Source organism: Campylobacter sp. RKI_CA19_01121 (assembly GCF_025771295.1).
GTDB lineage: Bacteria > Campylobacterota > Campylobacteria > Campylobacterales > Campylobacteraceae > Campylobacter_D.
Window position 1 is genome coordinate 1 of the sequence record NZ_JAKMQA010000012.1, and the last position, 44,901, is coordinate 44,901.

The 44,901-nt window shown below is 29.4% G+C and carries 44 protein-coding genes; 17 read left to right on the forward strand and 27 right to left on the reverse strand.

Annotation, left to right across the window (positions count from 1 at the left end; all coding sequences use genetic code 11):
* Positions 1-149 precede the first annotated feature (149 nt).
* From L8T90_RS06860 to L8T90_RS06885, 6 genes are all read right to left on the reverse strand, one after another.
* A complete protein-coding gene (locus L8T90_RS06860) occupies positions 150-2,258 on the reverse strand; it encodes a polyribonucleotide nucleotidyltransferase (protein WP_263737079.1) in 2,109 nt (702 codons plus the stop codon).
* Between the two features lie 132 nt (positions 2,259-2,390).
* The gene (locus L8T90_RS06865; protein ID WP_263664187.1) at positions 2,391-3,047 is read right to left on the reverse strand and encodes a phosphoribosyltransferase; all 657 of its coding nucleotides are present in this window, start codon (positions 3,045-3,047) and stop codon (positions 2,391-2,393) included.
* Positions 3,047-5,083, reverse strand: a complete 2,037-nt coding sequence (locus L8T90_RS06870) for an LPS-assembly protein LptD (protein ID WP_412175009.1) — start codon at positions 5,081-5,083, stop codon at positions 3,047-3,049. Before L8T90_RS06870 ends, L8T90_RS06865 begins: the two co-directional genes overlap by 1 nt.
* The gene (locus L8T90_RS06875) at positions 5,073-5,531 is read right to left on the reverse strand and encodes an RDD family protein (protein WP_012661236.1); all 459 of its coding nucleotides are present in this window, start codon (positions 5,529-5,531) and stop codon (positions 5,073-5,075) included. The genes L8T90_RS06870 and L8T90_RS06875 overlap by 11 nt, the downstream gene beginning before the upstream one ends.
* Entirely contained in the window at positions 5,528-6,778 is a 1,251-nt protein-coding gene (gene purD / locus L8T90_RS06880) for a phosphoribosylamine--glycine ligase (RefSeq protein ID WP_263737081.1), read from the reverse strand. The genes L8T90_RS06875 and purD overlap by 4 nt, the downstream gene beginning before the upstream one ends.
* A 261-nt stretch (positions 6,779-7,039) precedes the next feature.
* Positions 7,040-8,479, reverse strand: coding sequence for a hypothetical protein (locus L8T90_RS06885; RefSeq protein ID WP_263683188.1), 1,440 nt, complete (start codon positions 8,477-8,479; stop codon positions 7,040-7,042).
* 112 nt (positions 8,480-8,591) lie between these two features.
* Between L8T90_RS06885 and L8T90_RS06890 the strand changes: the two genes are divergently transcribed.
* On the forward strand, positions 8,592-9,143 hold the full coding sequence (locus tag L8T90_RS06890; RefSeq protein WP_263664184.1) for a class I SAM-dependent methyltransferase: 552 nt from the start codon (positions 8,592-8,594) through the stop codon (positions 9,141-9,143).
* Here L8T90_RS06890 and guaA read toward each other — a convergent pair whose 3' ends face one another.
* Together guaA and nhaD are read right to left on the reverse strand one after the other, a co-directional pair.
* Complete coding sequence (guaA, locus tag L8T90_RS06895) at positions 9,144-10,679, reverse strand: glutamine-hydrolyzing GMP synthase (RefSeq protein WP_214127309.1); 1,536 nt, start codon at positions 10,677-10,679, stop codon at positions 9,144-9,146.
* Positions 10,680-10,688: 9 nt separating this feature from the next.
* Positions 10,689-12,047 (reverse strand): sodium:proton antiporter NhaD, encoded by a 1,359-nt coding sequence (gene nhaD / locus L8T90_RS06900; protein ID WP_039617835.1) that lies wholly within the window; start codon positions 12,045-12,047, stop codon positions 10,689-10,691.
* Positions 12,048-12,181: 134 nt separating this feature from the next.
* Here nhaD and L8T90_RS06905 point away from each other — a divergent pair, with 134 nt between their 5' ends.
* From L8T90_RS06905 to L8T90_RS06915, 3 genes are read left to right on the forward strand one after another with little or no spacing between them, the layout of a single operon-like run.
* A complete protein-coding gene (locus L8T90_RS06905) occupies positions 12,182-12,634 on the forward strand; it encodes a hypothetical protein (protein ID WP_263664181.1) in 453 nt (150 codons plus the stop codon).
* Positions 12,627-14,420 (forward strand): excinuclease ABC subunit UvrC, encoded by a 1,794-nt coding sequence (gene uvrC / locus L8T90_RS06910; RefSeq protein WP_263737082.1) that lies wholly within the window; start codon positions 12,627-12,629, stop codon positions 14,418-14,420. The genes L8T90_RS06905 and uvrC overlap by 8 nt, the downstream gene beginning before the upstream one ends.
* Positions 14,417-15,445, forward strand: a complete 1,029-nt coding sequence (locus L8T90_RS06915; RefSeq protein WP_263737083.1) for a hypothetical protein — start codon at positions 14,417-14,419, stop codon at positions 15,443-15,445. The genes uvrC and L8T90_RS06915 overlap by 4 nt, the downstream gene beginning before the upstream one ends.
* Here L8T90_RS06915 and recR read toward each other — a convergent pair.
* The 3 genes from recR to L8T90_RS06930 are packed head-to-tail and all read right to left on the reverse strand — an operon-like array spanning position 15,432 to position 17,906.
* A complete protein-coding gene (gene recR, locus L8T90_RS06920; RefSeq protein WP_263683192.1) occupies positions 15,432-16,004 on the reverse strand; it encodes a recombination mediator RecR in 573 nt (190 codons plus the stop codon). The two genes, L8T90_RS06915 and recR, sit on opposite strands and share 14 nt — an antisense overlap.
* Before the next feature lies 1 nt (position 16,005).
* Positions 16,006-17,238, reverse strand: coding sequence for an ArsS family sensor histidine kinase (locus tag L8T90_RS06925; RefSeq protein ID WP_263707213.1), 1,233 nt, complete (start codon positions 17,236-17,238; stop codon positions 16,006-16,008).
* Entirely contained in the window at positions 17,235-17,906 is a 672-nt protein-coding gene (locus L8T90_RS06930) for a response regulator transcription factor (RefSeq protein WP_012661225.1), read from the reverse strand. The genes L8T90_RS06925 and L8T90_RS06930 overlap by 4 nt, the downstream gene beginning before the upstream one ends.
* 113 nt (positions 17,907-18,019) lie before the next feature.
* On the opposite strand from L8T90_RS06930, the gene dnaJ reads away from it, so the two are divergent.
* Positions 18,020-19,141 carry a molecular chaperone DnaJ gene (gene dnaJ / locus L8T90_RS06935; RefSeq protein WP_263737084.1) on the forward strand — a complete coding sequence of 374 codons (1,122 nt, stop codon included), beginning with the start codon at positions 18,020-18,022 and terminating at the stop codon, positions 19,139-19,141.
* Here dnaJ and L8T90_RS06940 read toward each other — a convergent pair.
* The 8 genes from L8T90_RS06940 to gatC are packed head-to-tail and all read right to left on the reverse strand — an operon-like array spanning position 19,138 to position 25,362.
* A complete protein-coding gene (locus tag L8T90_RS06940) occupies positions 19,138-19,920 on the reverse strand; it encodes a shikimate dehydrogenase (protein ID WP_263737085.1) in 783 nt (260 codons plus the stop codon). The two genes, dnaJ and L8T90_RS06940, sit on opposite strands and share 4 nt — an antisense overlap.
* Positions 19,917-20,723, reverse strand: coding sequence for an SPOR domain-containing protein (locus L8T90_RS06945; RefSeq protein WP_263737086.1), 807 nt, complete (start codon positions 20,721-20,723; stop codon positions 19,917-19,919). Before L8T90_RS06945 ends, L8T90_RS06940 begins: the two co-directional genes overlap by 4 nt.
* A 17-nt stretch (positions 20,724-20,740) precedes the next feature.
* Positions 20,741-21,286, reverse strand: a complete 546-nt coding sequence (locus tag L8T90_RS06950) for a DUF1882 domain-containing protein (RefSeq protein WP_012661221.1) — start codon at positions 21,284-21,286, stop codon at positions 20,741-20,743.
* Positions 21,283-22,524: a serine hydroxymethyltransferase gene (locus tag L8T90_RS06955; protein WP_263679599.1), complete on the reverse strand. Its 1,242-nt coding sequence runs from the start codon at positions 22,522-22,524 to the stop codon at positions 21,283-21,285. The genes L8T90_RS06950 and L8T90_RS06955 overlap by 4 nt, the downstream gene beginning before the upstream one ends.
* Positions 22,525-24,027 carry a lysine--tRNA ligase gene (gene lysS / locus L8T90_RS06960; RefSeq protein WP_263737087.1) on the reverse strand — a complete coding sequence of 501 codons (1,503 nt, stop codon included), beginning with the start codon at positions 24,025-24,027 and terminating at the stop codon, positions 22,525-22,527.
* Positions 24,028-24,038: 11 nt separating this feature from the next.
* Complete coding sequence (locus L8T90_RS06965) at positions 24,039-24,494, reverse strand: Fur family transcriptional regulator (RefSeq protein WP_039617809.1); 456 nt, start codon at positions 24,492-24,494, stop codon at positions 24,039-24,041.
* Positions 24,484-25,053, reverse strand: coding sequence for a CvpA family protein (locus tag L8T90_RS06970; protein WP_263664171.1), 570 nt, complete (start codon positions 25,051-25,053; stop codon positions 24,484-24,486). Before L8T90_RS06970 ends, L8T90_RS06965 begins: the two co-directional genes overlap by 11 nt.
* Positions 25,054-25,074: 21 nt before the next feature.
* A complete protein-coding gene (gene gatC / locus L8T90_RS06975) occupies positions 25,075-25,362 on the reverse strand; it encodes an Asp-tRNA(Asn)/Glu-tRNA(Gln) amidotransferase subunit GatC (RefSeq protein ID WP_263737088.1) in 288 nt (95 codons plus the stop codon).
* A 149-nt stretch (positions 25,363-25,511) separates the two neighbouring features.
* Between gatC and L8T90_RS06980 the strand changes: the two genes are divergently transcribed.
* From L8T90_RS06980 to pyk, 6 genes are all read left to right on the forward strand, one after another.
* A complete protein-coding gene (locus tag L8T90_RS06980) occupies positions 25,512-26,057 on the forward strand; it encodes a hypothetical protein (protein WP_263737089.1) in 546 nt (181 codons plus the stop codon).
* Entirely contained in the window at positions 26,054-27,049 is a 996-nt protein-coding gene (locus L8T90_RS06985) for a hypothetical protein (protein ID WP_263737090.1), read from the forward strand. The genes L8T90_RS06980 and L8T90_RS06985 overlap by 4 nt, the downstream gene beginning before the upstream one ends.
* A 1-nt stretch (position 27,050) precedes the next feature.
* Positions 27,051-27,383, forward strand: coding sequence for a hypothetical protein (locus L8T90_RS06990; RefSeq protein ID WP_263737091.1), 333 nt, complete (start codon positions 27,051-27,053; stop codon positions 27,381-27,383).
* Entirely contained in the window at positions 27,370-27,993 is a 624-nt protein-coding gene (locus tag L8T90_RS06995) for a type III pantothenate kinase (RefSeq protein WP_263683203.1), read from the forward strand. Before L8T90_RS06990 ends, L8T90_RS06995 begins: the two co-directional genes overlap by 14 nt.
* A 107-nt stretch (positions 27,994-28,100) precedes the next feature.
* Positions 28,101-29,447, forward strand: a complete 1,347-nt coding sequence (locus L8T90_RS07000; protein WP_263702964.1) for an FAD-dependent oxidoreductase — start codon at positions 28,101-28,103, stop codon at positions 29,445-29,447.
* 12 nt (positions 29,448-29,459) lie between these two features.
* Positions 29,460-30,911 carry a pyruvate kinase gene (pyk, locus tag L8T90_RS07005; protein ID WP_039668148.1) on the forward strand — a complete coding sequence of 484 codons (1,452 nt, stop codon included), beginning with the start codon at positions 29,460-29,462 and terminating at the stop codon, positions 30,909-30,911.
* Positions 30,912-30,918: 7 nt separating this feature from the next.
* Here pyk and gmhA read toward each other — a convergent pair whose 3' ends face one another.
* The 4 genes from gmhA to L8T90_RS07025 are packed head-to-tail and all read right to left on the reverse strand — an operon-like array spanning position 30,919 to position 34,300.
* Entirely contained in the window at positions 30,919-31,479 is a 561-nt protein-coding gene (gmhA, locus tag L8T90_RS07010) for a D-sedoheptulose 7-phosphate isomerase (protein ID WP_263679606.1), read from the reverse strand.
* On the reverse strand, positions 31,469-32,842 hold the full coding sequence (rfaE1, locus tag L8T90_RS07015) for a D-glycero-beta-D-manno-heptose-7-phosphate kinase (protein WP_263702962.1): 1,374 nt from the start codon (positions 32,840-32,842) through the stop codon (positions 31,469-31,471). Before rfaE1 ends, gmhA begins: the two co-directional genes overlap by 11 nt.
* Positions 32,835-33,788, reverse strand: coding sequence for an ADP-glyceromanno-heptose 6-epimerase (gene rfaD, locus L8T90_RS07020; protein ID WP_263702961.1), 954 nt, complete (start codon positions 33,786-33,788; stop codon positions 32,835-32,837). The genes rfaE1 and rfaD overlap by 8 nt, the downstream gene beginning before the upstream one ends.
* A complete protein-coding gene (locus tag L8T90_RS07025; protein WP_263702960.1) occupies positions 33,785-34,300 on the reverse strand; it encodes a D-glycero-alpha-D-manno-heptose-1,7-bisphosphate 7-phosphatase in 516 nt (171 codons plus the stop codon). Before L8T90_RS07025 ends, rfaD begins: the two co-directional genes overlap by 4 nt.
* Positions 34,301-34,430: 130 nt before the next feature.
* On the opposite strand from L8T90_RS07025, the gene L8T90_RS07030 reads away from it, so the two are divergent.
* Complete coding sequence (locus L8T90_RS07030; RefSeq protein WP_039668143.1) at positions 34,431-34,736, forward strand: cytochrome c553; 306 nt, start codon at positions 34,431-34,433, stop codon at positions 34,734-34,736.
* An 11-nt stretch (positions 34,737-34,747) separates the two neighbouring features.
* On the opposite strand, the gene ccoS is transcribed toward L8T90_RS07030, so the two are convergent.
* Entirely contained in the window at positions 34,748-34,957 is a 210-nt protein-coding gene (gene ccoS / locus L8T90_RS07035) for a cbb3-type cytochrome oxidase assembly protein CcoS (RefSeq protein WP_039668142.1), read from the reverse strand.
* A complete protein-coding gene (locus tag L8T90_RS07040; RefSeq protein ID WP_263702959.1) occupies positions 34,954-37,299 on the reverse strand; it encodes a heavy metal translocating P-type ATPase in 2,346 nt (781 codons plus the stop codon). Before L8T90_RS07040 ends, ccoS begins: the two co-directional genes overlap by 4 nt.
* A 175-nt stretch (positions 37,300-37,474) precedes the next feature.
* Between L8T90_RS07040 and rho the strand changes: the two genes are divergently transcribed.
* Together rho and L8T90_RS07050 are read left to right on the forward strand one after the other, a co-directional pair.
* The gene (rho, locus tag L8T90_RS07045) at positions 37,475-38,779 is read left to right on the forward strand and encodes a transcription termination factor Rho (protein WP_039617780.1); all 1,305 of its coding nucleotides are present in this window, start codon (positions 37,475-37,477) and stop codon (positions 38,777-38,779) included.
* A gap of 2 nt (positions 38,780-38,781) precedes the next feature.
* Entirely contained in the window at positions 38,782-40,314 is a 1,533-nt protein-coding gene (locus tag L8T90_RS07050) for a DNA polymerase III subunit gamma/tau (RefSeq protein ID WP_263702958.1), read from the forward strand.
* On the opposite strand, the gene L8T90_RS07055 is transcribed toward L8T90_RS07050, so the two are convergent.
* Complete coding sequence (locus L8T90_RS07055; RefSeq protein WP_263702957.1) at positions 40,311-42,401, reverse strand: TonB-dependent receptor domain-containing protein; 2,091 nt, start codon at positions 42,399-42,401, stop codon at positions 40,311-40,313. The genes L8T90_RS07050 and L8T90_RS07055 overlap by 4 nt on opposite strands.
* 154 nt (positions 42,402-42,555) lie before the next feature.
* Between L8T90_RS07055 and exbB the strand changes: the two genes are divergently transcribed.
* Genes exbB through L8T90_RS07070 form a run of 3 tightly spaced genes read left to right on the forward strand, consistent with a single transcriptional unit; the run spans position 42,556 to position 44,019 of the window.
* Positions 42,556-42,987: a TonB-system energizer ExbB gene (gene exbB, locus L8T90_RS07060; RefSeq protein ID WP_263702955.1), complete on the forward strand. Its 432-nt coding sequence runs from the start codon at positions 42,556-42,558 to the stop codon at positions 42,985-42,987.
* The gene (gene exbD, locus L8T90_RS07065; protein WP_263702954.1) at positions 42,980-43,369 is read left to right on the forward strand and encodes a TonB system transport protein ExbD; all 390 of its coding nucleotides are present in this window, start codon (positions 42,980-42,982) and stop codon (positions 43,367-43,369) included. Before exbB ends, exbD begins: the two co-directional genes overlap by 8 nt.
* The gene (locus L8T90_RS07070; RefSeq protein ID WP_263737092.1) at positions 43,366-44,019 is read left to right on the forward strand and encodes an energy transducer TonB; all 654 of its coding nucleotides are present in this window, start codon (positions 43,366-43,368) and stop codon (positions 44,017-44,019) included. The genes exbD and L8T90_RS07070 overlap by 4 nt, the downstream gene beginning before the upstream one ends.
* Before the next feature lie 10 nt (positions 44,020-44,029).
* On the opposite strand, the gene L8T90_RS07075 is transcribed toward L8T90_RS07070, so the two are convergent.
* On the reverse strand, positions 44,030-44,482 hold the full coding sequence (locus tag L8T90_RS07075) for a DUF411 domain-containing protein (protein WP_263702952.1): 453 nt from the start codon (positions 44,480-44,482) through the stop codon (positions 44,030-44,032).
* Positions 44,483-44,901: the final 419 nt, after the last annotated feature.

Genomic DNA, 44,901 nt, shown 5'->3' on the forward strand with positions numbered 1-44,901 from the left:
GATTCGAACCAACGGCCCCCTCCTTAAAAGGGAGATGCTCTACCGGCTGAGCTAACGAGACAATCAAAAAACGAAATTATGCCAAAAGAATATTCTTTTGTCAAGATATAATATAAAATTTTGAGCATATTTTTTAACATGCTCAAAATTTAGGCTAAGTCTAAAGATACTTTTCCATTTTTAATTTCTGCAACTTTAACTTTAATTTCATCTCCTACCTCTAGCTTTTCTTTAATCTTAGAATTATGTAATAAACCATCCACGCCTTCTTTAAGTTCTACAAAAACTCCAAATTCTACAACCTTTTGAACTCGTCCTAGAAATTCTTCACCGATATCAAATTTAGGCATTTCCTTTTTGTCGCGCTTTTTGTTAGAACCTTTAGAGTGAAGTAAATTTAATATATACTCTTTACTTTGAGAAATCAAATCGTGATCAATTCCTGCTATTTTAACCTCACCTTTATCTCTATCTAAATCAATATTAACTTCAAATTTTTCAATAATTTCTTTAATGATTTTACCACCTTGACCTATAATATCAGGAATTTTATTTGGATCTACATTAAAAATTTCAATCTTTGGCAAAATAGCTTCATTAACAACTATGTTTTGATTAGCCTCTTCCATTAATTGCAAAATGTGCTCCCTAGCTTCTTTTGCTTGATATAAAGCCTCTTTTAAAACCTGTTGCTCTATACCACCAAGTTTTATATCCATCTGCAAAGCAGTGATTCCATCATAGCTTCCTGCTACTTTAAAATCCATATCTCCATCATGATCTTCAAGCCCCATGATATCGGTTAAAATAGCATATTTTTCATCTTCAAAAACAAGCCCCATCGCCACACCTGCTACTAGTTTTTCACTTTTTACCCCTGCAGCTCTTAAAGCCAATGCACCACCACAAACAGTAGCCATAGAACTAGAACCATTGCTTTCTAAAATTTCAGAAACCAAACGAATTGTATGAACATAATCTGTATCAACACTAGGATACAAAGCTCTTTTTGCTAAATTTCCATGGCCTAGCTCTCTTCTGCCAGGAGCTTTTATAGGGCTAGCTTCGCCCACCGAAAAACCTGGAAAATTATAATTAACCATAAATTTTTCACAAATTGGGTTTTTTTCTGTAAGCATATCTGACATTTGCGCATCATTATCATTTCCCAAGGTGGCCACAACTAAGGCTTGGGTTTGCCCTCTAGTAAAAAGACAAGATCCATGTGCACTTGGTAAAATATTTGTTTCTATGTCTATTTTTCTAACATCCTTTAAACCTCTACCATCTGCTCTTTTATTTTCATTAATAATTTGGTTTCTAATAAGTTCTCTTTTGCATGCATGTAAAGCTTTTTCAATATCTTCAAATTTCCATTCGTTTTCAATAGCTATAGATTCACTTTCAATCTCTTTTGCTATTTGTAAAATTTCACTTGCCCTTTCACTTTTTGCCATTTGATTAATAGCAATTTTGAGTTTTGTTATATAAGTATTTTTTATATAGTCAATAATTTGAATATTATCTGACTCTATTTTAAACTCAAGTTTAGAATTTTTTCTATAAGCAGCAAATGCTTTTTCATATTCATTGGAACCACGCAAGATTGCACTACTTGCAAAATCTAAAGCCTTTAAAGTATCATCTTCGCTAAGTTCATTCATACGGTGTTTATCATCTTGCTTGTTTGCCAAAGCTCTCATTTCTATCATTAAAAGCTCATCTTTAACGCCTGCTACATAAAGATCTAAAGTGCTATTTTTTAACTCACTATTGCTTGGATTTAAAACAAATTCATTATTTATACGACCTATTCTTACGCCACAAACAGGCGCTTTAATAGGGATATCACTTAAATACAAAGCAACGCTTGCAGCGTTTAAACTCATCACTTGTAAATCTACTTCAGGATCAGCAGAAAGAACCATTACAACAATTTGGGTTGGATATGCATATCCTTTTGGAAAAAGAGGTCTTAAACTTCTATCTATAATCCTAGCACTTAATGTTTCATTGTCGCCTGGCTTAGTTTCTCTTTTTACATAACCTCCTGGAATTTTACCTGCTGCGTAAGCTTTTTCTATATATTGAACTGTAAGAGGCAAAAAATCCTCTTCTACCATTTTTTCTTCTCTTGCCACAGTTGCTAAAACTACTGCATTTTTTTCTTGCATTAAAACTGCACCTGCTGCTTGTTTTGCCACTTTATCGGTATCAAATATTTCAAGGTGATTATTGATATTTATTTCATGTCGCATGATTTTCCTTTAAATTTTTATCATAGGCAAAACCAAATAAGCTTTTTAAATTTTAAAAACTAAAACTTAAAAAGCCTGTTTTTATTTTGCCTATAAATTTATATCTAAACAACTTATTGCTCAGATATAAATTTATTTTTTTAAAGGTAAATAATACCTACTTTCTTCTAAAATATCTAAAATTTCGTGAGCTTGCAAAATCGTTTTATTTTTAAAATAAAACTCAATATCTACAAAATGATCAATTTTTTGCACGCAATAAACCTCATCTGCAAAAACACTAATATAATCATATACATCACTTGGCATCAAAGCGGTGGCATAAATAATACTACTAACCTCTTCTTTTAACAAACTTTTTATACATGAAGAAGCAGTAATCCCACTCTCACACCCCTCATGCAACATTAAAATATTTTTTCCTTTTAAATCTTTTAAAAGATTACCTTTTCTATAACGATATACATTCTTTAAAATTTTTTCTTCATAAGTTCTATTTGCCTCACCATAAATATAATCTAAGCTTATATCAAAAGCCTTAACTAAGGCTTCATTATAAACTAATTCTTTTGTTTCGCTAATCATAGCTATTTGACATTCATCATTATTAGGAGCTTTGATTTGCTCTGTAAATAAAAAATCATAGGGTATTTCTAATTTTTTTGCCAATGCATCAACAAAAACTATAGATTTTAAAGAAGGAGTAATAATGATATAATCTTTTAATTTATTTAATGGAAGTAAATCATATAATCTTTCAAGCGCATCTTTTTCATCTTCAAAAAACATTATATAGACCTTTCATTTTCTTCCAGAGAAAAATCATAAGATACACCACCCAAAGGATAAAAATTAAACATAAAATATACACCACTTTGATCTTTAGCGCTAATCCCACCACTAGTAAGTTTAGGTGAAATATCCTTACGATACATCAAAGAATAATTCCAACACTTTCTTTGATAAGTATAACCTATCTCCCATTTTTCAGGATCTTTATTCAAATCAAACCACAAACCACCAAATATTTGATAGTTGGTATTTATATCATACTGAGCTTTAGTTCCTAAAAAATTATATTTTTCTTTTTCATATATTCTATAAGCATGATTTAAACTAACTTTCCACTCACCATAATCAAATAAGGCCTCGCTAAATACTTTATCAAAGCGATTATCTACCCCTGAATATTCCGCCTCATTTCTTAAACTTATATAATCATTATAAAAATATTCCACAACATTATCAAAACCACCAAAACTACCTTCTTTGGTAAAATACTTAGCCTTTAAACTATGATATAGCTTTTTTTTGCCTAAAGCGCTATAAAAATACTGATACATCGAAAAATTAAACTGCTCAGGATCATCTTTTAATTCTATAAAATCTTCGGTAATTTTACCTGATTTGGCTCCAGGTATAAAATAATTAGCACCTAAATACAAGGTATGATAAAAATTTTCATAAGGTTTAGAAAGATCTGTATATAAAGAAAAATTATGTGAATTTCTAAACAAATGCTCTTGATTTTTAATATCTGTATTAGAATAATCTACAAAATTTGCATAAACTCTTTCTGTAAAGGCAAAATTTAAAAAATCATCCAAAAAACTTGTATGATAAATTAAAGGTAAATCAAAATCTAAAGTTTTAGCATAAATACCCGTATGTCTATAATATCTATGAAAAGAAGCATCTAAGCTATACTGTATATAGTTATCAAAAAAACCATTTAAATATCTATGATATTGAAAAGATGGATATTCTTGTAAAGTATCTTTATTGCTAATTTTAGAAGTGTCTATATAATACTTTGCATAAGCACCATAATAATTATCATCATCAGATAAGAAATAATTTATTTTTGAGGTAACCAAAGAAGCTTCAGTTTTTGCACTAGAGCTTAAGTTTATATAATCTACATCATTTAAATAAGTAGCATCAATCCATAAACCTTCTTGAAATTCATCGCTCAAAAGGCTATTGAGTAAAGCTTCACTTGAATATTTAATCTCTAAACCATAATGTTCTTTGTTTTTTAAATTTTCTTCTTTTTTATAGCTTGATTTTTCTCCAAAAATACCACCGCTAATTTCACCTTGAGAATAAGGACTATCAATAAATCTTAAAGTTGAGTATAATCCATAGCCTCTTTTTGTCCTAATTTGAGGTTCAAATTGAATATCTGCATTATCATCAATAACATAATAGATTGGTTGGTTATAATATAACCCCTCGCTTTGTTTTAAAACCACCTGAGGAATTAATAAACCGCTTTTCCTTTTGGTGTCTACACTAAAGCCAAAATACGGCAAATACATCACAGGAGTATTTTTTACATACAATCTTGCATTATAAAGATGTAAAAAATTACTCTCTTTATTTAATTTACCCTCATCAAAACGAATTTCCCAATCAGGATTTTCAACATTACAACTAGAAACAACCGACTTTTTAGTTACAACAAACTTATCATTTAAATCTGCTTGATGACATTGCAACCAAACCTCTAAATCGTTATTTGAAAAAAATAAATTTTTAAAAGCTGTTGTGTTATCTTTAAGATTAATTTTAGTATAAGTAGAATTGGTTCTTTCTTTTTGTCCTCGTAAGATATTTACATCACCAAACAATTCTAAATCTTTAGTTGTTTCATTAAATTTAGCCTCGCTTGCGGTTATTAAATATAAATCAGAAACTACAACTACATTGTTTTTTGCTTCTATAATATCATTTGTTTTTACAACATCTAAAGCATAAATGTCTACCTTAGAAGCATACAAACTCCCTACACAAGTTAAAGAAAGCAATATTTTACGCAAGATCTATCACCACTGTTTTGGCTGCATAATCATGCCAAGTTTTCAAAACAATATTACTCAAAGCCCAAGCAAATCCTAAACCATACAACATATCACTAATTTGTCTTACACCTGCTCTTAGAGCGCTTTGAGTAAAATTTGGTTTATCTAGCAATTCTTGATCAATCACCATGATCTTCAAAAGCATTTTTCCTAAAGTTGCGCCATATAAATAAGTAAATAAACTATGGTATGCAAACTGTAAAATCAAAATCCCACCAGCAAAACGCATTAAAAGATTATGAATTTCTTCATAAGTTTGCATAGAATTAATTTTATCGAGCAAAATAATACTTACGATGCCCAAAATTACAAAACTATCGACAACATAAGCTAAAAATCTTTTTTTAAAACTTGCTATTTTTATTTCTTCTTTTTCTAGCTTATCAAATAATTCTTGATTGGTACTCATTTAAGAACCTGAAAGGCAATATCTTTTCTGTATTGTTTTCCTTTAAAATGGACATTTTCACAAAGCATATAAGCGTTTTTTTGAGCCTCTTCAATGCTTTTGCCAGTTCCCACACAAACCAACACGCGACCACCGCTGGCATATAATTTATCATCTTCTAAATTCACACCAGCATAAGAAATATGAGAATTTTGTGGAATATCGCCTATCTCAATCAAAGCTTTTGGTGAGTCCTTGTAAGGATAATTTTTACTTGCACAAACCACACCCACAGCAAATTCATTTTTAATTTTTATATGAGTATTAGCAAGATTTTTATTCACACATGCTAAAAATAAATCCAAAGGATTTTCTATTAAAGGCATCAAAACCTCACATTCAGGATCACCAAAACGCACATTATACTCTAAAACATAAGGTTTATTATTTACAACCATCAAGCCTATAAACAACACTCCAACAAATTCAGCACCTTCTTCTTTCATGCCTTTAAGAGTTGGCGCCACTATATCTTTCTTCACTTGCTCTAACAAATTCTCACTTGCTAAAGTACTTGGAGCATAAGCCCCCATGCCACCCGTATTAGGCCCTTTATCATTATCTAATAATCTTTTATGATCTTGCGCTGCAGGCAACAATATAAAATCATTTCCATCGCAAACTGCAAATACACTTAATTCAAAACCATCAAGATATTCTTCAATCACAACAATTTTTCCAGCTTCCCCAAAGCTTTCTCCACTTAGCATATTTTTAGTAGCTTCTAAAGCTTCTTCATGGCTTTGCGCGATAATCACCCCTTTACCTGCGCATAAGCCATCTGCTTTTACAACAATAGGAGGTGTTAAAGATGTGATAAATTTCTTAGCTTTTTCATAATCAGTTGTGTTTAAAAATTTAGCTGTTTTGATTTTATATTTTTTTAAAAAACTCTTCATAAAAGATTTTGAAGCTTCCAACATAGCAGCAGCTTTAGTAGGCCCAAAAATAGCAATATTGTTTTCTTTAAAAAGATCTACTATACCCTCTGCTAAAAAATTCTCACTCCCAACTATGCAAAGATCAATCTCAGATGCTTTTGCATAAGCTGTAATCACCTTAGGATCTTTCATATTAAGATTTGTTCCTATTTTAGCAGTAGCACCATTTCCTGGAGCAAAATAAAATTCTAAATTATCATTTGTTTTTTGAAGAGCCAAAGCGATAGAATACTCCCTAGCACCGCTTCCTAGTATTAAAATTTTCATTATTTTCCTTAAAAATATTACAAAAACCCAAATGGCCGGAGTATAAGTGTCTGACCCTCAAAAAGTCAAAGTATGCCATTAGGTGATTTTTAAAGGCTGCAGCTTCTCGCTTTTTTCAAAACTCAAACGAAGTCACAGAACACGGTAAATCACACATCACAGCTTATAATTAATGTGTTGGATCCTCTTTAATACCATATCGAACCATTTAGGCAGTATAATTATAGCTAACAAAACTTAAAAATAGCGTTTAAAAGGTTTTTATAAAATCTTAAATTTTGTCTTAGAATCTTTCTTTAAAAAATATTTTCCTTCCAAAATAACATCAGCAACAGGCGCCCATATAGTCTTTTCATCGACATAAACTATATCAAATTCAGTATTTTTCATTAACCCTTGGTAATTTACTTTCTTAGGTGCATGCTTAACTACATAATAAGGATTCATTGCAAAAATTTGAATCTTCATATTAACATATAAATCAGGATTAGAAGTTACAACTAGGAAATTCTTTTCACATTCTTTTTTTACTTTCTTTACATATGAAAACAACAATTGATCATTTGGGTTTAAAGCATGTTTGTTTAGTCTGTTTAAATAAAGCTCAGCAAAAGAAAGCGTACAAAAAGAAATTTCGCTTGCTGTTTTAAAATAAGAGTTTTTAATGCTTGTTGATTTTAAAGATTTTTTCCAAATTTCTATATCTAGTTTTGTTGCACATATATTTAAACCCTGCTTAATCTTTTCAAAAAGCTTTTCTCTTGCCATATTAAAACTATTACTAAAAATAGTAAAATTTTTTTCATAAAAAGATTTTTTTATCAACTCTAGTCTTTCTACGCTTTTAGTAAAATAATCAGCTTCATTTTTTAATTCTATTAGTTTTTGTTTTTTACCTTGTATCATTTCTTCTAATTCTTGGTGTTTTTTTCCGCCTTCTGCTTCTAATCTTGCTTGCTTTGATTTTATATCTGTTATTAAAGTGCTCATTTGACGATCAAGTGCTAATTTTCTATTTTTTCTGTTATCAATTGAAGCTAAAAGCGCTTGGTAATGACACTGATGAGATAAAAAAACCTCTTCATATAAGCGTTCCATGTTGATATGCTTTTGCTTGTCCTTCATATCTTTATATGACATTTCAAGGTGCACTATGATATTTTTCATTGCAGAAAAATCAGCTTGATTGATAGTATTATCCGAAAATAATAAAGTATCTAAAGCCTTATATAAAAAACGCTTCATAGCAAAAAAATCAATAATATATGGTACCTCATCTGTGTTAATGTCTTTTACTGCATTAATTGACAAGGTTTCATTATAAAAATATCTTTGAATAGCTTGTGGGATAGTTAAATTTAATGTGATTTTATCAAGATTATCATAATCTGTTTCTCTATAAAGTTCTTGAACATAAGCATCTCGTCTTGTCAGTCTTAAATCTTCTAATTCATCATCACTATCTGTTTTCCAGAAATCTCTTTCTTTGATAAAATCACCATCTGTAAATTCTTGAAATTTAGAAGGACGTAAATCGGTAATATGCTTTCCATCGGATCTAAATTCAACAAACATACCAACCGTTGGCATACTTCTTTTATCATGCCATGCGTGTTTATTAAATTCAAAAAATGTTTTTGCTAGATTGATTACTGTTCCTCTTCCAGTAGCATCCACATAAACCATTATTTTTCCGTGCATATCCAAATCCTTGATTTAAAGAAAAATTCAATTCTTATTTTAACTTTGTTTTCATAAATTTACAATTATATTTTAAAATTTCACAAAATAAATGTCTTTAGGTATTTTATTTATGTTTTTATATCAATATTTTAAAAACCCAAAACAAACAGGTGCGTTTTGCGCAAGCTCTAAAAAATTAAGTAAACTCATAACTTCTCATGTCCAACATGCAAAAAATATCGTTGAAATAGGGCCTGGTACAGGAAGTTTTACAAAGTATATCCTCAAACAAAAAAGCCATAATGCAAGTTTTTTTGCCGTAGAAATCAATCCTCAAATGGCAAAAAAATTAAAGCAAAAGATAAAAAATATAGATATAGAAGTCAACTCAGCAGAATTTTTACCAAATATGTTAGAAAAAAGAGCGATCAATAGTGTAGATTTAATTATCTCAGGAATTCCTTGGGCTTTATTAAATTCCAAAGAACAAGATTTATTGCTAAAATCCATTCATGATGCTTTAGAGGAAAATGGTTGTTTTGCAACATTTGCTTATATACTCCCAACACCAAAAGGGAGAGCTTTTAAGAAAAAACTTTTTGCCACTTTTAGCAAGGTAGAAATTTCACCTATCATTTGGCAAAATCTTCCCCCTGCTTTTGTTTATTTTTGCACTAAATGATCATTCCCATTCAATCGTTGCTGGTGGCTTGCTAGAAATATCATACACTACGCGATTGATTCCTTCTACTTCATTAATAATACGACGTGAAATATTTTCTAATAATTCATAAGGTAAATGAGAAAAAGTTGCAGTCATACCATCGCTTGCATTAACAACGCGCACACAAACTGCGTTATCATAGGTTCTATTATCACCCATTACACCAACACTTTGCACGTTTAAAAGCACACAAAAAGCTTGCCATGTCTTATCATACCAGCCACTGCTTTTTAATTCTTCAATCAAAATAACATCTGCTTTTCTTAAAAGCTCCAAACTAGGCTCATTTACCTCACCCATTATACGTATAGCAAGGCCTGGCCCTGGGAAAGGGTGACGATAAACTACATCTTTACTTAAGCCAAGCTCCATTCCCAAAGCTCTTACCTCATCTTTAAAAATTTCCTTTAATGGCTCGATGAGTTTTAAATTCATCTTTTCAGGTAAACCACCCACATTATGATGAGATTTTATAGTCTTACTAGCTCCTACAACCGAACTTTCAATAATATCAGTATACAAAGTCCCTTGTGCTAGATATTTTACATCTTTATGTTTTTTAGCTTCTTCTTCAAAAACTTCTATGAAAGTATTTCCTATGATTTTTCTCTTTTGTTCAGGATCTCTTACCCCTGCTAAACGACTTAAGAAAATCTCTCTAGCATCAATACTGATTAAATCAATGCCTAAGGTGTGTCTAAACATATACTCAACTTGTTCTTTTTCACCACTTCTTAAAAGACCATTATCAACAAAAACAACTACTACTTGATCTTTTATCGCACTTGCTAATAATGCAGCCACCACACTACTATCAACTCCGCCACTTACTGCACAAAGAACTTTATCATTTCCTACTTCTTCTTTAATTTTTTGTGCTTGAGTTTTTGCAAAAGATCCCATATTCCATACACTATCACAATTACATGCGTATTTTGCGAAATTTTTCAAGATGCTTTTTCCAAATTCACTATGTTGAACTTCAGGGTGAAATTGTAAAGCAAAAAATTTACGCTTCTCATCTCCAAATACACAAAATGGACTATTTTCACTAGTAGCTAAAACCTCAAAACCTTGTGGTAAATTCTCAACCTTATCAGAATGGCTCATCCATACTGTTTGCTTTTTAGGTAAATTTTTAAACAAATCACTATCATTTTGAATATCTATAGTTGCTTTGCCATATTCTTTATGACCTGCTGGGGCAACATTTGCTCCAAAATGATGTGCCATAAGTTGCATACCATAACATATTCCTAAAACTGGTATATTTAAATCAAAAACACCCTTATCACAAAAATAAGCATCATTTGCATATACACTAGCTGGCCCACCACTTAAAATAATACCTTTGGGCTCTTTAGCTTTAACCTCATCTAAACTCACATTAAAAGGTAAAATTTCTGCATACACACCCTGCTCTCTTAATCTTCTAGCAATGAGTTGTGTGTATTGTGAACCAAAGTCCAAAACTAAAATATCTGCTTTTTTCATCTAACTCCTTTATAAATTTAACAATTGAAATTGTACATACCAAACTATAATAGATATTATATAACCAACCAAAATCGTCCATGCATATTTTAAATGAGCATTAAAAGTATAAATTCCTTTCATTTTACCCATTACTCCCACTCCAGCAGCTGAACCAAAACTAATCAAAGATCCCCCTATTCCCGCTGTAAGAGTCACTAAAAGCCATTGAGTATCATCCATACTTGGATTTGCTTTTAATACCGCGCTCATAACTGGAACATTATCTACAATAGCAGATAAAAATCCTACTCCTATATTAATACTAGTAGCTCCAAATTTTGCATAAAGATCAGAAGCATATGCAAGCCAACCAACAAAATGCAAAGCACCTACAGCAGATAAAATACCAAAGAAAAATAATAAAGTATCCATTTCAATACGCGTCATATAATGAAAAATATTTAAATCTTTTTTACCTTGTTTTCTATTGAAAAAATACATATATAAACTAAGCAATGAAAGACCAAAAATCATACCCCACATTGCAGGTAAATCACAAATACTATGAATAAATACTGCCAAAGCTATGGTTAAAAAACCAAGTACAATAAAAACTTTACCGCCTGGTTTAATTTCTACTTTTTCTAAATTATCCTTATGGAAATTTGGCTTAATATTAGGCACATAACGTGACAATAAATAAGCAGTAAGTAACCAGCCAATAAAAGAAGCAGGAAAAAGAGCAAAAAATTCAAAAAATGTGGCTTTTTTTGCTGTCCAAACCATCAAAGTAGTAATATCACCAAAAGGCGACCAAGCTCCACCAGCATTAGCTGCTACTACAATATTTATAGCACCTGGGATTAAAAATTCTTTATTATGTTTATCTATAGTTAAAAGCACAGTGGATAAAATCAAAGCTGTTGTAAGATTGTCCGCAATTGGAGAAATAAAAAAAGCTAAAATACCTGTTAGCCAAAATAACTTTCTGTAAGTATAACCCTTGCTTACAAGTTTGTATTTTAAAGTTTCAAAAACTGATCTTTCTATCAAAGCTTCTATAAAAGTCATAGCGGCTATTAAGAAAAATACAATTTGTGCAATTTCTAAAATAAGATGATTAACACTCTCTTCAAGCATTTGCGTATCTAAATCATTCATTACCATATATATACCTATGATAACAAAAGATAAAGTTCCTATAAATAAAGCAGGCTTAGTTTTATTGATATGATATTTCTCTTCTGCTGCGATAAAATAATAACCTAATATAAAAATTATTAAAACACCTATACCCAAAGCGCTAAAAGCCAAATTCAACTCATGGGTTTGACCTGCTAATAAAAAACTAATACTAAAACAAAGTAAAAAAAGTATTCTACTCATATTTCACTCTCCAAAGATTGGAATTTTTTAATCTCTTTTACACTGCCATTATTATCTTTTATCTCATAAAATGGAGCATCCTTATAGCCACATGCATTTAGAAATATTAATAAAAAAAATGTTAAAATAATTAAATGAAAATTAAAACGAGTCATTACATCATCAACGAGCTTGCTGATTTTAAACATTATAAACCTTTAAAAATATTTTTTCAATATAAAGAGTTTTTAAATTTGTTTAATCACAATCACCAACAAATGATTACTAAACTCTTTATAAAAAATAATACTTTGATTATTTTAGTTAAGCACCACATTGCATATATGGAATTAAATCACGATAATACCAAAAAAATGATTAAAAGTCTCATAAAAAACTATACTTTAGCTAGGCCAATGAGTAATTTTGCAAAGGTAGAAAACATAAAAATACTCAGTGATCAAAACTTTATTTCTAAAAACAAAACTTTTAATGAACATAAAAAAGCTCACTTAGAGCTTTCTAATGGAAATTTTAAAAATCATTTTGAAAATCCTATTTTACATAACAAATTTGAAGAACTGCGAAAGCTTATAAAAAATGCTTGAAAATGAACTCAAAACCTTACCAAATTTACCTGGTGTATATCAATACTTTGATATTCAAGGTAAGCTTTTATATGTAGGTAAAGCCAAGAATTTAAAAAACCGTGTTAGAAGTTATTTTAACTTCACTCCAAATCTTTGCCCAAATCCTAACAATAGCTTGAGAATTCAAAAAATGATTAGCCAAACACATCATTTAGAATTTATCACTACAAAAAGTGAGGCTGATGCCTTAATATTGGAAAATTCTTTCATAAAACAACTTCATCCAAAATATAATATATTATTAAGAGATGATAAAACCTACCCTTATATTTACATAGATTTAAACGAAGATTTTCCTAGATTTGAAATTACAAGAAAAATCATCAAAAAAAACAAAATAAAATATTTTGGTCCGTTTTTTAAAGGAGCAAAAGAGCTTTTAAATGCTTTGTATTTATCGTTTGAACTAAGACAAAAAAAATCTTGCAAGGAGCTTTGCCTTTTTTATCAAATCAAGCGTTGTAAAGGTCCATGTGAGCAAAAAATTTCTAAACAAGAATATGAAAAAATTATCCAAAGGGCAACTCAAGCTCTTTTAAATCCCTTATCTTTGACAAAAAATTTAGAAAATAAAATGTTTGAATATGCAAAAAATGAAAACTATGAAGAAGCAGCTACTATAAGAGATCAAATCAAAACAATAGAAGATTTAAGTGTAAAAATCCAAATAGACCTTGCAAAATTAGAAGATTTTGATGTTTTTGCCATACACCATGAAGCAAATATACTCTCTATGGTGCGTTTTGTTATAAATAATGGCAGGATAATCAGCTCAAACCATAAAGTACTAACTCTAAATCATCAAGATGAATTTGACCTAAATGCAATATATAAACAATACATATTAGAAAATTACACCCAAGATAGTCCAATAAATTCAACCCGAATCTATACGCATGAAGAATTTGAAGACATGAACCTTTTGCAAAATTTACTTAGTGAAAGGTTTTCTAAAAAATTTCATCTTAAAACTCCAAAACTTGGCGAAAAAAAAGCCTTATGTGAACTTGCACTAGAAAATGCAAAAATAAACATACAAAAGCACTTAAAAAGCGATAATTATTTATTTTTAAAAGAATTAAAAGATTTTTTTAACCTACAAAATTATCCTAATTATATAGAAATTTTTGATAATTCTCATATGCAAGGTGAAGCAAATGTCGGTGCTTTGGTAGCTTATAAAGATGGACAATTTGACAAAAGTTCTTATAGACACTACCATTTATCCTATAAAAACGATTACGATCAAATGCTTCAAACCCTTAGCAAAAGGGCTTTGTCATTTGATAAAAATCCCCCACCTGATTTATGGTTAATTGATGGGGGAGATACTTTATTAAAGCTAGCCAATGATATCATAAAAAGCTCTGGTGCAAATGTAGATATTTTAGCAATTTCTAAAGAGAAAATAGATGCGAAAGCTTACAGGGCAAAAGGAAGTGCGAAAGATAAAATTTATACTCAAGAAGGCAAAATTCAACTTTCTACTGATGATAAAAAATTACAATTTTTGCAAAAATTACGTGATGAAGCACATCGCTTTGCAATTAGTTTTCATCAAAAAACAAAAAGAAAGCAAGATTTGCAAAGTTCTAGATTAATACAACTTGGAATTTCTCAAGGATATATTAAAAATTTTTTAGATTATTATGGTAGTTTTGATGAGATTAGCAAAGCTAGTTTTGATGAATTAAAATCACTTTCCAATGCAAAAATAGCTAAATTAATCAAGGAAAATTTATGATATTATTTATTAGTGCTTTGACTTTAATTTTATGTTTTTTAAATTATTATTTTTTATATCCTATGGATCAAAAATTATTCTTCATTTATACTTTTATAAGTATTTTGATTTTTATTATTGCCTGTATTTATATAATCTCAAAAAATCATAAAATCAAAAAAGACAAGACCTTGATTCAAGAGATAGAAAAATATTTTTCCTTACCAAAATCAAAATCTTTAGAAGAATTAAAAGAAAATTTAAAATTATCGTTTGATTTAATGGGTAAAAAACTGCATGAGCAAAAAAAGGAAAACCTACATCTAGAACAAAATTATCAATATCTTGCCCACGGCTTGAGCTATCTATATCTAGATAATTCTGCTTATATATTAAAACCTTTTATCAATGATTATAAACCTAACTTAGAACATAGACACTTTAAAAACATACATGCAGGTATTATCAATAATAACAAAAATGAAAATTTTCTATTGCAGTCTATTTTGCTTAAAATGGGTATTAGTAGTGAAATTTTATACAAACATAACCAAAAAGATGATAAAAATTATTCTTTTATCATTTCAAAGGAAAAAATAGATGATGTTTTAAATTTCACTTTTGAAGAAATTCATATTGAGGAGATTGTTGATTTTTTAAATACTCATTTTACACAAGAGTGTTACATTACAAGAGATTGTTATAATGTTTTAATTTTTAAATCTTCTTACTTTGAAAATGATCTTATTTTAAACATAACCAATCAATTTTGTTCACATAATCAAACCATAGATAATTTAAGTGACTTTAAAAAGGCATTACAATTTAGATTTAAATTAATTTTAGTAGACTATGAGGTTATAAAATTTGATCTAATGCATATTAGTCAAATTTTACAAGAGTACAAGATAAAAAATCCACAAATTGTAATTTTGCTTTTTTCTAAAAACAGAGTTAAAGATTGTAATTTTGCAAATTTAATCTTAAATGATATTAATAAAAGTGAATGGCTAGCATTGTTAAAACAATATATCAATCAAGTTTAGTTCTATGATTTATAGCTTTATGCAAAGATATAAAATCAACATTTTCCAAACTAACACCACTTGGAATACCTTGAGCTATTTGAGAAAAACTCAAATTTAAATCTTTTAATTTTTCTTCTATAAAAAAAACAATGGCATCAGAATTTAAGCCTTGTGTGAAAGCAAAAAATACTTCTGTGGTTTTATTATGCTCAATCATGCTTCTTAATTTTATAATATTTTCTTCACTTGTATCATCAAGTACAAAATAAAGCCCATCATAACTTCCACTATCTTCTAAAACCAAAACATCTTTAGAATCTTGAACTATACAAATAATGCTATGATTTCTTTCTATATTAGAACAAACTTCGCATAATTCATTTTCACTTAAAGCACCACATTGTGTGCATTTTTTTATCATTCTAATTGATTCTTCAATATGATAAGCAAGCTTAGAACCTAATAAGGGATCTTTTATGCAAACATGATATGCAAGCCTTAAAGCAGACTTTTTCCCTATAGTAGGCAAAGCGGAAAAGGCAGATACTAGCTCGTTAAATTTTTCCAAACCTTTCAAATTATTTTAACCTTGAAAAAACAATTTTAAAAGTATGATAGCCATCTTCATAGCTGTAGGTTAAATTATAACCGTGAAGATTGCAAATATTGTTAATGATATAAAGCCCTAGCCCCATTCCCTCTACTTGGGTATTTTGTTCTCTCACAAAAGGTTTTAAATAATAATCAAAAGTTTTTTTAAGCTGCATCCCTTTATTTCTAACAATTATATAATCCCCAGAGCATATAATCTCACACGCTTTATCATCTGAATACTTAATAGCATTATCAATTAAATTTTTAAGCATTAAAGAAAAGAGTTCTAGATCAGCAATTATCATAGTATCTTCTTTATAGGATATTTTTACTTTTTGATAAAAATCATCCCTCATTAAATAATCTTCAGCTTGCTCTAAAATCAAACTCAAATGATAGGTTTGCAAATTAAGTTGACAATTTCTTGATAAGACTTTTTCAATTTTTCCAAATTCATCAATCAACAATTCAAGTCTTTCAAAAATCGCTACTAGACGATCTTTTTGCTTTTGGTTATCTAACATTTCACAAACTATTCTACCTTTGCCAATAGGTGTTTTAAGCTCATGCATAATCATTCTTAAAAAAAACTGTCTTGATTTTACAAGCTCTTGAATTTTATTGATAGCATGGTCAAATTCAAAAGATATTTCTGAAATTTCATCATTAATCTGAGAGTATTCAGATAAAGGTTCAATTTTACCTGCACTAATATTTTTAATTTTCTTTTTTAGAATTTTTAAAGGCATTAAAGATCTTAATACTGAAAAATATAAAAATATAATCAAAATCAAACTAAAAAAGAAACTTAATAAAAATAAATATTCTAAACGCGTAGAAGCATTTAATTCATAAAGATGTTTTGTATTTAACCTTTCTACATAGAAAAAAATTTGATTATGGTAAATAATAGAAGAAAAACTTCCATATAAAGAATTAATCCTAAATACCTTTTCACCTTTTGCAATGATATGTTTTGCACTGCGATCATTTTCAACTAATTTAAAAGATTTAGAAAGAAGATACTCATGTATTGAAAAATCTTCTTTTCTTTCTAGGTTGTATATTATTTTTTCTACAATTTCTTTTTGCCTTCCTTGTTCGTTAGTTAAATAAGAATCAATCTGAACCTTTCCTAAAAGCACAAACAAGGCACAAACAAATAAAAAAGCTGTTGCAAAAAGAACGGTGATTTTAAGATTAATAGTTACTTTCATCCTATTAATTTATATCCTATTCCTCTAACTGAAAAAATATGTTTTGGCGCTTTTGAGCTATCACCAATTTTAGTTCTAAGTCTACCAATAATAACATCTAAGCTTTTAGAGTCTTTATCTTTTAAGCTTTTACAGTGATACACAAGTTGTTCTCTGCTAACCGAAAAACCATGTTGTCTTATCATATAGCTTAAAATTTCATACTCAGCAGGAGTTAAAACCAAAACCTCATCATTGTAACTTATCTCATGTCTTTTTTCATCAATTTTAAATGCCGAATTGATTATTTTCTCGGGAGTTTCATTGGTTCGTTTAGAACGACGAATCAAACTCATAATTCTTGCGTGCATTTCTTTTGGATCATATGGTTTTGGCAGGTAGTCATCTGCACCTATTTGAAGTCCTACAATTTTATCACTCAAATCACTTCTAGCTGAAGAAATAATAATAGGAATACTATATTTTTCTCTTATTTCACGACAAACTTCAAGACCATCAAGTCCAGGTAAAGTTAAATCAAGAATTAAACAATCATAGTTTTTTATACCAGCACTCATTCCCAAATATGGATCTTCATAATTAGTAACTTTTATATTAAACTGGGCCAAATATTCTGCCAAAAACTCTGCAAAATCTGGATCATCTTCGATCATTAAAACATTAATCATCTCTACCCCTTTAGTGAAAATATGTTACGAACTTAACATTATAACACATAATTTAACTATTCATTTATTTTTTTGCTAAAATTACAATATTAATTTTTCAAGAGAGGAAAAAAGTGGAACTTAATTATTATGAAATACTAGAAATTTCCCAAACTTCAGATAAAGAAACCATAAAAAAAGCATACAGAAAGATGGCTTTAAAATATCATCCTGATAGAAATCAAGGAGACAAAGAAGCAGAAGAGAAATTTAAGCTTGTAAATGAAGCTTATGAGGTGCTTAGCAATGATGAAAAAAGAAGTGTATATGATAGATACGGAAAAGAAGGGCTTAAAGGTCAAGCCGGTGGTTTTGGTGGTTTTGGAGATGTTGATTTAGGAGATATATTTTCAAGCTTTTTTGGAGATGGATTTGGTTTTGGCAGCTCAACACGTAAAAAAGAAAAAGGAAATAAATATCCTCAAGATTTAAAAATAACGACAAAAATTAGCTTTAAAGAAGCTGTTTTTGGCTGTAAAAAAAAGATCGATTTTACCTATAAAAGTTTTTGTAAATCATGCAAAGGAAGTGGTTCAGAAAATGGAAAATTAGATACTTGTCCTCATTGCGGAGGAAAAGGGCAAGTTGGTGTTAGACAAGGCTTTATGACCTTTGTGCAAAGCTGTGATCATTGTAAAGGTAGTGGTCAGATTATAAAAGATAAATGTAAAACATGTCATGGTAATGGCTATGAAGAAATAAAAGATCATATAGAACTTGATATACCAGAAGGTATAGACAGCGGTATGAGTCTTAGAGTACAAAATAAAGCAAATGAGCTTCCAAATTCTTCTCAAAGAGGTGATTTATATATCAAAATCATCGTAGAAGATGATGATAAATTTATCAGACATGATGATGATATCTATACCATAGTACCTGTATTTTTTACCCAAGCTGCTCTTGGAAAAACTATTAAAGTATCCACTATAAGAGGAGAGGCTGATCTTAAACTTCCAGTCGGTGCAAAAGATAAACAAAAATTCGAATTAGCCAACGAAGGTGTTAAAAATATTCACAATGGAAAATTAGGCTCACATATTGTACAAATTGAAATAAAATTTCCAAAAACGCTTACTGATGAACAAAAAAATCTACTATTGCAGCTTGAGAAAAGTTTTGGCTTAGCAGATGAAGAAGGCTTTATAGAACAAGAAAGTTTGTTTGATAAAATCAAATCTTGGTTTAGCCACTAAGGAAGTTTTAAAGCCATTTTCATGGCTTTAAAAATTTCTTCTGTTTTTTGACATTCTAAAAATAACTCAAGAGCAAAAACACCTTGCCATAAAAGCATTTGTGTACCATCTTTTATTTTTAAGCCATTTTCTCTTGCTAATTTTAAAAAAGGTGTATTTTTACCATATATCACATCAAAAGCATATTTGGCATGTTGAAAAATACTTTTTAAAATCTCTTCTTGGCAAGGTAATTTCTCATCATTTAAACCTGCACTAGTTGTATTGATAATCAAATCAAATTTTTTACTTAAATCAAGTTGATTATATAAAAAACATGGATAGCTAGCTAAATTTTCAAATCTAGCACTAGAACGATTTGCTACTGTAACTTCAATATATATAGATTTTAAAGCATATGCTAAAGCTTTAGCTGTACCCCCGGCACCCAAAATCAAAGCATTTTTGATAAAAGAAAAATCCTCAATTGCTTTTAAAAATCCCAAATAATCTGTATTATAAGCATAAATTTTATTATCTTTATTTAATAAAGTATTAGCAGAGCCTATATGTATAACACTTTCATCTTTAAAATCAGCTATTTCACAAGCTACTTCTTTAAAAGGTATGGTGATATTAGCACCATCTAGCTTTTGAATAATCTCTTTTAGTTTTGCTTTATCTTTTAGATGATATCTTGTATAAACTGCGTCTTCTTTGAGTGCTTGCAAGGCATTATTATGCATTCTTGGAGATTTAGAATGCATAATAGGATCACCTATAACTGCAAAAGTTTTCATTTTACTCTAAATGTAAAAGCACCTTTTGCAATTTTAGAACGTACTTTTTCTAATTCGGTCTTTAATTCACTCTCTTTATAAGGTCCAACTAAAACTTTCGTTAGCTCTTTGCCATTTACTGTTGTTTTATAAATTTTATAATCATATCCATTTTCTTTAAGTATATTTAATTCTTTTGATTTAGGATCTAAACTATTTAAAGAAAAAACTTGAATATAAGCACCTGAAGGAAGTTGTGTTTGAACATTTGGTGTTTTGATACTTTCAAATAATTCATTTGTATTGCTTTGCTCTGGAGCTTTTTGTTGCTCAACTATATTATTTTTTGGTTTTTCAGAAGGTTTTTGAGTTGGTTTTTCTATAGATTTTTCTATAGGTTTAATCTCTTCTTGTTTTTCTTCCACCTTAGCTGGCTCTTCTTTTGGCTCTATTGTAGTAATTTGATCTAAAACACTATTACTTGGAACTTCTTGCTTTTCTTCTATGGTAGTATTTGTATCATTCAAAGAACTCTCTTCTTTTAATTTTCTAGCTAAAGCTTCAAATTCATCCTCTTCTTTAGCACTATCTGTAATAGGCAAAGAATTAAAATTATTTTCATAAGCAGCTTGCTCTTGTGGTTCTGATGGCATTTGTAATGTTTTTTCTTCACCTGGGTCATTAATTAGCTTCATTACTATCATAACAACTAAAAATACAATGATTAAAATAATCGATCTAAGTAAAATTTTTTTAAGTTTTTCGCTTTTATTGCTTTTTTGCAAAATTATATCATCAAATTCGTTTTTATTGTTTTCTTCCATTTTTCATCCTTTCAAAATTACATATGTTTAGACCAAGAAGCACCGCGTTCTTTTTGATAAACTTCATAAGGCAAGGTTAATATATTAAATTCTCTAGGTATATCCATACTAGGAAAAACCTTCCACTCTACTGGCATCTTTTGAGAAAAAAGCAAAGATAGTTTTGAGCCCAAAGAACAAGCCTCGTTAAAAGTTGTGTGTCCTTTATGAATATACAAATGTAAATGATTATTAGTTCTTGTTCTATAAGCAGTAAAATTAATAAAACCTTCTTCTCTTAAAACAAGCTGCGCTCTATGCCAAAAACGCTCCGCGTTAAAACCGTTATAATCAAATACAATATTTTCAACCTTATCAAAACTATTGATCAAAGAATGCGCCACGATTATCTTTTTTTCCATATGCTCTTGTATAACACTAGCGGTTAATGGGGCATTAACTTTTTCAAATTTATCAAAGAAAATTCTACCCTTGTATTCGTATTTATTTACTATAGTATCACGCTTTATATAATAATGACTTGTAACCATTTTAATTAAAGCTAAATCCATTGTTGTAATCAAAATAAAGCCCTTTCATAAATAATAAAATTACTTGCTAAATCCTTCAGTTTAACCTTAATTTCCTCTTGTAATTTTGTATTTTGTATATCATCTAAAATATCAGCTATATAATTTGCAACAATAGAAATTTGCTCTTCTTTAAAACCTCTTGCTGTTAAAGCTGCTGTTCCAAGTCTTAAACCACTCGTTACAAAAGGACTTCTAGTTTCACCTGGAACAGTATTTTTATTAGCTGTAATACCTGCTCTTTCTAGCGCTAAATCTGCATCTTTACCACTAAATTCTTTATTTAAAAAGCTTAATAAAATCAAATGATTATCAGTACCACCGCTGACTAAATCATATTTTCTATCTATTAAAACTTGTGCCAAAGTAGCAGTATTTTTGATGATTTGCTTAGCATAAATTTTCCACTCATCACTTAAATTATATTTAAATCCAACAGCCTTAGCAGCAATTACATGCATTAATGGACCACCTTGAATGCCTGGAAAAATTGCAGAATTTATTTTTTTAGCAATTTCTTCATCATTACACATGATAATCCCGCCCCTTGGACCCCTTAAAGTTTTATGTGTAGTAGAACTTACAACATGGGCATAAGGAAATGGACTAGGATGCTCACCCGCTACAACCAAACCTGCAATATGTGCAATATCAGCAAACAAGTACGCGCCAACCTCATCTGCTATTTCTCTAAATTTGGCAAAATCAATCACTCTAGGATAAGCACTAGCACCACAAACAATAAGTTTTGGTTTAATCTCTTTTGCTATCTCTCTAACTTTATCATAATTAATTCTTCCATCAAGCTCAACTCCATAAAAAAAGCTTTCATAAACCTTTCCAGAAGAACTTACTTTAGAACCATGAGTTAGGTGTCCTCCATGGCTTAAATCCATACCCAAAATTCTATCACCTGGATTTAACAATGCCATATATACACCTTGATTTGCTTGTGAGCCTGAATTAGGTTGCACATTGGCAAAATTACAATTAAAAAGTTTTTTACATCTTTCTATAGCAATCGTTTCAATCTCATCAACAAATTCACATCCACCATAATATCTTTTACCAGGATAGCCTTCTGCATATTTATTTGTTAAAATACTTCCCATTACCTCCATAACTTCTGGTATGGTAAAATTTTCACTTGCTATCATTTCAAGACCATCACATTGTCTTGCTAACTCTTTTTGGGTTAAATCAAAAATTTCTTTATCAAATTTTTCCAACATTTACTCTCCTTTTATCTCGTTTTTAAGTGGTCTCATGGCTGGGAAAAGCACTACATCACGAATTGATTTTTTATTAATTAAAAGCATAACCAATCTATCTATTCCTATACCTTGTCCTGCAGTTGGTGCCATAGCATAACCTAATGCATTAACAAAATCCTCATCCATTTCGCATGCTTCTTCATCACCTGCATTTTTTGCTTCAATTTGCTTTAAAAATCTCTCATATTGATCTAGAGGATCATTAAGCTCATTAAATCCATTAGCAATTTCTCTACCTGCGATAAACAACTCAAATCTTTCAGCAATATCTGCATCTTTATCACTTCTTCTAGATAAAGGACTTATAGAAATAGGAAAATCTATCACAAAAGCAGGATCAATCAATTTATCTTCAACATAATTATCAAAAAGTTCAGCTTGTAAATGACCTAATTCCAATTTTTCATTGGCTTCAAATCCATCTTTTTTTAGCTTTTCCAAAATTAATTCTTTATTATTAATAAGCTCATCATCCAAACCGCCATATTTTTTTAATGCGTCTTTATAAGCAATTCTTTCAAATGGCTTAGAAAAATCAATTATTTTTTCATCAAATTCAAGTTTTTTATCTAATTTTAATTTATCTAAAAGCATAGCAAAAAGCTCTTCTGTTAAATCCATTAAATCATGATAATTATGATAAGCCCAATAAAACTCGATTGTAGTAAATTCAGGATTATGCGTTAAATCCATCCCTTCATTTCTAAAACATCTATTAATCTCATAAACCGCCTCAAAACCACCTACAATCAAACGTTTTAGATATAACTCTGGAGCAATTCTTAAAAATCTTTCCACACCCAAAGCATTGTGATAAGTTACAAAAGGCTTTGCATTTGCTCCACCTGCAATAGGATGCATCATTGGTGTTTCAACTTCCAAAAATCCTTTGTTATCAAAAAAAGATCTAATATAAGAAACTATTTTAGAACGCAAAATAAAATCTTTTCTCACCTCACTATTCATAATCATATCAAGATATCTTTTTCTATATCTTTGCTCAATATCTGTCAGCCCATGATATTTTTCCGGTAAAGGCACTATAGCTTTTGTAGCTATTTGAATTTGTTCTACATGAAGACTGAATTCTCCTGTTTTTGTCATAAAAGGAAAACCTTTAACCAAAACAATATCCCCTACTTCAAGATATTTTTTTAAAATGGCAAAGTATTCTTCCCCTAAAATGTTTTGATTAAAGTAAATTTGTAAATTATCTTGCTCATCTTCTATATTAGCAAATACTGATTTACCAGCTATCCTAAGAAGCTTTAATCTTCCTGCTAATACTCCATGAGCATTTTCATCACGCTGATTTTCTATATCTTTAATATAGATGAATTTAGCCTTATATTCACTTATACCCATTTCTTTTTTTAAAAAGTGTGGATAAGGGTTGATTCCTAGTTCTTTTAACTCCTGCGCTTTTTGAATTTTTTGTTGCTCTAAAATATTATCAAACATTAAATATACCTTTATTTTTTACTACATTGTGGACATAGGCCATAAAGTTGCATTAAATGTCCTGTTAATTTAAAATTATATTCTTTTGCGATTAACATTTGTTGCTGTTCGATAATAGGATTTTCAAATTCTACAATCTCGCCACAACTTTTACAAATCAAATGATCATGGTGAGGTTTATTTGCAAGTTCAAATTTCTTCCCTGAAGCACCAAAAGATATAGAAGTAGCCATACCAGATTCTTCTAATAAATTTAAAGTTCTATAAACTGTTGCAATGCCTACATTTAATTCGGGATTTTTTTGCTTTATTTCTACGTATAGACTTTCTGGAGTATAATGCATATCGCTATTATATAAAGTTTTTAAAAGCACTTCTCTTTGTTTAGTATATTTTAGACCATTATCTTTAAGTGTTTTTTTAAAACGCTCAAGCAAAACATCATATTCTATATTTTCAATTTGCATTATTTACCTCCGAATTTAGACTTAAATTAGAATCTATAATTTGTTCTTGTATTTTATCTAAACCATTTTGAGTAAAATCAGTATTCATTATAAAATCACCTGTTTGTCTAAGTAGATCTAATGTATAGCTATTTTTAGCATATTTTTCTAAGCTTGCATTTAAAAATTCTATATTATTAATACAAGCCACTAAAATTGCAAAAATCAAAAATATTTTAGCACTACCAAATAAAAATCCACCTATACGATCTATAAAACCAAGACCACTCATACTAAAAATCTTTGATAATATATTTCCCAAAGCCATACAAGCTACCCAAATTACAATTAACAAAACCAAAAATCCCGCAAAAATCGCAAGATTTTCGTTTTCAATTGCATAAAAATTATTATTAATAATTTCTGCTACTTCTTTAGCATATCTTGAAGCAAGTAAAACCCCGCCAACTATGCCTAATAAACCAAAAATTTCCTTAAATAAGCCACTTACCAAACCTTTTAAACCTAAAATCGCAGTTAAACCTAAAACAAATACATCAAACCAAGAAAAATTTTCCATCTATATTAAACTCCAAATATTTTATTCAATTATCTTAGGGACTATAAAAAATCCATCCTGAGAATTTGGAGCATGCTTGCTAAGTATATCTATCACATCAGATTTTCTACTTTCATCTAGTCTAAATGGAGTTGCAGCATTTGTAGTGCTAGTCATAGCTTCAACATCATCAAGTTTTAGCTCATCTAATTTTTCTACAAAATTAACAATCTGACTTAATTGTTCTTCCAATTCTTGTCTTTTATCATCGGCAATTTTTAAAGCACTTAGCTTTTCAAGTTTGGTTAATAATTTATCATCAATTTGCATAATTTACCTTAATCTTAATTTTTAACTCAAGAAAACTCTTTTTAGGTTAAAAATTATAACATAAAATCATTTATTTTTTCATTTTTATATGTTACAATTATAGACTTAAAACAATAAATAATGTTTATTCTTGCTAAAAAAGGGAAAATATGGCTTTAAAAGAAAATCTAAAAGCGGTTCAAGCGGAATTAAGCTCTCAAGAGCAAATGATGGAAAATTTTATCAAATCTGAGCGCTTTATAAAAAAATACAAATACTATTTCATTGTAATCATTGTACTTTTAATCGCATATCTTAGCGGAAGTTATTTTTACAATCTAAAACAAGAAAGTAATATTCAAGAAAGTAATATAATTTTTAACAACTTATTAAAAAATCCTTCAGACCAAAAATTACTTGAAGAATTAAAACAAAAAAGTGTAAATCTATACACCATATTCATGATGAGTCAAAACAATCAAGATCTTAATCAAACTTTAAGTCTTAACATAGATCCTTTGTTAAAACAAATAGTGCTTGCTCAAAACAATCAAAAATCAGACTTTTTGAAAGATTATAATACCTTATTGGTAGGTTTTGATTTTCTAAAACAAAACGATTTTAAAAATGCAGATATAGAATTTAATAAAATACCTATAAATTCTCCCTTATGGCAGATTATTACAAGCTTAAAACATTATCAAGGAATAAAATGAAACACTTTTATTTATTTATCATTACTTTAATATTTTTTAGTGCTTGTGGCACAAAAAGGGAGTATTACCAACCAACGCAAGCAGAACAGCTTCCTTATAGCTCTCAAAGTATTAATGGTAAAATTATAAATTTCAATAACAATATAGCACAATTAAGCAATAATTCCTTTATAGATACTATGGGAAATATTATTAATTTTAAACTAGATAAAAATTATCATATTATAAATATGCAACAAGAAGAGGTTCTTATTGGCGATGATAATGGAAATTTTAAGATTTTAAATTTACAAGGTGATGAATTATTTTCTCATAAATTTAATGAAAGTGTAGTGAGTGCAAGTATAGATGGAGATGATATAGCTTTAATTTTAGCTAGCAATACCTTGGTATATGCAAATAAAAATCTTGGTATTAAAATGCTTCAAAATCTTGGCACAGCATATGCTCAAGATAGTCGTTATGCTAATCCTTATTTTTTAAATACCATTATTATATATCCTATGCTTAATGGAAAATTAGCCATACTTAATAAAAGCACACTAAAAGTGAGTAAAGAAATTTTAGTAAGTAGTGAGGAATTTTTTAACAATATCATCTATCTTCATGTTAAAAATGATACTATGGTTGCTGCAACTGCACAAAAAATCATCGTTGTTACTCCAAATAGAACCTTATATTTAAACGAAAATATTAAAGAAGTAAACACTAATGATAATGAAATTTTTGTACTAACAAAAGATGGAAGAGTTATTAAAAATGATTATAATCTTAGAAAAATCGATGAAGTAAAATTTCAGTTTGCTCTGTTTTCTAAAAGCACCTTGCACAATAACTCTTTGTATATTTTTGAAAAAACAGGTTATTTGATCAAGCTAAATACAAATTTGAAAGATTATACAGTATATAAACTAAGTGAAGCCGTTGATAAAAAAAGTTTTATGGCTAATGGTAAATTTTTCTTTCAAAATAAATTTTTACAATTAAACTAAAATGAATCAAGAGCTTAGTGATATTCTTATAAAATATGGGATTGTTTTAAAAAATACTAAATCCTTAGATATCCATGCTTTTAGTAAAAAGAAAAAATTAATTTGTATTTATGGAGAGAATACAAACAAACAGTGTTGTTTGATTTTATTTTCTTTTACAAAAAGTAAAATTTTAACAAAAGAATGTCTAGATTTTGAAAGTATTTTTCAAAATATAAACCAAACTCTAAACTTAAATTTTCAAAATTATTTTATATTTCACCAAGCTTTAATTTGTTCTAAAGCAAAAGAATATCTAGCTACCAAAGGGATTAAAAATTATGCTTTTATGTGATATTGGTAACACAACCGCTAGTTTTCTAAATGAGCAAAAATTTTATTCTATGAGTATTGAGCAGTTTTTACAATACGAACCTACACAAAAAGTATTTTATATCAATGTAAATCCAAATTTAGAGCAAAGATTAGAACAAAATCCTTTATTTATCAATCTTGCCTCATATTTTAATTTTGATACTATTTATGAGAATTTAGGGGTTGATAGAATAGCAGCATGTTACACTATAGAAGATGGTGTTGTAGTTGATGCGGGTTCTGCAATAACTGTAGATATTATTTCTAATTCTATTCATCTTGGGGGATTTATACTCCCAGGTATTGAAAGCTATAAAAAGTCTTTTTCCAATATTTCATCACGTTTAAGATACGAGCTAAACACACAGATTAATTTTGATGCTTTCCCTCAAAGAACCGTTGATGCTTTAAGTTATGGAGTTTTTAAAAGCATATATTTACTTATAAAAGATAGTGCATATGATAAAAAATTATATTTTACAGGCGGAGATGGGCAATTTCTTGCAAATTTTTTCGACTATGCAATTTATGATAAATTTTTAATTTTTAGAGGTATGAAAAAAGCTGTTTGTGAAAATTTTATACTTTAAAATTTATTTCTATACCCAAGCACTTGAAATTATAAAATTTATTTACTCAAAACAACTATATTTTGATATTATTAGCAAAATCAAACACACAAAAGGAATTGATAACAATGGATCAAAAACATTTTGATACCGTGGTAATTGGCGGTGGGATTTCTGGTGCTGCAGTATTTTACGAGCTGGCTAGATACACAAATATTCAAAATATTGCTTTGTTAGAAAAATACAATAGCGCCGCAACTTTAAATAGCCATAGCACAAGCAATTCACAAACTATCCACTGTGGTGATATAGAGACAAATTACACTTTAGAAAAAGCAAAAAAAGTTAAAACAACAGCAGATATGATTGTAAAATATGGTCTTTTGCAAAATGCACAAAATAAGTTTATGCACTCACACCAAAAACTCGCACTTGCAGTTGGAGACAAAGAATGCGAGTATATGAAAAATAGATATGAAGAATTTAAAGAATTATATCCTTATATTAAATTTTATACTAAAGATGAAATTAAGCAAATAGAACCTAATGTTGTATTAGGCGAAGATGGCATGAATGATAGAACCGATGAAGTAGTAGCTATGGGTGTAGAAGCAGGAGTGGTTTATACTACAGTAGATTTTGGCTTGATGAGTCAAAATCTTATAGAGCAAGCTTGTAAACAAGGAAAAAATACTCATGTTGCCTATAATCAAGAAGTTGTGTTTATAGAAAAAAAAGATGATATTTTTTATATTAAAACAAAAGATTTTAAAGAATATAGCGCGAAATCTATTATAGTAAATGCAGGAGCGCATTCTTTATTTTTGGCACATAAAATGGGTATAGGATTAGATAAATCTTGCTTTCCGGTTGCAGGAAGTTTTTATATGTCTAAAAGAAAAATTTTAAATGGTAAAGTTTACATGGTGCAAAATCCAAAACTACCATTTGCTGCGCTACATGGTGATCCTGATTTATTAGCTAATATGAATACACGCTTTGGCCCTACTGCCTTAGTTATCCCTATGTTAGAAAGATACCATGGTTTTAAATCACTACCTGAATTTTTCAAAACACTTAACTTAGACATGAATGTAGTCAAAATTTGCCTTAATCTTTTTAAAGATTCTACTATTAGAAATTATATTCTTTATAATTATTTATTTGAAATTCCTTACATTAACAAAAGACTTTTTGTAAAAGATGCCAAAAAAATAGTTCCTAGTTTAAAAACAGATGATATTTACTATGCTAAAAACTTTGGCGGAGTACGCCCTCAAGTGCTTGATAAAAAGGCAGGAGAACTAATGCTTGGTGAAGCAAGTATCACTGAAATTCCAGGTATAATTTTCAATATGACCCCAAGTCCAGGTGCTACAAGCTGTCTTGGCAATGGTTATAGAGATGCAAAACTTATTTGTCAATACTTGGGTGCTAATTTTAATGAGGATTTATTTACTAGCGAACTACTATAAAAAGGATAAAAAATGCTAAAAAAAACAAAAATAGTTGCAACGATTGGACCAGCAAGTGAAAACGAAGCTACAATAAGACAAATGATTATTAATGGGGTAAATGTTTTTCGTTTAAATTTTTCACATGGAACCCATGAGTATCATAGTCAAAATCTAGCTACTATTAGAAAAGTGGCAACTGAACTTAATGCAAGAATTGGAATTTTGCAAGATATTAGTGGACCAAAAATTAGAACCTTAAAAATTCCAGAAGCTTTTGAATTAAAAAATGGAGATAGACTAGACTTTTACAAGGATACTTTTGAAGGAGAAAAACTTTCTAATGAACATTATAAAGTCTGTATTAATCATCCTGAAATTCTTTCAATGCTAAAGGTAGGAGAATACATCTATCTTTGTGATGGCTCCATCAAAACTAAAGTAGTGCAAGTTGAAAAAGATTTTATCCAAACCCAAGTAGAAAATAGCGGGGTGCTTAGTTCAAACAAGGGAATTAATTTTCCTAATACAAAAATTAATATCGATGTTATCACCCAAAAAGATAAAGACGATCTTGCATGGGGTATTAAAAATGATGTTGACTTTTTAGCCATCTCTTTTGTACAAAATGCTCATGATATTGATGAAGTTAAGAAAATACTTGATGAAAATAATGCCAAAATTGCTATTTTTGCAAAAATAGAAAAATTTGATGCTGTTGAAAATATCGATGAAATCATAAATTGCAGTGACGGTATAATGGTAGCAAGAGGGGATTTGGGTATTGAAGTGCCTTATTATAGAGTGCCAAATATACAAAAACTCATCATTAAAAAGGCTAACGAGGCTAATAAACCTGTCATCACTGCTACTCAAATGCTTTTTTCACTTGCAAAATCCAAAACTGCCACAAGAGCTGAAATTTCAGATGTTGCTAATGCTGTGCTTGATGGTACTGATGCGGTTATGCTTAGCGAAGAAAGCGCAGTAGGGATTGATCCGGCAAATGCGGTTGATATTATGACTCAAACCATTATAGAAACAGAAAAAAACTATCCTTATGAAAAATTTGAAACCTTTAAATGTTTCAATGAAACCGATATTATTGCTAAATCAAGCACACAACTAGCAACCGATTTAAATGCAAATGCAATTTTTACCATCACAAGTAGTGGTGCTTCTGCGGTTAAAACAGCAAGATATCGTCCAAAAATGGATATCATAGCTATTACTCATTCTAAAAAAGCTTTAAATTTTTTAAGTATAGTTTGGGGAGTTCAACCTGCTATATTAATAGAAAAACATGAAAATTTAACAGAGCTTTTAAGCAATTCTGTAAAACTTGGAGTCGAAAAAGGCCTTATGAAAAAAGATGGAGTTTATACTCTTACTGCAGGTTTTCCAATAGGTGTTGCAGGAAGTACAAATTTAATTAGAATTTTACAAAAAGATCAAATTGAATATTATTTAAGTTTGGGAAAATAACCCAAACTTAATATTCTTCTTCTATCAAATCACATAAACAATGTATAATTAAAATATGCATTTCTTGAATTCTAGCTGTATCATCGCTTGGAATGACTATATTATGCTCACATAATTTATTCATCACTCCACCACCCTTTCCACTGAGTCCTATACACTTAGCACCAATTTCTTTGGCCTTTTCAAAAGCTTTAATCACATTTGGACTTTTTCCACTAGTAGAAATTCCAATCAATACATCATTATCGCTAGCTAAAGCTTCAACTTGCCTTGAAAAAACAAATTCAAAACCATAATCATTTCCTATAGCACTTAAAGCAGAAGTATCAGTGCTTAGAGCAATAGCAGCTAAAGCCTTTCTTTCTTTTTTATATCTTCCGCTAAGTTCAGCTGCAAAATGCTGGCTATCTGCAGCGCTTCCACCATTTCCACAAATTAAAATTTTCCCACCACTTTTCAAGCACACTTTTAACTCTTGAGCAACCATAGCAATTTGCTCTTTTAAACTCAAACTTTGTTCTAAAGTTTTTTGATGTTGAATAAATTCCTTTTCGATTTTATTTATCATTTGCAATCCTATTAATTATATTGGTAGTGCTAAATCCATCTTCAAAGTCGATCAATTCTACTTTTTTTACTAAATTTGAACCCACTACCTCTTTGTCTTTATAATCAGCTCCCTTAACTAGCACATCAGGTTTTAAAAACTCTATCAATTCATAAGGAGTATCCTCATCAAAAATCACTACATAATCTACAAAATACATGCTCGCAAGCATACATGCACGTTGAAACTCTAAATTTATAGGTCTTGAATTTCCTTTTAGTCTTTTTACGCTTTCATCTGAATTTAAACCTACAACTAAGATATCTCCTAATTTTTTAGCTTTTTCAAGATATTTTATATGACCATAATGCATAATATCAAAACACCCGTTGGTAAAAACTACTTTTTGATCTTGTAGCAATTTTACAAGCTCTTCTTTGCTTTTAATTTTATCTTCAAAAGAAGCTTTTTTGAGGTTTTTTATCTCTTCTAAACTTACACTCACACTTCCTACTTTTGCTACCACAACAGCTGCTGCATCATTTGCTAGCTCGCACGCTTTTACAATATCAACTTTTAAAGCCAAAGTATAAGCAAGCATAGCTATAACACTATCTCCAGCTCCTGTTACATCATAAACCTCCAAGGCTTTTGCAGGGATAATATGTAATTTTTCATCAAAAAGTGCTATTCCTTCTTCAGATAAAGTTATAATAGAATAAGCTAAATTTAAATCATCTTTTAATTTTTTCAAAGCTTTTTCTAAATTATCAATTTTTTCTACACCCAAAGCTTGAATAGCTTCTTTTTTATTTGGAGTTAGCAAGGTTGCATTTTGATATTTGCTAAAATCACTTCCTTTTGGATCAATCAAAATAGGTAAATTTAAAGTATTTGCATGCTCTATCAAAGCTTTTGTTACTTTTGAAGTTAAAATCCCTTTGGCATAATCACTCAAAACAATCGCATCATAATCTTTTGCGATTTTTTTATACTCTTGAATAATTTCATCTTCTAATTTAGTATCAAAATCATTCTCATCATCAAGCCTTAAAACTTGCTGAGAATGTGATAAAACTCTGCTTTTAAGAGGGGTTTTTCTATCTTTTTCTACTAATAATTTTGCATTTAAATTCTCTTTTAAAAATCTTCCACTCTCATCATCACCCACAAGTCCTAGAGCAAAAACCTCAGCGCCAAGACTTTTTAAATTTGCATATACATTGCCAGCTCCACCTAGTCTTTTATCTTCTTTTTGTGATTTCATCACCATTACAGGAGCTTCTGGAGAAATTCTAGTACAATCACACCATATATAATGATCCACCATAAAATCCCCAACAACTAAAATTTTTGGCTTTTTAGAACTTAAAAAATCAAGCATTTACTTCCTTTTCATAAAGCCTTTTAATCTCATCTAAATAATCTTTTATCCCCTCTTCAAGACTAAATTTAGCTTTATATGAAAAACTCTCATCTAATTTTGCTTGAGTATGAAATTGATAAGCGTTTTTATAAGGATTAGGAATATACTCACAAGGATAATTAGTGTTTAATTCTTTTTGTAAAATATCAACTATATCTTGAAAAGTTCTTGCCTTACCTGTAGCTACATTATAAATTCCGCTTTTTGCTTCTAAAGCTTGCAAATTTGCACTCACAACATCTTTAATATATACAAAATCACGATAAATTTGATCACTTCCTTCAAACAAACGCGGACTTTTACCCGCTAAAATTTGATGTCCAAATTGCAAAATCATAGAAGCAGTGCTATTTTTAAAAAATTCTCCCTTGCCATATACATTAAAATATCTAAGCCCGACTATATGCATTTTATCAAAGTATTTTTTTGCTAATTTATCCATCATTAATTTTGAAAATGCGTAAGGATTTTTAGGGGCTTCACTTAAATTTACAGTTTGTGGGCTTGGAGCATCTCCATAAACTGAAGCTGAACTTGCATAGATTAGTTTTGCATTAAGCTCCAAAGCAAGTTCTATAAAATCTTTAAAAGTGTTTAAATTAGTCTTTAAAACTTTGTTTTGATCATAAACAGTTGTATCTGAAATTGCAGCCTTATGAAAGATCGCATCGGGTTCAAAATCTTTTACAACCTTTAAAGTTTTTTCATCGTTAATATCACCCACATAAAGCTCACCTTCAAAATCTAAAATATTTTTAAAATGGCCAAAGCTTTCTAAATTTCCATTTTCAAAAGTAGCACTTGAGCGCATTTTATCTACAATCAAAACTTCATGTTTATCTTGAAGTTCTAAAGCAAGTGCAGAGCCTATAAAACCTGCTCCACCCGTTATCACTATTTTCATTTTCTATCCTTTAAATAATGCAAAAGTTCTTTTAAATTTTTAAAGACCTTATAGTTTTTATCATCATTATAATTTTTATTAATCAAAAATAGATTTTTTACACCAGCATTAATTCCAGCTTGCATATCGCTTAAATTATCCCCTATAAAAAAAGATTGTGAAAAATCTATATCAAATTCTTGTTGTGCTTTTAAAAGCATGCCAGGTTTTGGCTTACGACATTCACAATTTTCTAAATGCGGGCAGTGATAAATTTTTTCTATTCTAATGTTTCTTTTTAAAAACTTATCCAACATATATGAACTTAAAATTTCAAAATCTTTTTCACTATAATAAGCTCTTGCAATGCCTGATTGATTAGTAGCTACAAAAATTAAAAAATTTTGCTTTTGAAAAAATTCGCAAAGTTCAAAAATACCATCACAAAATTCAAAATCACTGATCTTGTGAACATATTTTTTATCTATATTAATAATCCCATCTCTATCTAAAAATAACGCCCTTGTTTTCATAAAAAAATTATAATGTATTTTTATTAAGATTTTTATAATTTATCAAGTAAAAAAGTTTTTTAAGCGACTTTAAATAAAAAAAGTTTATAATTCAAAACATTTTATTTTCAATTTATATAGGAGTGATACAATGAAAAAGCTACTTGTGTTATCAGCTTTAGCATGTCTTGGTGTTTCAGCTTTTGCTGCAGATGGTGCTACACTTTACAAAAAATGTGCAGTATGTCATGGTGCTAAAGCAGATAAAGTTTATCTTAACAAAGTTCCTGCTTTAAATTCTTTAACTGCTGCTGAAAGATTGCAATACATGAAAGACTATGCAGCAGGTAAAAGAAACGCTTATGGTCAAGGTGCTATCATGAAAATCAACCTTAAAGGTTTAACAGAAGCAGATTTCAAAGCAATTGAAGAATATATCGAAAGCTTAAAAAAATAATTTAACAGCCTTTATGGCTGTTTTTTGTTCTTTTCTAAAGCCTCTTTTTTTCTTTTTTCTAAAATCACCGCATCATTTAAAGCTTCTTCACTATCATTTAAAGTAGTAAATTTATAATCATCATCAAATTGTTTATTCTTTATACCCCAAAGCAAAGCACAAATCGCCAAAAACAAAGCAACCAAAGAAACGCCTATCATCATCATTAAAACACCGTTCATTTTTTAATCCTTAAAGCATTTAAAATCACTATTATACTACTAAAAGACATTGATAAAGCCGCGATTAAGGGATTAATCAAACCAAAAAAAGCTAAAGGCATGCTCAAGGCATTATAAAATAAAGAAAAAGCCAAATTTTGTTTAATAATTTGATAAGTTTTTTTAGCTATTTGTATGGCTTTTTGTAGGCTTTTTAGGTCATTTTTTAACAATATAATATCACTATTTTCCATAGCAAGTTCAGAACCTTCTTTTAAAGAAACCCCAACACCTGCATAAGAAAGTGCTAAAGCATCATTTACTCCATCTCCTACCATTAAAACCTTACCTGTTTGATTTAAATTAGCTATTATTTGCATTTTATCTTCTGGCATACACGAGGCTTTGAAATTATTTATTTTTAATTTTTCAGCCACCTTACTCACAGCAGATAAATTATCACCACTTAACATATAAATTTGCATTTTACATTCTTTCATAAATCCAATCAACTCTTCAGAGCTTTCTCTTATGCTATCTTCTAACTCAAAAACTGCTAATATGATTTTATTTTTAGCAAATATAAAATGCGTGGTTTGAAATTCTTGTACTTGCATATGATTTTCTTCGAAAAATTTCTCATTTCCTCCCAAAAATTCATCTTTACCCAAAAAGGCTTTATAACCTCTTGCTTGAAAATTTTGAACTTTTTCAAATTCTATTCTGCCATCGATTTTTTCATCTAAAAATTTCAAAATGCTTTTAGCCACTGGGTGGTTAGTTAGGTGTAAGAAATTTAATAACTCATTTTTATCCAAACTCTCATCCAAAAAGCTTTTTTTAACTTCTAAGCTAGCCTTTGTTAAAACCCCTGTTTTATCAAAAACAACCACATTACACTTGCTCAAATCCTCCACAACACCTGCTTCTTTAAATAAAATTTTTTCTTTCAAACCAGCACTAATTGCTACTAAAGAACTCACCGGAGTAGCCAAAGCTAAAGCACATGGGCAAGCTATAATTAACACAGAAACCATGCGTATCATAGCCTCTTCAAAACCCAAATTTAACACAAAAAAAGTAAAAGCAAAGCAAAGTAAAGCACAAGTTAAAATAATAGGTGAAAAATACTTACTTACTTGCTGTACCATTTTTTCTATTTTGGCTTTTTTTGAACTGGAGTTTTCAAGTAAATTAATAATCCTAGCTAATTTAGAATCCTTATAAAGTGCATTTGCCCTATATAAAGCATTCCCGCTTAAAACCAAAGAAGCAGAATAAATCATATCATCTTTTTGCACATCAAGTGGTAAACTCTCTCCACTTAAACTAGACATATCCAAGCTAATATTACCACTAACACACACTCCATCTATTAAAATTCTATCGCCTTCTTTTAATTCTATAATATCTCCTATTTGTACTTCTTCTACATCGATATTTTCTATTTTGTCATTTTTTAAAACCCTTACTTCACTACTTAAAAACGATCGTAAATGATCAAGCGTATCAAGGGCTTTTTTCTTACTTAAAAGCTCTAAGTACTTTCCTATAAAAACAAAACAAATAATCATCGCCACAGAATCAAAATACACTTGCGAAGCTCTTGAAAACATTGCCCATATTGAATATATATAAGCTAAACTTGCCCCACTAATTACCAAAGTATCCATATTAACACTTTTAAATTTCAAAGCATAATAGGCATTTTTATAAAAGATTGAGCCTGTATAAAAAAGCACAGGAGTACAAAGTAAAAATTCAGCAAAATGTAAAATATCCTTAGTATCAGCTTCCATGCCACTAAAAAATCCAGCATACTTGGCTACAGATATCCACATGATATTCATCACACAGGCTATGGCAACTATTAATTTTGCATAAAAATCTCTTTTAGTTTGAGTTGCTCTTTGTTCATTCTTTGTAGGCAAATACACACTAGCTTTATAACCAATACTTTCTATGCTTTGGATAATTTTTGCTAAATTTATACTTTTTTCATCAAAAACAATTCTAGCTTTATGAGTAATAGAATTAATATCAACTTCTATCACTCCTTCACTTTTAATGAGAATTTTTTCATTAAGCCAAACACAGGCAGCACAATGAATTTCTTCTATAAGTAAAAAAATCTCACTAAAACCTTCTTTGGTTTGTTGTATGTATTTTTCATAATCTTTAACATTATGTTCTATTATGGCAGGAGTTAGGGTTTGATTGCCAAGTTTTTCATAAAATTCTTCCAAGTTATTTTCTTGTAAAATCTCATAAACACTTTCACAGCCTTTACAACAAAAATAATTTCCATTTTTTTCTATCATTTGATCTTGTCTGAAACTTAATTGGCAGTGTTTACATTTCATCTTATACTTTCTTCAATAATTTTTTACAATATTTTATCATTTTTTTAAAATCGCTATTTTAAAAATTATTTACAAAGCTATATTATAATTTTAAAAATTTGACAAAGAAGCATTTTTTTGAATAAAATCTCTTATTCATTATTAAATACTACATTTTCTACATTTTAGAGGATATATGGAAAATACAAAAGAAAAAAAACAACATCAAAGAACACACATTCCAGTGGAAGGTTATAAGATAGAAGATTTAAAGTTGCTTGATCTAGAAAGCTTAGTTAAAATTGCTAATGAAGCAGAAATAGAAAACCCAAGAGAATTTAGAAGACAAGATCTTATTTTTGAAATTCTAAAAGCACAAACCAAAAAAGGTGGTTTTATACTCTTTACAGGAATTTTAGAAATTTCACCTGAAGGCTATGGCTTTTTGCGTGGAATGGATTCAAATTTAAGCGATAGTGTAAATGATGCTTATGTGTCAAACTCACAAATTCGCAAATTTGCTCTGCGTGTTGGAGATATAGTTACTGGTCAAGTTAGAGAACCAAAAGATCAAGAAAAATACTATGCTTTGTTAAAAATCGAAGCAATTAATTATCTTCCATTAAAAGAAGCTAGAGAAAGACCTTTATTTGACAATCTTACTCCAATTTTTCCAACTGAAAAAATCAAATTAGAATACGATCCTTTAAAACTTACAGGTAGAATGCTTGACTTATTTGCCCCTATAGGAAAAGGCCAAAGAAGCTTAATCGTAGCACCTCCAAGAACTGGTAAAACTGAGCTAATGAAAGAATTAGCTACTGCTATTGCCAAAAATCACCCAGAGGCTCATTTGATTGTGCTTTTGGTAGATGAGCGCCCTGAAGAAGTTACAGATATGCAAAGATGTGTCAAAGGCGAAGTTTTTAGCTCAACTTTTGACTTACCTGCTTATAATCATGTTAGGGTAGCTGAACTTGTTATAGAAAAAGCAAAAAGGATGGTAGAAACAGGTAAAGATGTCATTATTTTGCTTGATTCTATTACAAGATTAGCAAGAGCTTATAATACCGCTACGCCAAGTAGTGGTAAGGTTTTAAGCGGTGGGGTTGATGCAAATGCCTTGCATAAACCAAAACGCTTTTTTGGTGCAGCTAGAAATATAGAGCATGGTGGCTCATTAACCATTATAGCAACTGCTTTGATAGAAACAGGCTCAAGAATGGATGAAGTAATTTTTGAAGAATTTAAAGGAACGGGAAATAGTGAAATCGTTCTTGATAGAAATATTTCAGATAGAAGAATTTATCCTGCAATTAACATCATAAAATCAGGTACTAGAAAAGAAGAATTGCTCCAAGGTGTTGAAAAGCTTCAAAAAATTTGGGCAATTAGATCAGCTATTTCACAAATGGATGACATAGAAGCTTTAAAATTCTTATACTCTAAAATGCTAAAAACCAAAAGCAATGAAGAGTTATTATCTATCATGAATGAGTAGCAATGCTTCAAGCTCTTGCTGTTAAATACAGACCAAAAAATTTCAATGAGCTTGTAGGGCAAAATACTGTTTCTACAAGCTTAAAATATGCTCTTGAAAATAACCGTTTAGCACACGCTTACTTATTCTCAGGGTTACGCGGAAGCGGAAAGACTTCAAGTGCAAGAATTTTTTCAAGAGCTCTAGTATGCGAAAATGGACCAAGTGCTAATCCTTGTGGAGAATGCTCTCAATGTTTATCTTCACTCACTGGCTCTAATATAGACATTATAGAAATGGATGCTGCAAGCCATAGAAGCTTAGAAGACATTCAAGAGCTTATCGAGCAAGTCAAATACGCTCCATCTTTAGCTAGGTTTAAAATTTTTATTATCGATGAAGTGCATATGCTCACCCCACAAGCAGCAAATGCCTTGCTTAAAACCTTAGAAGAGCCACCAAGTTACGTAAAATTTATACTAGCAACAACCGATCCTTTAAAACTTCCTGCCACAGTTCTTTCAAGAACGCAGCATTTTAGATTTAAGCAAATTTCTACCCATGATATCTTAAATCATCTTGAGTGGATTTTGGAAAAAGAAAATATCAACTATGAAAAAGAAGCTTTAAAACTCATTGCAAGAAGCGGAAACGGATCTTTAAGAGATACCCTAACCTTACTAGATCAAGCCATAGTGTATTGTCAAAATGATATACAAACACAAAAAATCACTGCTATGCTAGGCTTTTTAGATCCAGCTAAAATTGAAGAATTTTATCAAGCCATTTTATCCAATGATAAAGATAAAGTTCTTGAGTTTTTAAAAGAATTTGAAGATTATGAGGCAAGTAATGTCATTGATGAGATGATATTTTTTCTAAAAGAAGCATTTTTTGCCAAAAATCATCTTTTTTCTATGCTAATTTATGAAAGATTTTTTAGAATTCTTTCACGCGCTAAGACTATGTTAAATTCTAGCGATGATGATAGCTTTGTGCTTTGTGTTATGGCTTTCATGCTTATAGAAGCAACTTATCTAAAAAGCATTGATGAGGCTATTAAAAGTTCAAAACAAGATAGCATGCCAAATCCAAAACAACAAGAAATTCCTTCTATTCAACAAACCCCTAAAGAAGAAAAACTTAGTCCTTATGAAAATCTCTTAAAAGCAATATATAAAAGAGATTATGACTTAGCTGAAGTTTTCAAAAAAACGACACAGTTTGTTTCTTTTGAAGATGACATTTTAAGCATTAGCTCGCATGCTAAAGATGATGATAGAATGGTTTTAAACAATGGTTTTAAATTAATCAAAACATTGCTTCATGAGATTTTTGGAGAAAAAGCACAAATTAAAATCCAAAAAATAGAAACCATAGATACTCAAAAGCTGCAAGATATATTCAAAACTCCCATAAAACAAGAAGTAAAAAGCGCTCCAAATTTAAATGAGCATTTTGAAAATTTTAAAAAAGACGCTAAAAAATACGATCCTAAAGACGAAACCAAAGAAGCTCTTAACAAACTCTTTGGTTCTCCGACAATACAAAATTAAAAACTACCATTGATTGAAATATAAATTCTTCTTCCTTCTTCTATACGGTTATAAGTATTTACCCAAACATCTTTGCCATCGCTCTTATAAGATTCCCAATCATTTGTAAAACTTTTATCAAAAAGATTATAAATTGCTGCATTAATATTCCAATTTTTATTGATATCATAACGCACACCCATAGAAGCTAAAAAGACATCTTGATAATATTCTCTATTAATATTTGTATCACCCATATAACGATCTATTTGCCACTCGCCTTTTACCCATGGAGTAAATTTATTAAAGATATTATAACTTGCTTTTAACATGATGTTGTGTTTTAAACTATCAATCTCTGGCTTTCCTATCACAGCCTTATCTTGTGCATCTTTTACTTCACTATCAAGATAAGTATAAGCTAAATCTAGATTTAAATGTTCTATAGGAGTAATCCCTGCTCCAAGCTCTATGCCTTTGTATTCAACCTTGCCAAGATTTACATCCTTATAACATTTATAAGCTCCACAAGTACCAACACCTGGTATCATATCATCTTTTTTAAATTCTTGTTCTGAGATTTTATCTTTAAAATTTGTCAAAAACCCGGTTGCTGAAATATAAAATAAGTCATTATTGTAAACAGCGGCTAATTCATAATTAAGCGATGTTTCTTCTTTTAGATTTGGATTTCCATACATAGGATATTTACCCTGTCCACTATAATTATAAGCACCTGCTATCAATCTATTAGCATATGGAGTTCTAAAACCCGTTGAAACACCGCCCTTTAAAGTAAGCTCGCTAGTAGGATTATAAACTAAATAAGCTCTTGGTGAAATATTATTTCCAAAAATTTCATGATGATTATACCTTGCACCGAAAGTAAATCTTAAATCATCTCTTATACTATACTCATCCTCTGCAAAAAAAGCTAATAAATACTGATCAAAATTCGTTGGGTTAGCGATTTTATCTTGCATTTTTTCAAGTCTATATTCACCACCCACGCTTAAAATATGACTTTGGCCTAAAGGAATAACTGATCTTGTATCTACAATAATATCTTCAGCAACTATATCTCTATTTTGCCCTAAAAATGGCTGATTAGATAAACCAATAACCTCTCTCCCATCATTACTTACACGGTTATACTGCAAGGTAGAAGTAATCGAAAAATCTTCATACACACCCTCATGACTTAGGTAAGTTACCAACTTATCTACTTGCATAGTATCTTTATAGCCACCCTTTAACGAACCTGCGTCGTCTCCAGGCACAGTTAAATCACCTATTTGACCTCTATTATTATCATAGTGATTTCTTGAAAAATCAATATCAAATATCAAGGTATTATAATCATCTACTAAGTAATTTAGCCTAGTTCCTAAATTAAAATTATTAGCTTTTGTAGGACTTTGTTCCTTTTTTGCTTCGATTTCTTTTCCACCACCATCTCTATATTTTATATTAGATTGCTCCCTATAAAATTCTCTAAAACGCAAAGTAAGTCCCAAACGATTATTCATCAATGGACCACTTGAATATATACTTGTACCATAAGTATTACCCCATTCTTTATGTGCATTAAAAATACTATCTAAACTAACTGATGTTTCCCATTTATCGCTTACTTTTTTTGTGATGATATTCACAACACCACCTAAAGCTTCAGAGCCATATAAAGTACTCATTGGTCCTTTTATCACTTCTATTCTTTCTATGCTAGAAATTGGAGGCAGAAATGAATTTGAAATTTCATTAAAACCATTAGGCCCTACTTCTCCGCCTATCCCTTGTCGCCGTCCATCGATTAAAATTAAAGTATATCCAGTAATACCTCTCATGGTAATGTTATAAGATCCAGTTTTTCCTTTGCTAGCAAATAAATCCACACCAGGAATATCAGCAATAGCTTCGGCAACATCTCTATAAGGCTTACTTTCTAAATCTTTTTTGCTAATCACATTTATAGTAGCAGGGGCTTCTTTAATATCTTGAGAAAAACCAGAAGCGCTTACTATGGAGCTATCTAATAAAACTTCTTGCGATAAAGCATTGCAGACCAAAAAACTAGCAACACAAAACGATAAACAATGTTTTTTCATTATTTCCTTTCTTATAAATATATTTTCAAAACTGGAATATTATGATAATAATTATTAATTTAAAATAAATTTATTGTATCAATTATGATAATTGTTATTAATAAAAAATTTAATTTTTAGTAATATAATCACAAAAAAATAAAACGAGGATAAGATGGAATTTTTAAAAACTTACATTGACTTAATTATATTTATTGTTTTAGGAATAATGGCATTTATTGCTATATGGTGCACTATAGAACGTATATTGTTTTTTAGAAAAATTAAGCTAAATGATTATCAATGTCAAGAAAAATTTGATGATGCAATTAGTGAAAATCTCACCATGCTTTATATCATTTACACTAATGCTCCTTATGTAGGACTTTTGGGAACTGTAGTGGGGATTATGATTACATTTTACGACATGGGTGCAAGCGGGAATATTGATGTTAAATCTATTGTTATTGGTTTATCGCTAGCTTTAAAAGCTACAGCATTAGGAATTTTAGTTGCTATCCCTTCTTTGATGGTTTATAATGGATTACTTAGGAAAATATCAACCTTGAGTAATGCATATCGTATTTTTAAGGATAAAAATGCTTAAATTACCAAAAAATGAGGGTTTAAACATCATTCCTTTTATAGACATAATGCTTGTTTTACTAGCTATTATTTTAAGCATATCCACTTTTATCGCGCATGGTGAAATCAAAATCAATCTACCTCAAAGTGAAAATTCAAATTCCATAAACGAAAATAAAGACAAAGTGAGTATTTTAATCAATAAAGAAAATGAATTTTATATCGATGGAAAAACAGCTTCCTTAGAAGAAATAAAAGCAAAATTTGACACTATAGATTCTAAAACATTAGTAGAGTTAAAAAGTGATAAAGAAGCAAAATTTGAAAGTTTTGTAAAAATTATTGATATTTTAAAAAATAAAAATCATGAAAATTTTCAAATTTTAACAGAGCAAAAAAGATGAAAACATTTATAAACAATCATAAAAATCAATCCTTTTTTATCACTTTATTTCTCTTTTTGCCTTTATTTTTTATTTTTATTTATACTAAGAATTTTTTACATATACAACATAGTGCTTCAAAAGAAGAAAAATTTAATATAACCATAAAACAATTTTTACAAGATTCCCCTAAAGTAAAAACGAAACAGCCTAAACAAGAAAAAATAAAAAAGCCAGAACAAACAAAAGAAAAAGCTATCATTCAATCTAAAAAAACAAACACTTTAACCAATACCAAGGCAATAAATCAATTAAATGAAAAAATAAAACCTCAAAAAACTATAGCACAAGAAAAAAACACTCCAATAACTTCTCAAGAAAGCATATCTTTAGCTAATAACAATGAGCTTTTAAAAGAAGTCAAACAAGCTATAGATGAAGCTTTAATCTATCCTAGGCAAGCTAAAAAAATGCGAATGAGTGGCGAAATTTTAGTAGAATTCACATGGACTAAAGATAAAAATCTATTAAACTTAAAAATATTAAAACCATCAAAATATAAATTATTAAACGATAGTGCTTTAGAAACTATACGTATAGCGTCTAAGAATTTTCCACAATATGAAAAAACTTTTCATATAAGAATACCATTAATATATAAAATAAGCTAAGCAAAATTGCTTAGTTTGTCTTGACTAAATTATGACCTTTATAGATCCCATAAATTTTATAGTCTCCATTTTTAAGCATTAAAACTACAGGATATTCTTCTTCATAACCTTGCTCCATTCCAGGACTTCCCTGAGGCATACCAGGAGCAGAAATACCTATAACATCTTCAGGTTTATTTTTCAAAAGCCAAGCAACTGCATCTTCAGGCACATGCCCTTCTATAACATAACCATCAATTACGCCAGTATGGCAACTTTGATACATAGGCTGAATATTCATTTTTTCTTTTATTTTTAAAAAATCATCGCTTTTGTGTATTTGCACTTTATAACCTTTATCTTTCATATAATTAGCCCAAAAATCACAGCATCCACAAGTAGGACTTTCATAAATATTTAATAATTTCTCATTAGCCAATAAAGTTGCAAAACCCAGTGATAAAGTTAAAAATAATTTTTTCATATATCCTCCAAAAAAACAAAAAGATAAAATACATTATAAAAATTAATATTTTTTATAAAACCAATAATTTTTATTTTAAAATCTATAAAAATACACTCTTATTTCACTCGCAAATACTTATTCTTTACCTACAACTAAAACCCAAGCTATATACCAAATAAAACATTCAATGAATAATTTCAAATCAAATTTATAAACTCTATTAAAAACTTAAACCAAAATTTGTTATAAATATTTCAAATTTAAATCAACCAAATCACCCCCCCCCAACCACCAAATAACAATTCAATAACCAACCACACAAATCTAGGCCATAAGAAACAACCCATAAAACCATAAAAATTCAAAAATAAAATAGAATAACTAATAAATAGCAAAAACAACACATAAAACTAAATTTTATAAAATAATAAAAAAAT

What these genes read in the sequence shown, in the direction of transcription:
- L8T90_RS06860 (WP_263737079.1), bottom strand. Translation starts at nt 2,258, where the DNA reads ATGCGACATGAAATAAATATCAATAATCACCTTGAAATATTTGATACC.
- L8T90_RS06865 (WP_263664187.1), bottom strand. Translation starts at nt 3,047, where the DNA reads ATGTTTTTTGAAGATGAAAAAGATGCGCTTGAAAGATTATATGATTTA.
- L8T90_RS06875 (WP_012661236.1), bottom strand. Translation starts at nt 5,531, where the DNA reads ATGAGTACCAATCAAGAATTATTTGATAAGCTAGAAAAAGAAGAAATA.
- purD (WP_263737081.1), bottom strand. Translation starts at nt 6,778, where the DNA reads ATGAAAATTTTAATACTAGGAAGCGGTGCTAGGGAGTATTCTATCGCT.
- L8T90_RS06885 (WP_263683188.1), bottom strand. Translation starts at nt 8,479, where the DNA reads ATGCACGGAAAAATAATGGTTTATGTGGATGCTACTGGAAGAGGAACA.
- L8T90_RS06890 (WP_263664184.1), top strand. Translation starts at nt 8,592, where the DNA reads ATGTTTTTATATCAATATTTTAAAAACCCAAAACAAACAGGTGCGTTT.
- guaA (WP_214127309.1), bottom strand. Translation starts at nt 10,679, where the DNA reads ATGAAAAAAGCAGATATTTTAGTTTTGGACTTTGGTTCACAATACACA.
- nhaD (WP_039617835.1), bottom strand. Translation starts at nt 12,047, where the DNA reads ATGAGTAGAATACTTTTTTTACTTTGTTTTAGTATTAGTTTTTTATTA.
- L8T90_RS06905 (WP_263664181.1), top strand. Translation starts at nt 12,182, where the DNA reads ATGAAAATTAAAACGAGTCATTACATCATCAACGAGCTTGCTGATTTT.
- uvrC (WP_263737082.1), top strand. Translation starts at nt 12,627, where the DNA reads ATGCTTGAAAATGAACTCAAAACCTTACCAAATTTACCTGGTGTATAT.
- L8T90_RS06915 (WP_263737083.1), top strand. Translation starts at nt 14,417, where the DNA reads ATGATATTATTTATTAGTGCTTTGACTTTAATTTTATGTTTTTTAAAT.
- L8T90_RS06925 (WP_263707213.1), bottom strand. Translation starts at nt 17,238, where the DNA reads ATGAAAGTAACTATTAATCTTAAAATCACCGTTCTTTTTGCAACAGCT.
- L8T90_RS06930 (WP_012661225.1), bottom strand. Translation starts at nt 17,906, where the DNA reads ATGATTAATGTTTTAATGATCGAAGATGATCCAGATTTTGCAGAGTTT.
- L8T90_RS06940 (WP_263737085.1), bottom strand. Translation starts at nt 19,920, where the DNA reads ATGAAAACTTTTGCAGTTATAGGTGATCCTATTATGCATTCTAAATCT.
- L8T90_RS06945 (WP_263737086.1), bottom strand. Translation starts at nt 20,723, where the DNA reads ATGGAAGAAAACAATAAAAACGAATTTGATGATATAATTTTGCAAAAA.
- L8T90_RS06955 (WP_263679599.1), bottom strand. Translation starts at nt 22,524, where the DNA reads ATGTTGGAAAAATTTGATAAAGAAATTTTTGATTTAACCCAAAAAGAG.
- lysS (WP_263737087.1), bottom strand. Translation starts at nt 24,027, where the DNA reads ATGTTTGATAATATTTTAGAGCAACAAAAAATTCAAAAAGCGCAGGAG.
- L8T90_RS06965 (WP_039617809.1), bottom strand. Translation starts at nt 24,494, where the DNA reads ATGCAAATTGAAAATATAGAATATGATGTTTTGCTTGAGCGTTTTAAA.
- L8T90_RS06970 (WP_263664171.1), bottom strand. Translation starts at nt 25,053, where the DNA reads ATGGAAAATTTTTCTTGGTTTGATGTATTTGTTTTAGGTTTAACTGCG.
- gatC (WP_263737088.1), bottom strand. Translation starts at nt 25,362, where the DNA reads ATGCAAATTGATGATAAATTATTAACCAAACTTGAAAAGCTAAGTGCT.
- L8T90_RS06980 (WP_263737089.1), top strand. Translation starts at nt 25,512, where the DNA reads ATGGCTTTAAAAGAAAATCTAAAAGCGGTTCAAGCGGAATTAAGCTCT.
- L8T90_RS06985 (WP_263737090.1), top strand. Translation starts at nt 26,054, where the DNA reads ATGAAACACTTTTATTTATTTATCATTACTTTAATATTTTTTAGTGCT.
- L8T90_RS06990 (WP_263737091.1), top strand. Translation starts at nt 27,051, where the DNA reads ATGAATCAAGAGCTTAGTGATATTCTTATAAAATATGGGATTGTTTTA.
- L8T90_RS06995 (WP_263683203.1), top strand. Translation starts at nt 27,370, where the DNA reads ATGCTTTTATGTGATATTGGTAACACAACCGCTAGTTTTCTAAATGAG.
- L8T90_RS07000 (WP_263702964.1), top strand. Translation starts at nt 28,101, where the DNA reads ATGGATCAAAAACATTTTGATACCGTGGTAATTGGCGGTGGGATTTCT.
- pyk (WP_039668148.1), top strand. Translation starts at nt 29,460, where the DNA reads ATGCTAAAAAAAACAAAAATAGTTGCAACGATTGGACCAGCAAGTGAA.
- gmhA (WP_263679606.1), bottom strand. Translation starts at nt 31,479, where the DNA reads ATGATAAATAAAATCGAAAAGGAATTTATTCAACATCAAAAAACTTTA.
- rfaE1 (WP_263702962.1), bottom strand. Translation starts at nt 32,842, where the DNA reads ATGCTTGATTTTTTAAGTTCTAAAAAGCCAAAAATTTTAGTTGTTGGG.
- rfaD (WP_263702961.1), bottom strand. Translation starts at nt 33,788, where the DNA reads ATGAAAATAGTGATAACGGGTGGAGCAGGTTTTATAGGCTCTGCACTT.
- L8T90_RS07025 (WP_263702960.1), bottom strand. Translation starts at nt 34,300, where the DNA reads ATGAAAACAAGGGCGTTATTTTTAGATAGAGATGGGATTATTAATATA.
- L8T90_RS07030 (WP_039668143.1), top strand. Translation starts at nt 34,431, where the DNA reads ATGAAAAAGCTACTTGTGTTATCAGCTTTAGCATGTCTTGGTGTTTCA.
- ccoS (WP_039668142.1), bottom strand. Translation starts at nt 34,957, where the DNA reads ATGAACGGTGTTTTAATGATGATGATAGGCGTTTCTTTGGTTGCTTTG.
- L8T90_RS07040 (WP_263702959.1), bottom strand. Translation starts at nt 37,299, where the DNA reads ATGAAATGTAAACACTGCCAATTAAGTTTCAGACAAGATCAAATGATA.
- rho (WP_039617780.1), top strand. Translation starts at nt 37,475, where the DNA reads ATGGAAAATACAAAAGAAAAAAAACAACATCAAAGAACACACATTCCA.
- L8T90_RS07050 (WP_263702958.1), top strand. Translation starts at nt 38,782, where the DNA reads ATGCTTCAAGCTCTTGCTGTTAAATACAGACCAAAAAATTTCAATGAG.
- L8T90_RS07055 (WP_263702957.1), bottom strand. Translation starts at nt 42,401, where the DNA reads ATGAAAAAACATTGTTTATCGTTTTGTGTTGCTAGTTTTTTGGTCTGC.
- exbB (WP_263702955.1), top strand. Translation starts at nt 42,556, where the DNA reads ATGGAATTTTTAAAAACTTACATTGACTTAATTATATTTATTGTTTTA.
- exbD (WP_263702954.1), top strand. Translation starts at nt 42,980, where the DNA reads ATGCTTAAATTACCAAAAAATGAGGGTTTAAACATCATTCCTTTTATA.
- L8T90_RS07070 (WP_263737092.1), top strand. Translation starts at nt 43,366, where the DNA reads ATGAAAACATTTATAAACAATCATAAAAATCAATCCTTTTTTATCACT.
- L8T90_RS07075 (WP_263702952.1), bottom strand. Translation starts at nt 44,482, where the DNA reads ATGAAAAAATTATTTTTAACTTTATCACTGGGTTTTGCAACTTTATTG.